The sequence below is a fragment of the Xanthobacter sp. NM-59 genome, assembly GCF_021401125.1.
Classification (GTDB): domain Bacteria; phylum Pseudomonadota; class Alphaproteobacteria; order Rhizobiales; family Xanthobacteraceae; genus Xanthobacter.
In genome coordinates, this window is sequence record NZ_JACBFQ010000014.1 from 53,450 (window position 1) to 109,877 (window position 56,428).

The 56,428-nt window shown below is 68.7% G+C and carries 53 protein-coding genes and 1 tRNA gene (2 of these 54 cut by a window edge); 25 read left to right on the top strand and 29 right to left on the bottom strand.

What is annotated here, in order from left to right:
- Positions 1–1,121 carry the 5' portion of an exodeoxyribonuclease VII large subunit gene (gene xseA / locus L0966_RS20245; RefSeq protein ID WP_234053868.1) on the bottom strand. It extends 511 nt beyond the left edge of the window, so the window shows 1,121 of its 1,632 coding nt (coding positions 1–1,121); it begins with the start codon at positions 1,119–1,121; the stop codon falls past the left edge of the window.
- A gap of 163 nt (positions 1,122–1,284) precedes the next feature.
- Between xseA and purD the strand changes: the two genes are divergently transcribed.
- From purD to L0966_RS20265, 4 genes are all read left to right on the top strand, one after another.
- A complete protein-coding gene (gene purD / locus L0966_RS20250; RefSeq protein ID WP_234053869.1) occupies positions 1,285–2,547 on the top strand; it encodes a phosphoribosylamine--glycine ligase in 1,263 nt (420 codons plus the stop codon).
- A 9-nt stretch (positions 2,548–2,556) separates the two neighbouring features.
- A complete protein-coding gene (locus L0966_RS20255) occupies positions 2,557–3,000 on the top strand; it encodes a thioesterase family protein (RefSeq protein WP_234053870.1) in 444 nt (147 codons plus the stop codon).
- A gap of 96 nt (positions 3,001–3,096) precedes the next feature.
- Complete coding sequence (locus L0966_RS20260) at positions 3,097–3,675, top strand: DUF1214 domain-containing protein (RefSeq protein ID WP_234053871.1); 579 nt, start codon at positions 3,097–3,099, stop codon at positions 3,673–3,675.
- Positions 3,672–4,328, top strand: coding sequence for a DUF1254 domain-containing protein (locus tag L0966_RS20265; RefSeq protein WP_234053872.1), 657 nt, complete (start codon positions 3,672–3,674; stop codon positions 4,326–4,328). The genes L0966_RS20260 and L0966_RS20265 overlap by 4 nt, the downstream gene beginning before the upstream one ends.
- Before the next feature lie 513 nt (positions 4,329–4,841).
- Here L0966_RS20265 and L0966_RS20270 read toward each other — a convergent pair.
- The 3 genes from L0966_RS20270 to L0966_RS20280 are packed head-to-tail and all read right to left on the bottom strand — an operon-like array spanning position 4,842 to position 7,513.
- Positions 4,842–5,186: a DUF1491 family protein gene (locus L0966_RS20270; RefSeq protein WP_234053873.1), complete on the bottom strand. Its 345-nt coding sequence runs from the start codon at positions 5,184–5,186 to the stop codon at positions 4,842–4,844.
- Positions 5,187–5,204: 18 nt separating this feature from the next.
- Positions 5,205–5,990 (bottom strand): peptidoglycan-binding domain-containing protein, encoded by a 786-nt coding sequence (locus tag L0966_RS20275; RefSeq protein WP_234053874.1) that lies wholly within the window; start codon positions 5,988–5,990, stop codon positions 5,205–5,207.
- Positions 5,987–7,513, bottom strand: a complete 1,527-nt coding sequence (locus L0966_RS20280) for a sensor histidine kinase KdpD (RefSeq protein WP_234053875.1) — start codon at positions 7,511–7,513, stop codon at positions 5,987–5,989. Before L0966_RS20280 ends, L0966_RS20275 begins: the two co-directional genes overlap by 4 nt.
- A gap of 317 nt (positions 7,514–7,830) precedes the next feature.
- On the opposite strand from L0966_RS20280, the gene L0966_RS20285 reads away from it, so the two are divergent.
- From L0966_RS20285 to L0966_RS20295, 3 genes are all read left to right on the top strand, one after another.
- On the top strand, positions 7,831–8,253 hold the full coding sequence (locus tag L0966_RS20285; RefSeq protein WP_234053876.1) for a DUF5330 domain-containing protein: 423 nt from the start codon (positions 7,831–7,833) through the stop codon (positions 8,251–8,253).
- 250 nt (positions 8,254–8,503) lie between these two features.
- Positions 8,504–8,929: a SufE family protein gene (locus L0966_RS20290; RefSeq protein ID WP_234053877.1), complete on the top strand. Its 426-nt coding sequence runs from the start codon at positions 8,504–8,506 to the stop codon at positions 8,927–8,929.
- 1,054 nt (positions 8,930–9,983) lie between these two features.
- On the top strand, positions 9,984–10,646 hold the full coding sequence (locus L0966_RS20295) for a lysozyme inhibitor LprI family protein (RefSeq protein WP_234053878.1): 663 nt from the start codon (positions 9,984–9,986) through the stop codon (positions 10,644–10,646).
- 48 nt (positions 10,647–10,694) lie between these two features.
- Here L0966_RS20295 and L0966_RS20300 read toward each other — a convergent pair whose 3' ends face one another.
- From L0966_RS20300 to L0966_RS20325, 6 genes are all read right to left on the bottom strand, one after another.
- Complete coding sequence (locus L0966_RS20300; RefSeq protein ID WP_234053879.1) at positions 10,695–11,318, bottom strand: 2,3-bisphosphoglycerate-dependent phosphoglycerate mutase; 624 nt, start codon at positions 11,316–11,318, stop codon at positions 10,695–10,697.
- A gap of 22 nt (positions 11,319–11,340) precedes the next feature.
- Positions 11,341–12,165 (bottom strand): 4-hydroxy-tetrahydrodipicolinate reductase, encoded by an 825-nt coding sequence (gene dapB, locus L0966_RS20305; protein WP_234053880.1) that lies wholly within the window; start codon positions 12,163–12,165, stop codon positions 11,341–11,343.
- 33 nt (positions 12,166–12,198) lie between these two features.
- On the bottom strand, positions 12,199–12,840 hold the full coding sequence (locus tag L0966_RS20310; protein WP_234053881.1) for a DUF1330 domain-containing protein: 642 nt from the start codon (positions 12,838–12,840) through the stop codon (positions 12,199–12,201).
- Positions 12,841–12,859: 19 nt separating this feature from the next.
- On the bottom strand, positions 12,860–13,591 hold the full coding sequence (gene pyrF / locus L0966_RS20315; RefSeq protein WP_234053882.1) for an orotidine-5'-phosphate decarboxylase: 732 nt from the start codon (positions 13,589–13,591) through the stop codon (positions 12,860–12,862).
- Positions 13,592–13,743: 152 nt separating this feature from the next.
- Complete coding sequence (locus tag L0966_RS20320) at positions 13,744–14,346, bottom strand: class I SAM-dependent methyltransferase (RefSeq protein ID WP_234053883.1); 603 nt, start codon at positions 14,344–14,346, stop codon at positions 13,744–13,746.
- A 62-nt stretch (positions 14,347–14,408) separates the two neighbouring features.
- A complete protein-coding gene (locus tag L0966_RS20325) occupies positions 14,409–15,035 on the bottom strand; it encodes a TetR/AcrR family transcriptional regulator (protein ID WP_234053884.1) in 627 nt (208 codons plus the stop codon).
- 78 nt (positions 15,036–15,113) lie between these two features.
- Between L0966_RS20325 and L0966_RS20330 the strand changes: the two genes are divergently transcribed.
- Positions 15,114–16,103, top strand: coding sequence for an NAD-dependent epimerase/dehydratase family protein (locus tag L0966_RS20330; protein ID WP_234053885.1), 990 nt, complete (start codon positions 15,114–15,116; stop codon positions 16,101–16,103).
- A 9-nt stretch (positions 16,104–16,112) separates the two neighbouring features.
- Here L0966_RS20330 and dnaJ read toward each other — a convergent pair whose 3' ends face one another.
- Both dnaJ and dnaK read right to left on the bottom strand, forming a co-directional pair.
- On the bottom strand, positions 16,113–17,288 hold the full coding sequence (gene dnaJ / locus L0966_RS20335) for a molecular chaperone DnaJ (protein WP_234053886.1): 1,176 nt from the start codon (positions 17,286–17,288) through the stop codon (positions 16,113–16,115).
- A 276-nt stretch (positions 17,289–17,564) separates the two neighbouring features.
- Positions 17,565–19,466: a molecular chaperone DnaK gene (gene dnaK, locus L0966_RS20340; RefSeq protein ID WP_234053887.1), complete on the bottom strand. Its 1,902-nt coding sequence runs from the start codon at positions 19,464–19,466 to the stop codon at positions 17,565–17,567.
- A 220-nt stretch (positions 19,467–19,686) separates the two neighbouring features.
- Here dnaK and pncA point away from each other — a divergent pair, with 220 nt between their 5' ends.
- Positions 19,687–20,349, top strand: a complete 663-nt coding sequence (gene pncA, locus L0966_RS20345; RefSeq protein ID WP_234053888.1) for a bifunctional nicotinamidase/pyrazinamidase — start codon at positions 19,687–19,689, stop codon at positions 20,347–20,349.
- Between the two features lie 12 nt (positions 20,350–20,361).
- Here pncA and L0966_RS20350 read toward each other — a convergent pair whose 3' ends face one another.
- Complete coding sequence (locus L0966_RS20350) at positions 20,362–20,739, bottom strand: VOC family protein (RefSeq protein WP_234053889.1); 378 nt, start codon at positions 20,737–20,739, stop codon at positions 20,362–20,364.
- Positions 20,740–20,911: 172 nt separating this feature from the next.
- On the opposite strand from L0966_RS20350, the gene L0966_RS20355 reads away from it, so the two are divergent.
- Both L0966_RS20355 and L0966_RS20360 read left to right on the top strand, forming a co-directional pair.
- A complete protein-coding gene (locus L0966_RS20355; RefSeq protein ID WP_234053890.1) occupies positions 20,912–21,535 on the top strand; it encodes an alpha-ketoglutarate-dependent dioxygenase AlkB in 624 nt (207 codons plus the stop codon).
- 106 nt (positions 21,536–21,641) lie between these two features.
- Positions 21,642–22,604 (top strand): hypothetical protein, encoded by a 963-nt coding sequence (locus L0966_RS20360; protein WP_234053891.1) that lies wholly within the window; start codon positions 21,642–21,644, stop codon positions 22,602–22,604.
- A gap of 295 nt (positions 22,605–22,899) precedes the next feature.
- Here the strand turns inward: L0966_RS20360 and L0966_RS20365 are convergent, their stop codons facing one another.
- The 5 genes from L0966_RS20365 to L0966_RS20385 all read right to left on the bottom strand — a co-directional run bounded on the left by L0966_RS20365 (position 22,900) and on the right by L0966_RS20385 (position 31,356).
- Positions 22,900–24,252 (bottom strand): globin-coupled sensor protein, encoded by a 1,353-nt coding sequence (locus tag L0966_RS20365; RefSeq protein WP_234053892.1) that lies wholly within the window; start codon positions 24,250–24,252, stop codon positions 22,900–22,902.
- Positions 24,253–24,858: 606 nt separating this feature from the next.
- Positions 24,859–27,513, bottom strand: coding sequence for a carbamoyltransferase HypF (gene hypF, locus L0966_RS20370; protein WP_234053893.1), 2,655 nt, complete (start codon positions 27,511–27,513; stop codon positions 24,859–24,861).
- Between the two features lie 2 nt (positions 27,514–27,515).
- Positions 27,516–28,973: a nickel-dependent hydrogenase large subunit gene (locus tag L0966_RS20375; RefSeq protein ID WP_234053894.1), complete on the bottom strand. Its 1,458-nt coding sequence runs from the start codon at positions 28,971–28,973 to the stop codon at positions 27,516–27,518.
- Complete coding sequence (locus tag L0966_RS20380) at positions 28,970–29,980, bottom strand: HupU protein (protein ID WP_234053895.1); 1,011 nt, start codon at positions 29,978–29,980, stop codon at positions 28,970–28,972. Before L0966_RS20380 ends, L0966_RS20375 begins: the two co-directional genes overlap by 4 nt.
- On the bottom strand, positions 29,977–31,356 hold the full coding sequence (locus L0966_RS20385; RefSeq protein ID WP_234053896.1) for a sensor histidine kinase: 1,380 nt from the start codon (positions 31,354–31,356) through the stop codon (positions 29,977–29,979). Before L0966_RS20385 ends, L0966_RS20380 begins: the two co-directional genes overlap by 4 nt.
- Before the next feature lie 129 nt (positions 31,357–31,485).
- Between L0966_RS20385 and rsmI the strand changes: the two genes are divergently transcribed.
- The 4 genes from rsmI to L0966_RS20405 all read left to right on the top strand — a co-directional run bounded on the left by rsmI (position 31,486) and on the right by L0966_RS20405 (position 34,386).
- The gene (gene rsmI / locus L0966_RS20390; protein ID WP_234053897.1) at positions 31,486–32,469 is read left to right on the top strand and encodes a 16S rRNA (cytidine(1402)-2'-O)-methyltransferase; all 984 of its coding nucleotides are present in this window, start codon (positions 31,486–31,488) and stop codon (positions 32,467–32,469) included.
- Positions 32,459–32,851 carry a YraN family protein gene (locus L0966_RS20395; protein ID WP_234053898.1) on the top strand — a complete coding sequence of 131 codons (393 nt, stop codon included), beginning with the start codon at positions 32,459–32,461 and terminating at the stop codon, positions 32,849–32,851. Before rsmI ends, L0966_RS20395 begins: the two co-directional genes overlap by 11 nt.
- A gap of 99 nt (positions 32,852–32,950) precedes the next feature.
- Positions 32,951–33,895 (top strand): glutathione synthase, encoded by a 945-nt coding sequence (gshB, locus tag L0966_RS20400; RefSeq protein ID WP_234053899.1) that lies wholly within the window; start codon positions 32,951–32,953, stop codon positions 33,893–33,895.
- Positions 33,896–33,933: 38 nt separating this feature from the next.
- Positions 33,934–34,386, top strand: a complete 453-nt coding sequence (locus L0966_RS20405) for a PepSY domain-containing protein (RefSeq protein WP_234053900.1) — start codon at positions 33,934–33,936, stop codon at positions 34,384–34,386.
- 3 nt (positions 34,387–34,389) lie between these two features.
- On the opposite strand, the gene L0966_RS20410 is transcribed toward L0966_RS20405, so the two are convergent.
- Together L0966_RS20410 and L0966_RS20415 are read right to left on the bottom strand one after the other, a co-directional pair.
- Positions 34,390–35,172: a class I SAM-dependent methyltransferase gene (locus L0966_RS20410; RefSeq protein ID WP_234053901.1), complete on the bottom strand. Its 783-nt coding sequence runs from the start codon at positions 35,170–35,172 to the stop codon at positions 34,390–34,392.
- 96 nt (positions 35,173–35,268) lie between these two features.
- A complete protein-coding gene (locus L0966_RS20415; RefSeq protein ID WP_234053902.1) occupies positions 35,269–36,546 on the bottom strand; it encodes an MFS transporter in 1,278 nt (425 codons plus the stop codon).
- A 254-nt stretch (positions 36,547–36,800) separates the two neighbouring features.
- Here L0966_RS20415 and L0966_RS20420 point away from each other — a divergent pair, with 254 nt between their 5' ends.
- Positions 36,801–38,333: a YifB family Mg chelatase-like AAA ATPase gene (locus tag L0966_RS20420; RefSeq protein WP_234053903.1), complete on the top strand. Its 1,533-nt coding sequence runs from the start codon at positions 36,801–36,803 to the stop codon at positions 38,331–38,333.
- A gap of 310 nt (positions 38,334–38,643) precedes the next feature.
- Here L0966_RS20420 and L0966_RS20425 read toward each other — a convergent pair.
- The 4 genes from L0966_RS20425 to L0966_RS20440 form a co-directional block, all read right to left on the bottom strand.
- Positions 38,644–38,728, bottom strand: a tRNA-Leu gene (locus L0966_RS20425).
- A gap of 157 nt (positions 38,729–38,885) precedes the next feature.
- A complete protein-coding gene (locus L0966_RS20430) occupies positions 38,886–39,656 on the bottom strand; it encodes an enoyl-CoA hydratase (protein WP_234053904.1) in 771 nt (256 codons plus the stop codon).
- A gap of 159 nt (positions 39,657–39,815) precedes the next feature.
- Positions 39,816–40,697: a bifunctional DNA-formamidopyrimidine glycosylase/DNA-(apurinic or apyrimidinic site) lyase gene (gene mutM / locus L0966_RS20435; RefSeq protein ID WP_234053905.1), complete on the bottom strand. Its 882-nt coding sequence runs from the start codon at positions 40,695–40,697 to the stop codon at positions 39,816–39,818.
- Between the two features lie 91 nt (positions 40,698–40,788).
- Positions 40,789–41,943, bottom strand: coding sequence for a DNA recombination protein RmuC (locus tag L0966_RS20440; RefSeq protein WP_234053906.1), 1,155 nt, complete (start codon positions 41,941–41,943; stop codon positions 40,789–40,791).
- Positions 41,944–42,024: 81 nt separating this feature from the next.
- Here L0966_RS20440 and def point away from each other — a divergent pair, with 81 nt between their 5' ends.
- The 5 genes from def (at position 42,025) to recN (ending at position 47,482) form a co-directional block, all read left to right on the top strand.
- Entirely contained in the window at positions 42,025–42,543 is a 519-nt protein-coding gene (gene def, locus L0966_RS20445; protein WP_234053907.1) for a peptide deformylase, read from the top strand.
- Between the two features lie 27 nt (positions 42,544–42,570).
- Entirely contained in the window at positions 42,571–43,494 is a 924-nt protein-coding gene (gene fmt / locus L0966_RS20450) for a methionyl-tRNA formyltransferase (RefSeq protein WP_234053908.1), read from the top strand.
- Between the two features lie 258 nt (positions 43,495–43,752).
- Positions 43,753–44,490, top strand: coding sequence for a tRNA pseudouridine(38-40) synthase TruA (gene truA, locus L0966_RS20455; RefSeq protein ID WP_234053909.1), 738 nt, complete (start codon positions 43,753–43,755; stop codon positions 44,488–44,490).
- 421 nt (positions 44,491–44,911) lie between these two features.
- Positions 44,912–45,778 carry an outer membrane protein assembly factor BamD gene (locus tag L0966_RS20460; protein ID WP_234053941.1) on the top strand — a complete coding sequence of 289 codons (867 nt, stop codon included), beginning with the start codon at positions 44,912–44,914 and terminating at the stop codon, positions 45,776–45,778.
- Positions 45,779–45,784: 6 nt separating this feature from the next.
- Positions 45,785–47,482: a DNA repair protein RecN gene (gene recN, locus L0966_RS20465; protein WP_234053910.1), complete on the top strand. Its 1,698-nt coding sequence runs from the start codon at positions 45,785–45,787 to the stop codon at positions 47,480–47,482.
- 875 nt (positions 47,483–48,357) lie between these two features.
- Here the strand turns inward: recN and arfB are convergent.
- Together arfB and L0966_RS20475 are read right to left on the bottom strand one after the other, a co-directional pair.
- Positions 48,358–48,780 (bottom strand): alternative ribosome rescue aminoacyl-tRNA hydrolase ArfB, encoded by a 423-nt coding sequence (arfB, locus tag L0966_RS20470; protein ID WP_234053911.1) that lies wholly within the window; start codon positions 48,778–48,780, stop codon positions 48,358–48,360.
- Between the two features lie 111 nt (positions 48,781–48,891).
- Positions 48,892–49,785 (bottom strand): GNAT family N-acetyltransferase, encoded by an 894-nt coding sequence (locus L0966_RS20475; protein ID WP_370640801.1) that lies wholly within the window; start codon positions 49,783–49,785, stop codon positions 48,892–48,894.
- Positions 49,786–50,336: 551 nt separating this feature from the next.
- Here L0966_RS20475 and L0966_RS20480 point away from each other — a divergent pair.
- Positions 50,337–50,933, top strand: a complete 597-nt coding sequence (locus tag L0966_RS20480) for a hypothetical protein (protein WP_234053913.1) — start codon at positions 50,337–50,339, stop codon at positions 50,931–50,933.
- 238 nt (positions 50,934–51,171) lie between these two features.
- On the opposite strand, the gene L0966_RS20485 is transcribed toward L0966_RS20480, so the two are convergent.
- Positions 51,172–51,969 (bottom strand): DeoR/GlpR family DNA-binding transcription regulator, encoded by a 798-nt coding sequence (locus tag L0966_RS20485; protein WP_234053914.1) that lies wholly within the window; start codon positions 51,967–51,969, stop codon positions 51,172–51,174.
- 375 nt (positions 51,970–52,344) lie between these two features.
- Between L0966_RS20485 and L0966_RS20490 the strand changes: the two genes are divergently transcribed.
- Positions 52,345–52,707, top strand: coding sequence for a cupin domain-containing protein (locus L0966_RS20490; protein ID WP_234053915.1), 363 nt, complete (start codon positions 52,345–52,347; stop codon positions 52,705–52,707).
- 109 nt (positions 52,708–52,816) lie between these two features.
- Here the strand turns inward: L0966_RS20490 and L0966_RS20495 are convergent, their stop codons facing one another.
- On the bottom strand, positions 52,817–53,362 hold the full coding sequence (locus tag L0966_RS20495) for a copper chaperone PCu(A)C (RefSeq protein ID WP_234053916.1): 546 nt from the start codon (positions 53,360–53,362) through the stop codon (positions 52,817–52,819).
- Positions 53,363–53,486: 124 nt separating this feature from the next.
- A complete protein-coding gene (locus L0966_RS20500; protein WP_234053918.1) occupies positions 53,487–53,840 on the bottom strand; it encodes a hypothetical protein in 354 nt (117 codons plus the stop codon).
- A 281-nt stretch (positions 53,841–54,121) separates the two neighbouring features.
- Here L0966_RS20500 and L0966_RS20505 point away from each other — a divergent pair, with 281 nt between their 5' ends.
- Positions 54,122–54,469: a DUF2946 family protein gene (locus L0966_RS20505; RefSeq protein ID WP_234053920.1), complete on the top strand. Its 348-nt coding sequence runs from the start codon at positions 54,122–54,124 to the stop codon at positions 54,467–54,469.
- Between the two features lie 172 nt (positions 54,470–54,641).
- Positions 54,642–56,428, top strand: the 5' portion of a protein-coding gene (locus tag L0966_RS20510; RefSeq protein WP_234053921.1) for a TonB-dependent receptor. The gene runs 430 nt beyond the window's last position; only the first 1,787 of its 2,217 coding nucleotides appear in the window; it begins with the start codon at positions 54,642–54,644; the stop codon falls past the right edge of the window.

A 56,428-nucleotide genomic window follows, 5' to 3' on the forward strand; every position in this document is an offset into this window, starting at 1 on the left:
CCATCCACCCGCTCGCCCACCCGCTCGAAGCGCGCGCGCAGGGTGAGGGGCGACAGCCGCGCGCCGGCCTGGAGCAGGCGCAGGCGATGGGCCGCCGCATTGGCCTTCAGCGCCAGCGGCAGCCGGTCCCCCACCGCATCGAGCCGCTGGCGGGGAATGGCGAACAGGTCCTCCGCGGTCGGCAAGAGCCGCGTGAGGCCGCGCAGGTCGGCCCGGCGGCGCTCCAGCATGCGCAACGGCGCGCTCGCGAGCCGGGCGCCAAGCCCCTCCACCGCCGCCACGAGGTCGGACCGCACGGGCACCACCATTTCGGCGGCGGCCGTGGGGGTGGGCGCACGCACGTCGGAGGCGAAATCGATCAGGGTCACGTCAGTCTCGTGGCCCACGGCGGAAACAAGGGGAATGAAACTGTCCGCCGCGGCCCGCACCACCGCCTCCTCGGAAAAGCCCAGCAGGTCTTCCAGCGAGCCGCCGCCGCGCGCCACCACGATCACGTCGGGGCGTGGGATGGGCCCGCCTTCGGGCAGCGCATTGAAGCCGCGAATCGCGGCCGCCACCTCCGCCCCGCAGGTTTCGCCCTGCACCCGCACCGGCCACACCACCACCCGGCGGGGAAAGCGATCCGCCAACCGGTGCAGAATGTCGCGGATGACGGCGCCGGTGGGAGAGGTCACGACGCCGATGACCTGCGGCAGGTAGGGCAGCTCCTGCTTGCGGGCGGGATCAAACAGGCCTTCGGTGGCCAGCCGGCGCTTGCGCTCCTCCAGCATGGCCATGATGGCACCGGCGCCGGCGAACTCGAGCGACTCGATGATGATCTGGTAGCCGGACTTGCCGGGATAGGTGGTGAGACGGCCGATGGCCACCACCTCCAGCCCCTCTTCCGGCCGCAGCTTGAGGCGCTGGAAGGTGCCCTTCCAGATCACCGCATCAAGGCGGGCGCCCGCATCCTTGAGGCTGAAATAAGCGTGGCCCGAGGAATGGGGGCCGCGATAGCCGGAAATTTCGCCGCGCACGCGCACATGCCCGTAGGCATCCTCCACCGTGCGCCGGAGCGCGGCGGAGAGCTCGGACACGCTCCATTCAGGCGCATTGCCGCGCGATTCGGGAAGATCGGCCATCGAATCAATCCAACCGGAAATGGGTGCGGAGCATAGCCCGCGGCACCCCTATGCGGCGAGCGCAGAGCGAAGGGTCTTGTATGCGCGCGTCCGAGCCGATAGCCAATGACCCCTGCCAAGGAAGAATCCCAAGGACGATCACAGGCGCGGGGGTGGAGAGCCGATGAACATTCTGCTGCTCGGTTCGGGAGGCCGCGAGCATGCGCTCGCTTGGAAGCTGGCGCAGAGCCGCGACATCGGCCAGTTCTATGCCATGCCCGGCAATCCCGGCATCGCCGAACATGCCGAGCTGATCGAGGGCATTCCCCTTTCCGCCCACGACACGCTGGTGAACTGGTGCAAGGACCACGGCATCGAGTTCGTGGTGGTGGGCCCCGAGGCGCCGCTGGTGGCGGGTCTGGTGGACCGGCTGCAGGCGGCCGGCATTCCCGCCTTCGGCCCCACCGCCGCGGCCGCGCGGCTTGAAGGCTCCAAGCTGTTCACCAAGGAATTGTGCAAGGCCAATTCCATTCCCACCGCCGCCTTCGCCCGCTTCGACAATGCCGCCGCGGCGGCGGCCTATGTGAAGGCCCAGGGCGCGCCCATCGTCGTCAAGGCCGACGGGCTGATGGCCGGCAAGGGCGTGGTGGTGGCCCTCACCGTGGATGACGCGGTGGACGCGGTGGAGCAGGTGTTCGCCAGCGGCGGCACCGAGGTGCTCATCGAGGAATTCATGGAGGGCGAGGAGGCCAGCCTGTTCGCTCTGGTGGACGGCGAGACCGTTGTGCCCTTCGGCAGCGCCCAGGACCACAAGCGCGCCTTCGACGGCGACCTTGGCCCCAATACCGGCGGCATGGGCGCCTATTCGCCGGCTCCGGTGCTGACGCCCGAGCTGGAGCGCCGCGCTATGGAAGAGATCATCCGCCCCACGGCCCGCGCCATGGTGGCGGCCGGCACGCCCTATCGCGGCGTGCTCTATGCCGGCCTCATGCTGACCAAGGACGGCCCGAAGCTGGTGGAATACAATTGCCGCTTCGGTGATCCCGAATGCCAGGTGCTGATGCCGCGCCTGGCCAGCGACCTCCTGGAGCTGCTCTACGCCACCGCCACCGGCAGCCTCGCCGGCGTGACCCCCCAATGGCACGACGCGAGCGCCATGACCGTGGTCTATGCGAGCCGGGGCTATCCGGGGCCGCACCAGACCGGCAGCATCATTTCCGGCCTCGACAAAGCGGGCACTGACGACGTCCTGGTGTTCCAGGCCGGCACCCGGCGCAAGGGCGCCGATCTCGTCTCCAATGGCGGGCGGGTTCTGAACGTCACCGCCACCGGCCCCACCTTGGCGGAGGCACGCGAGCGGGCCTATGCCGCCATCGCCCGCATCGACTGGCCGGACGGCTTCTACCGTTCCGACATCGGCTGGCGCGCGCTGCGCCCGGTGCCGTAAGGTGTCGCGATGACCGCACCCTCGAGCCCGCCTGAAAAGGCCCCGCTGCCCACGCTGGACGACTTCCCCCTGAAGTCGTTCGACACCATCCGCTTCGGCGACACGGACAAGCAGGGCCATGTGAACAACGCCGTGTTCTCCAGCTATCTGGAGAGCGGGCGCTCGCAGATGCTGCTCGGCCCCGGCCACAGCGCGGCGCCGGAAGGCTTCGCCTTCGTTATCGTGCGCCTGGTGCTGGACTATCGCGCCGAGATCATCTGGCCGGGCACGGTGGATATCGGCACCCGTGTGTCCAATCTCGGCCGTAGCTCGGTGGGCATCGTCCAGGGGCTGTTCCAGGACGGCAAGTGCGTGGCCACCGCCGACACGGTGCTGGTGCTGTTCGACCCGCAGACCCGCCGCGCCGCCGAGCTGCCGCCGGAAAGCCGCGCGTTCCTGTCGCAATATATGTGAAGGGCATAGCGGGGCGCAGGTCTCTTTGCCCCGCCACGATTGTGCTCTACTGATGCGCGTCGCTCCCTCGCGGGGGAAAATAGCCGGAACGGTGCCGTGCGCCTCTTGCCTCTCGCCTTTACCCTTCTCGTCGCCATCGCGCTCGGGCTGGGGGTGACCTTGTTCATGGTCACCCATTCGCGCGGGCTCGACGTGGTGCAGGCGGGGCCCTGGCAGGGCTGGCCTCGCTCGGGCACGGTGAAGGCCGATCCGTATTCGCGCGCCGCCGTCGCCCGTTCTGGCGAGCTGCCGCTGGAGCTGGCGGACGGGCTGCTGTTCCTCGCCACCACCGACGACAAGGGCCGGCCCATCGACGGGCGATGCGAAACGCGCATCACCGGCACCCTACCCCAGGCCCGGCTGTGGACGCTGGCGGTGATGGACGAGGAAGGCCGTTTCATTCCCAACGACGCCGAGCGCTACGGCCTCACCAGCTCCGAGGCGCTCTATCGGGCCGACGGCGCCCTGGATATCCGCCTTTCGCCGCGCGCCCGGCCCGGCAACTGGCTGCCCACCGGCGCGCGCGGGCGGCTGCAGGTGGCGCTTCGCCTTTATGACGCGCCTTTCTCTTTCGCCTCGGGCGCGGGAGATGCCACCACGGTGCTGCCCCATATCGTGCAGGAGGCCTGCCCGTGAGCCTGTTCGATACCTTCACCGTGCGGGTGCCCCGGCCGGGCAAGGACGGCAAGGGGAGCGATGGGCGCGGCTGGTTCCGCCGCCAGCTGGCGCGGGTGAACTGGCTGTGGCCCGCCGGCCTGCTGCTGCCGGCGGCGGTGGCGCTGGTGCTGGCCGGCATCGCCCATATCGTGTCCATCCTCGCCATGCCGGCGCTGGCGGAGCACAACGCCTTCGCGCGCCTCGCCGCGCTCACCGACAGCAATGAGATGAAGCTGTTGCCGGACCCCACCCCCTTGTCGGCGGTGCTGCCCATGCAGGACCCGGCCTTCATTTCGGCCGTGTGCCTTTATGATCTCAATGACAAGCCGCTGAAGGTGAGGGTGCCGGCCACGGCCGACTACACGTCCGTTTCGTTTTACACGGACCAGGCTCTGCCCTTCTACGCCCTCTCGGACCAGGCCGCCGGCAAGGTGATCGAGCTCGATCTCATGAATGCCGACCAGAAGGCCGCGCTGCCGGAAGACGAGGAAATCACCGCCGCCGACCGGCTGGTGATCGAATCCCCCTCGGAAGAAGGCATCGTACTGGTGCGCGCCCATGTGCGTGATCGCAGCATGCGCGAGCTGGTGCGTCGCCAGCTGGAAGCGGCCACCTGCACGCCGGCCAACTGACGCGGCGCCCCGCAGCTTGCCCGGCCGTTCAACCTGCCTCGGCTCAACCGCCCCGGGACTCGCTCAAGTGTCCAAGGGCTCTCTCGACGACCCAGGGGCTCAGTGCCGCCGCCCGGCCGGCTCCACGCCCCGCGGGGCACGGCCCGCATCCCTGCGCACCGACGCGCCAGGCCCCGCTTCCACATGCACGGGGTCAGCGGCCACCGGATCCGCGTGACGCTCGATTCGCACCACCGGAAGAATGACGATTTTCGGTCCCGGCAGCTCCGCCCGCCGGTCTATGGGCGCTGACCGCGCCCGCGCTTCCCGCCTCGAGGGAAACGCAATGACAGTGCTCATGCCCTGGTCCTCCAGTGCGACAGCCATGACCACAACGTCGATCGCGCTCTTATGGTTTCACGAAGCTTAACGCCCCGTTAATACTCTCCTTGGGTGAACAGGCGGCGCACTGGATCATTCGCCGAAAGGCGTAAAGGCAAACCTTCGGGGCAAGCGCGCGGAGGCGACGCTGCGTCAAGGCTCCACGACGTTAAGGAAATGCCGCCCCTGCCGGTCCTCGATCTCCACCAGATAGAGATCGGGGTCGAAGCGGATCTCCTTGGCCATGCGCGCATCGGCCTCCGCCTCCGGGCGGCCGGGGGGCACCAGCAGGCAGAACTTGCGGTCGCCGTCATCATCCTCGCCGAACGCGCTCTGCGGCGCCGGCCCATAGAGGGCGGCGGTGCCGTCCAGCGGCGTCACCTTGACGAAGACGGCGCCCGCCTCCTCCGAGCCGCGCCGGGCAACGACACCGAAGGCGCCTTCCACCTGGGCAAGGCGCAGCAGGGCCGAGACGAAAATTCCACTCTTGAGGCGCATGGCTGAATCGTTCGCCGCTCAGTTGATCGCGATGCCGGAAATGAGGCTCAGCTCGCGCACCAGCGCGTCGGTGGGCTCGCCATCCACCGGCATGCGGCGATCCCGCTCAAAGCGGCGGATGGTCTCGCGCGTTTCCACGTTCAGGACGCCTGTCGCCTTGAGCGGGCCATAGCCCAGCTTGTCGAGCGCCCGCTGCACCGAGGCCACGCGCGGCGAGGCGGGCACGTTCGCCGGCGGGCGAATGGGTGCGCCCGCGCCCGAGGCACCGGCCCCGCTTGAGGATGTCGACACAGTCATGGGCCCGGTGGCGGAGAGCGGCCCCACCTTCAGCGGCGGCCGCAGGCTGGACACCGGCCGGGGCGCGGCGATGGCGCCAGCGGCCGCCTCCTCCGCGCTCACCGGCTTGAGCTGCGTGGTCATGCCGGTGACCGAGGTCTTGGACGCCAGATAGCCCAGCGTGCCATTGGTCTCCCCGCCGCCGGCGGTGGAACCGTGGCCATTGGGATTCACCGGCGGCAGGGGAATGGAGACCGGGCCGGAAGTGCCACGCGGCGCCTTGCCCTTCTCGCTCCCGGCCAGGGCCGCCGGGGCCCCCGGCATGGCCGCCAGGACGTGGGGCGGCGGCACCTGCATCAACAGCGCATTCGCCGCGACGGCACCGCCCGCTGCCACCACCACGGCGGCCACGAGGACGTCCAGCACCTTCAGCCGGCGCCCCCCGCGGGGCGGCGGCGGCGCGAACGGATCTCCGGGCCCGCCGATGGAGGGTGCCGCGGAAAGCGCGGCGGCGGTGTCGAGCGTCATGCCATTCTCCTCACCCGGGGTTCGGCGCCGCGACGGGCCGGAAAGGCGGCCACCACGTCACCCTCGCGGGCTGAATTCCGAACCGTCGCCTCATCCGACGCGGCGCGCGCGGGCGCCAGCGGCAGGGTCACGGTCACAGTCGTTCCACGCCCGGGCACACTGTCCACGCGGAAGGTGCCGTCATGCAGCTTCACCAGCCCCTTCACCACGGCGAGGCCAAGGCCGCTGCCACGGGCGCGCTGGGCCACCTCCCCGGTCTGGAAGAAGGGCTCGCCCAGGCGCGCCACGTCCTCCGGCCGGATGCCAGGACCGGTGTCGCGCACGCGAAGGGCCAGCCGGTCGCCCCGACGGCGCGCGGTCAATTGCACGCGGCCGCCCTCGGGCGTGAACTTGACCGCATTGGACAGAAGATTGAGCACGATCTGGCGCAGGGCCCGCCGGTCGGCGCAGACCGGCGGCAGCGCGCTGGTCACCAGCGTGCGCACACGCACGCTCTTGCGCGTGGCCTCCAGCCCCACCATCTCGCCGCAGCCGGCCACCAGCTCGGCCATGTCGATGGTCTCCGGCTCCAGCGCGTAGGCCCCGGCCTCGACGCGGGAGAGGTCGAGAATGTCGTTGACGAGCCCCAGCAGGTGCTGGCCGCTCTCATGAATGATACGGGCGTATTCCGCCTTGCGCGCATCGTCCATCGGCGCGCCCGTGTCGGTCGCCAGCAGCTCGGAAAAGCCCAGTATGGCGTTGAGCGGCGTGCGCAGCTCATGGCTCATGGCGGCCAGGAAACGGCTCTTGGCGGCATTGGCCTGCTCCGCGTCGGCGCGGGCGCGGGCCTCCTCGTCCACCTCCTGGCGCGACACGCGGGCCTCACGCCAAACCAGGCGAGCCCGGCCCTCCGGCGCCGGCAGGCAGCGGATCTCCAGCGGCAGGAACGATGTGCCATCGGCCTCGGAGGCACAGCTCAGGCGGACGTCACACGCCACGGGCCTGCGCCCCTCGGCCGCCTCGCGCACCGCGGACATGAAAGCGGGGCGATCCGCCACCAGGACACGGCCGAACAGGCCCGGCCCCTGGAGCCCCTCGCGTGGGGCGCGGGCCAGCGCGCCATCCTGCAGTTCCACGCGGACCACATCGCCCTGGGCATCGTGAATGGTCACCAGCACGGCGCCGGAGCGCAGCTCCGCATCTGAAACACCGGTCGCGGCGCGGGCGACCCCGGCCGACATGGCCGCCAGCGTGCCGCACAACAAGCCGGCCGCCAGCAGCGACAGCGCATCGGCGGGCTCTCCGGCGAACAGGCCGACGGCCTGGGCCACGAGCACCACACCGGCGCTCACCAGCGCCAGCACCCCGAGCACGCCCAGCACCATGGCCATCACACGGCCGAGCACCGCCAGGCGCGGCAGGCCTTCAGCCTCGGCCTGCGACGTCGCGCGGGCCTGATCGCCGAGCCTGTCCAAACCGCGTGGCCGCACCATCTTCCTCTCAACCGCCGACATCTCAACCGCCGACATGGGAATGACCGACATGTGGACCCACAGGGGGATGAATCGGTCCCCGTTGTGATCCGGAATGGGAGCACTCTGCCACGCCAGCCTTTAAGCGAACGCTAAGCCGGGACCGACACCAGCATTAACGATGTCTTGAAAAGACCCTGTGCGCGCATGCCGCCAGCGCTCACGGGGCGGCCCGGCGATGGTATGTTCGCGAGGCGTGCGGCGTCAGGCCTGGAAAGGGAGCATGAGGATCTCATCCGCCCCGCGGCACGCCGGCAAGACCTTTGCCGTCCCGGCCCGCGGTGCCCTCACAAGGGGCGCGGGCGACGGCTCGATCTGACGAGGGCGCCATGTTCTTCCTGCTGCGTATGGCCTTCTGGATCGCCCTGGTGCTCCTGCTGCTGCCGCTCGGCCTCAAGGGAACCACCGGGCAGGATGTGAGCGTGTTCGACGCCTTCGGCGCGGTGCAGGCCGTGGTGGCGGACGCACGCGGCTTCTGCGAACGCCAGCCCGAGGCCTGCGCCGTGGGCGGGCAGATGGCGAGCCACCTGGTGGAGAAGGCCCAGGCCGGCGCGCAGTGGCTGTCGGAAACCCTCGGCTCCCATGATCCCCACGCGCCCGGCACGCCCCCGGCGGCAACGCCCGCCACCGGTGCCGCCGATGGCCAGGGGCTGACCCCGCAGGACCTCGCCCCCGCCTGGGGCAACGGAGACAAGGTGCAGCCCGCCAGTGCTCCCCAGGGTGCTCCCGCCCCCGCCAAGCGGCCGAGCTGAGCACGACCGGCGGGGTGGGTTTCCCCGTCGCACGCCCTCAGGGACACGCGCGCCTCTCGCGCTCGCGCGCGTTTTTAACGCGAACCGGTCTCCCCCACGCCGGAACACGCACCAGGGTGCGCCGAGGTTCCTTTTGCCCCGCCGCGGGTCTCGCGATATGCTGGATGATGCATTGCACGCACGCCGCCTCAGCGGCGCCCATTGCTAGACCATCCATAGGCCCGGCGCATTGGACGAAGGGACCGGTTTCATGACCACCAAGGACGACCTGATCTCCGATTTCGAATTCCTGGACAATTGGGAAGACCGCTACCGCCACGTCATCGAGCTCGGCAAGGCCCTGCCGCCCTTCCCGGAATCGGAGCGCAACGAAGCCAACAAGGTGCAGGGCTGCGCCAGCCAGGTGTGGCTCATCAGCGAGCTGAAGACGACACCCAAGGGCACCGTTCTGGAGTTCCAGGGCGATTCCGACGCGCATATCGTGAAGGGGCTGGTGGCGGTTCTGCTCACCCTCGTTTCCGGCCATAGCCCCCAGGAGATCCTGGAAACGGACGTTCTCGCCATTTTCCGGCAGATCGGGCTCGAGGGGCATCTCACGCCCCAGCGCTCCAACGGCCTGCGCTCCATGGTGGAACGCATCCGCAACCACGCCCGCGCCGCTCTCGCCACGGCGTGACGCCAAGCGCTCGCCGGCCTCGCGAGAGGCGGGCCGGCCCTTCGTGGGCGCGCATGGGCACGGGCGGTCAAGGCCGCCCGTGTGTTCGCCTTCGGTCCTGCACACGACCCGTCCGACGGTTTTCGCGCACGGCCGCGCGGAGAGAATGCGCGAACTCAAGATGCCCGGGCATGTCCCGAATTGCTGAGACGGGAGTTGCCCAAAAGCCCCTGCGAGCGCCGGGTACGCAAGTTCGCTTCAGGACGGCGCCTTAACGCAATGATCCAGAGTCCTCCCTCAATCGCACGAGGGGGAGACGCTCGAGAGCGTCTTCGAGCGAAGGGGGAACCGGTTCGCGTGAAGGGCACGGGTCGAAACAAGAGCCCGGGCCGTTCGGCGTTTCCTTAGAAACTGAGATCGCGCAACCATACGCCCACCGTCGTTCACGCCCCCGTTCCACCGGCAGCAATGACCGGCGGCGCATCACGGTCGTGGAAGTCGGCCCCGCCCAGCCCTAGGGGCTGCGGGCTCCTCATCGGTTCCGCCCGGCCCGCTCGCGCAGCGCCCCTCAATGATGCTATCCAGGGCCACCGAAGCGCCCGGCGGGCGCCGGACGACCGCGACCGGCCACCCATTGGCCGTCGCCTTCGACGCATCATTCGAGAGGATGGCCCGTGCCCAGCCCCTTCGCCAAGCTGCTGCGCGCCAAAGGCATCCGCTCCGAAAACGGTCGTGCCAGCGCCGAAGCCAGCGCCCGCATGTCGCCTTCGCGGCCCGAGGCACGCGACCTGAAGCCCACCCCGGTGAAGCGACTGCGGACGCACGCGCCGAAGGCGTTTCATGGCAATGCGCCAGAGCATCGGGGGGACACCTTGAAACAGGGGGGCCCCTTCAGCTCCCACCCCGGCCATTCACCCAGGCGAGGCGCCCCCTGCGGCGCGCCTTCCGGTGCCCGCCCCATCGGCCCGATGGCAATGACGGCCGCAGCGCGCCCGCTTTCCGATGCCATCGGGGGTGGGGCCATGCGTGGGCCGGGCGCGCCATGACGCCGGGAACCGGAGAGGCGCGCGGGAAGGTGAGGCAGCAGTGGGCCATGGGGCTGGCCGCGCTGATTCTCGCCGTGAGCCCCGTGGCCGTGCTGGCGTTGCGCCCGCCGGGGCACAGCCCCGAGCCGGCCCTTGCTCCGGGAATCATCGCGGGAAATGTGCGAGCGAAGGATTCCTCGCCCCTTGAAGCGCCCGCCGAAGCCCCCCCCGCCCCGTCTGACACGACGCTTTCGGCGGAGGCGCAGCCTCTCGCGGAGGCCGGCGGGAGCGGTCCCTGCGCCCTGGACGCGGTGCCCGCCGTCGAGCGCAACCGCTGCCTCTACGATACCATCCGCACCAGCGAGCTGGCCCTGGAAGCCGAGTTGGCCAATGCGCTGCGGGTGATCGACGCGCGCAGTGATCTGGCCCCGGTGCAGCGCAACCGCTGGAAAAGCCTGCTGGACGAGGCCCAGTCGCGGTTCCTGCTCTATCGCAACTTCGACTGCCAGAGCGTCGCCCCCTTCGAGGGCAAAAGGGGCATCGGCAATTTCGAGGAGCGCGCCTTGTGCCTCATCACCGCCAATACGCGGCGCGCCGAGGCCCTGGCCGCCCGCTACGTGCTGCCGCCCGCTGAGGTGGAACGAGCCGTGCCCGACGGGCCCGCTCCGCAAGCGGGCACGTGGACCCACGCGACGCCGCAGGTCCTCGATTGAAACAGCGCCCCGGAGCGCCATCGCGGGCACTCCGGGCCCCAATGTCGCTCAGGCCGCCAAGTCCTGCTTTTCCGCCACGGTGGAATCGGCGTTCAGGCGGTAGATGATGGGGGAGCCGGTGGCGAGCTCGCGCTTCAGGATGCTTTCCGGCGTGTGCTTCTCCAGCACCATGATGAGCGCGCGAAGGGAATTGCCGTGGGCGGTCACCAGCGTGCGGTTGCCGCGCAGCACGCTCGGCAGGATCTCCTGCACGTAATAGGGCAGCACGCGGGCCACCGTGTCGCGCAGGCTCTCACCGCCGGGCGGGGGAACATCATAGGAGCGGCGCCAGGCATGCACCTGCTCCTCGCCCCACTTCTCGCGGGCGTCGTCCTTGTTGAGGCCCGAGAGGTCTCCATAGTCCCGCTCGTTCAGGGCCAGGTTCTTCACCGGCTCCAGGGCGCCCTGGCCCATCTCGTTCAAGATGAGCGAGCAGGTGGTCTGGGCGCGGCTGAGGGCGGAGGTGAAGGCGGCGTCGAACACCAGGCCCTGCGCCTTGAGGCTGGCGCCGGCGCGCTTGGCTTCCATCACGCCCTGCTCGGTCAGCGCCGGATCGCGCCAGCCGGTGAACAGGTTCTTGAGGTTCCACTCGCTCTGTCCGTGGCGGACGAGCACGAGGATACGGTCGGACATCAACAGCTCCGAAAACGCGGGTTCAGAAATCGGACAGGCCGAGCACATCGGCCATGGAATAGAGCGCCGGCGCGCGCCCCTTCACCCAGCGTGCCGCCACCAGCGCGCCATGGGCGAAAATCATGCGGTCCTCGGCCTTGTGCACCAGCTCGATGCGCTCGGCCGGGCCGGCGAAGATGACGGCATGCTCGCCCACCACGGAGCCGCCGCGCAGGCTGGCAAAGCCGATGGTACCCGGCTTGCGCGCGCCGGTCTGGCCGTCACGCCCGCGCTCGGACCATTCATCCAGGTCGCGCCCGCGCCCCTCGGCCGCCGCCTCGCCCAGCAGCAGAGCGGTGCCGGAAGGCGCATCAACCTTCTTGTTGTGGTGCATTTCCAGGATTTCGATATCGAACGTCTCATCCAGCGTGGCCGCCACGCGCCGGGTCAGCGCGGCCAGCAGGTTGACGCCGAGGCTCATATTGCCGGACTTCACCACTGCCGTGGCCTTCGCCGCCGCGGTGAGCGCCACCGTGTCCTGAGCGGAAAAGCCGGTGGTGCCGATCACCATCGCCACCCCGCGTTCCGCCGCCACGCCCGCGAGGCGCACCGAGCCAGCGGGCGAGGAGAAATCGATCACCACATCCGCGCCATCGAGCACCTGCGGGAGGTCCGTCTCATCGCTGCGAACGGGAATGCCATTGGCTGGCAGCCCCGCCACCACGCCGGAATCGGCGCCGAGATAGGCGCTGCCGGCGTGCTCCAGCGCACCGGCCAACACCAAACCCTTCTGCTCGGAAATGGCCTTGACGAGGGTGCGGCCCATGCGGCCGCCGGCTCCGGCGATGACGATGCGCAGGTCGGACACGCGCGTGCTCCTCAAGAGAATGGGGGGACGGGCTCAGGCAGCAGGCTGCCGGCCCGCATAGCCGGAAATGATGATGAGGTCGCCTTCCGCCGCGCGCTTGCGGCGGGAGAAGGCCTGCTGGTAGGCGAAGGAGTGGTAGCAGGCCTTCGCGCTGGCGAGATCGGGAAAGGCGATCACGATGTACTGCGAGCGGCCCTTGCCCTCCACCACCACGCTGCGCCCGCTGCGCACCAGGAACCAGCCGCCGAACTCCGCCAACGCCTTCACATTGGCCGCGCGATACTGGTCATAGGCCGCCGGATCGGTGACATCCATGCGCACCATCCAATAGCCGCGGGGAAACTCGCGCGTGCTTTCGGCCGGGGCCTGGGCGCTCGGCTGCTCGCCATCATAGCCTTCCACCACGGCGAGGTCGGTGATGGCGCAGTCGCCCCGCAGCGCCGCCACCTTCCGGTATTCGGGCGAGCTGCAGGCCGCCACGGCCTCGTCATAGGAGGGCCACTCCACCAGCACGTTGCGGTGGCGCTTGATGCCCTCCATGTGCTCGAAATCGCCGCCGGCGATCAGGAACTTGGCCTTGCGCTCGGCCAGGAAGGCCACGTTGGCGTTGGCATAGGTGATGAAATCGACGGGATCGACCACGTCGACATTGATGAACCAATATCCCTTGGCCATGCTTACCCCCTCTCCCACATCAGTCGCCGGCGAGCTCGGACAGGATCTGCCGCGCGGCCTCGCGCGGGTCCGGCGCGGCGATCACGGGACGCCCCACCACGATCATGTTGGCTCCGGCGGCCACGGCTTCGGCCGGGCTCGCAATTCGCTTCTGGTCTCCCACGGCGGCGCCGCGTGGGCGCACGCCAGGCGTGACCACCAGCCCGTCCGGCCCAAGCACGGTGCGCACCATGGCCGCATCCGTGGGGGCGCAGATGACGCCGGCGACACCGGCGGCGCGCGCATCCCCGGCGCGGCGGCGCACGGTTTCGGTGACGCCCGCGGCATAGCCGGCGGCGGCAAGGTCCGCATCGTCATAGGAGGTGAGGACGGTGACGCCCAGCACCTTCAGCGGCGAGCCGGCGGCGCCGCGCGCGGCGGCGGCGAGGGTCTGGGGATAGGCATGGACGGTGAGCAGGCTCACGCCCCGGGCGGCGGCGGCGGCCGTGGCGCGCTCCACCGTATTGCCGATGTCGTGCAGCTTCAGGTCCAGGAACACCCGCTTGCCGGAGCCGATGAGGTCGGCGGCGAGGTCCAGCCCGCCGGCAATGGTGAGCTCCAGCCCGATCTTGTAGAAGGAGACGTCGTCGCCGAGCTGCCACACGAGCGCTTCAGCCGCGCTCACACTGGGGAAGTCCAGGGCGACGATGAGACGTTCGCGCGCCGCGTCGATGCGCTGCTGGTGGTCTCCGCCCGAAAGCGCTGCGCTCATGGCCCCTCCTCAATGGCTCCGGCGGGGCTGCGCGAGTGGACGGCTCCACCCGATCTCACCGCCGGATCGAGGAGGCGTAGCCGCCGCGACGATGGGTGGCAAGGTGCGCCGCCGGAATTCTCGACAGCAAGCGGCTCAGGGCCCCGAGGGGCTCAGGGCCGGTGATAGACCCACACGCGGGCCGGCGGGATGTTCATCCACACCCGCGGCGACACCTTGCCCTCGATCTTGCCAGGCAGGAGCGGCACCGGGGACACGACCGCATAGGTGAACTGCACGAACGGCGCGCCGGGCACGGTGAGGTCGAACGCCTCATTCACCATCCGGTGGCGCTCGGCCTGGGGCATGGTGAACAGCGGCAGCGACGAAATGGTGCCCACGGCCTTGCCCGGCAGCGCATTGCCCAGGGTCTTGCGCATGGCATAGGCATCGCCGTGAATGACGGTGACACCCGGATAGCGGCGGCGCAGCAGGGCGCAGAATTCCGGATTGTACTCGATGAGGAACAGCCGCTCGGGCGCGAAGCCCCGCGCCAGCAGCGCCTTCGTGACCGGGCCGGTGCCCGGGCCAAGCTCGATGACCGGGCCGTCTTTGCTCGGATCGAGATAGCTCGCCATCATCTTGGCGAGGCCGGGGCTGGAGGGGGAGACCGCACCGGTTTTCAGCGGGTTCCGGAACCACGACTGCAGGAAGCGCACCTCGTCGTTGAGGCCCCCCTTCGGGGAAGAATTGCGCGGCTCTCGGGAATGAAACATCAGCGGCACCTCTGGCGCCCAATCAAGGAGTGTCAGGCGATTAGACGGGATCGGGGCGATGGTCAAGATTCAGGGGCCGCCCGCAGCACCCCATGCAACAGGTTGTCGAGCATTCCCGCCAGCAGTTCCTCCTCCGGCGCGGAGAGGAACGCGGAGCAGGTGATCTTGAGGCTGGCAAGGCCATGGAGCAGCACCCACAGGCCGGTCGCCAGGCTCTCCGGCTGCGCCCCGGCGCGCAGGCGTCGGGCGGCGGCGAGCTCCGCAAATACGCCCGCCAGCAGGGCAAAGGCGGCCGCCCCCGTCTCGTCCTTGCCACCGAGGGCGCTGGCGGCAAAGCCCGGCTCCATGAAGATCAGGCGATAGGTTTCCGGCTCCTCTCGGGCGAACTGCACATAGGCCCGGCTCAGCGCGCGAAGGCGGGCCAGCGGGTCTGCTTCACACCCCGCCTCGGACAGGCGGGCATGAAGGGAGCGCATACCTGCCTCGCCCAGTTCGCGGGCAATGGCCTCCCGGCATTCGAAGTGCAGGTACAGGGCCGCCGGTGAATAACCCGCCTGCTGGGCGATCCGCCGCATGGTGAGCGCCGCGAATCCCTCATCGAGAACGATGCGCCGGGCCGCCTGCAGGATGCGCTCGCGGGCATCCTCCTTCCGGCGGGCACGGGGGCTGGGGTTTTGATTTTCGTCCATGGGCGCAGCAAGCCTGTTGACGTGAACGGCGTTTAGTTTATGAACATCGTTCAGTGAACAGTGGTCAGGAGCGGTTCTATGACCGACGCGTCCTCCATGCAAGCACACGCGCCTGCCCGCATCGGCCTCGTCGGCGGCACCGGCCCCATTGGCGCCAGCATCGGCGCGGCGTTTACAGCCACCGGCACGCCCTTCGCCGTGATCGGCCGCAGCCTCCCCTCCATCACCGACCATTTCCGTGGCGTGCCGGGGGTGGAAGCGCGGCAGTGGGACCCCGACGACCCGGCGCGCATCCGCGCTGCCGTGCGCGGACTCGAAACGCTGGTCTATATGGTGGGTGTTCCCTATGACGCGTTCCGCCTGCATCCAGACCTGATGCGCCGCACCCTGGAGGCCGCCGAGGCGGAAGGCGTGCGCCGGCTGCTTCTCATCGGCACCGCCTACCCCTTCGGGCGGCCGCGCGCAGCGCGGGTGGACGAGGGCCATCCTCGCGAGCCGCACACCTTCAAGGGGCGCATGCGCAAGGAACAGGAAGACCTGGTGCTGGAGGCCGGCGCGCAAGGCCGCATCGCCACCGCCATCCTCCGCCTGCCCGACTTCTACGGGCCGCAGGTGGAGCGCAGCTATCTGGCCGACATCTTCGCCGCGGCGGCCGCCGGGCGCCGGGCCAAGGTCATCGGCCCCATCGACACGCCCCATGAATTCGTCTTCGTGCCCGATGTGGGGGAGGTGGTGCGCCGGCTGCTGATGCGCGAGGACGCCTTCGGCCGCGCCTTCAATCTGGGCGGCGCCGGCACCATCACCGTGCGGCAGGTGGCGGAACAGGCCTTCATGCTGGTGCGCAGCAATCCCAGGCTGTTCGTCGCCAACAGGCTCATGCTGCGCCTGGCGGGCCTGTTCGACCCGCTGATGCGCGAGCTGGTGGAGATGCATTATCTGATGACCGACCCGGTCATCTTCGACGATACCGCCCTCACCCAGCTCCTCGGGCCGCTGACGAAGACCTCCTATGCGGAGGGCATCGCCCGCTCCATGGATGCCGCCCGGCGGGCCCTGCGCCCGGCCTGAGCGGCGCCGTCAGGCGCCGTCGCTGGGTGCGCCGCTGGCGCCCTGGCCGGTGGCGCCCTGGAAGAACTCCTTCACCTTGGAGAAGAAGCCCGTGGACTCGGGATGGGTCTCGCCGGAGCATTCCTTGTCGAACTCGGTGAGCAGCTCCCGCTGGCGCTTGGTGAGCTTCTGCGGGGTTTCCACCACCACCTGCACATACATGTCGCCGAAATTGCGGGTGCGCAGGACCGGCATGCCCTCGCCCGTCAGGCGGAAGCGCTTCTGCGACTGGGTGCCCTCGGGAATCTTCACCTTGGTCTTCTCACCGCCAATGGTGGGCACCTCCACCTGCCCGCCGAGGGCGGCGGTGACCATGGAGATGGGCACGCGGCAATACAGATCCGCCCCCTCGCGCTGGAAGAAGGGATGGGGCTCCAGCGACAGGAAGATATAGAGGTCGCCCGCCGGCCCGCCGCGCACGCCGGCCTCGCCCTCGCCGCCCAGGCGGATGCGGGTGCCGTCTTCCACGCCCGCGGGAATCTGCACCGAAAGGGTGCGTTCGCGCGTCACCCGGCCGGCGCCGCCGCAGGAGCCGCACGGATCCTCGATGATGGAGCCGCGGCCCTGGCAGCTCGGGCAGGTGCGCTCCAGGGTGAAGAAGCCCTGGGCATGGCGGATCTTGCCCGCGCCACCGCAGGTGCGGCAGGTCTTCGGGCTGGTGCCAGCCTTGGCGCCGCTGCCGTTGCAGGCCTCGCAGGTGACGGAGGTGGGAATCTTGATCTGCGCGGTCTTGCCGGAGAACGCCTCTTCAAGCGTGATCTCCATATTGTAGCGCAGGTCGGCGCCGCGCCCGCGCGACTGGCCACCACGGCTGCCGCCACCGCCGCCGCGCCCCATGGCGCCGCCGAACAGGTCGTCGAAGATATCCGCAAAGGACGAGGCGAAATCGGAGCCGAAGCCGGGGCCCCCGCCGCCGCCATTCTCGAACGCGGCATGGCCGAAGCGGTCGTAGGCGGCGCGCTTCTGCGGATCCTTCAGGATCTCGTAGGCTTCGTTGACTTCCTTGAAGCGGATTTCCGCGTCCGCGTCATTCTGGTTGCGGTCCGGGTGCCACTTCATGGCCAGCTTGCGGTAGGAGGCCTTCAGCACCGTCTCGTCGGCGCCGCGGTCGCAGCCGAGGATCTCGTAAAAGTCGCGCTTGGCCATGCTCACTCTTCACCCGCCGCAACCGGCCCTGGTCCGTTTTCACCCCGCTCCGCCGGCGCCGAAGCGACCGGGAGAGGAACCTTGGGCGAAGCCTCCGGCTGAATGCGCCGGATGTGCGGGGCGCTCGCAGCCGGGCGCCGGGAACAGGCGGTCACGCTATCTGTCGCCGCATCCCGGCATCCCCTGGGGGCCGGTTCCATGCAGCGGTTGAAACAACACGCTCCGCCACGGTGGGCGGAAGGAAGAAGCGGGGGGGGGGGGCCCGCCGCTTCATGATCAGGCCGACTTCTTCTTGTCGTCGTCCACTTCGGTGAACTCGGCGTCCACCACGTCGTCCTTCGGCTTGGCGGCCGCGCCATCCTCGCCGCCGCCCTGCTGGGCCGCGTACATGGCCTCGCCGAGCTTGAGGGAGACCTGGGCCAGGGCCTGGGTCTTGGCCTCGATGGCCTCCACATCCTCACCCGAGAGCACGCCCTTCAGGTCGGAGATGGCGGTCTCGATGGCGCTCTTGTCGCCCTCGCCGATCTTGGTACCGTGCTCGGACAGCGCCTTCTCGGTGGAGTGCACCAGCGCCTCGCCATGGTTCTTGGCTTCCGCCAGAGCCTTGCGCTTCTTGTCGTCGGCCGCGTGGGCCTCGGCGTCCTTGACCATCTTTTCGATGTCGGCCTCGTTGAGACCGCCGGAAGCCTGGATGCGGATCTGCTGCTCCTTGCCGGTGCCCTTGTCCTTGGCGGAAACCTGCACGATGCCGTTGGCGTCGATGTCGAAGGTCACCTCCACCTGCGGCACGCCGCGGGGCGCCGGCGGGATGCCGACGAGGTCGAACTGGCCGAGCATCTTGTTGTCGGCCGCCATCTCGCGCTCACCCTGGAACACGCGGATGGTCACCGCAGTCTGTCCGTCCTCGGCCGTGGAGAACACCTGGCTCTTCTTGGTCGGGATGGTGGTGTTGCGGTCGATGAGGCGGGTGAACACGCCGCCCAGGGTCTCGATGCCCAGCGACAGCGGGGTCACGTCGAGCAGCAGCACGTCCTTCACGTCGCCCTGGAGCACGCCGGCCTGGATGGCGGCGCCGATGGCGACCACTTCATCCGGGTTGACGCCCTTGTGGGGCTCCTTGCCGAAGAACTGCTTCACCACTTCCTGGACCTTGGGCATGCGGGTCATGCCGCCCACCAGCACCACTTCGTCGATCTGGCCGGCGGAGAGGCCGGCATCCTGCAGCGCCTTCTTGCAGGGCTCGATGGTGCGCTGGATGAGATCTTCCACCAGCGCCTCGAACTTGGCGCGGGTGAGCTTCATGGTGAGATGCTTCGGCCCCGAGGCGTCGGCGGTGATGAAGGGCAGGTTGATCTCGGTCTGCGCGGCGGACGAGAGCTCGATCTTGGCCTTCTCGGCGGCTTCCTTCAGCCGCTGGAGGGCGAGCTTGTCGTTGCGCAGGTCGATGCCCTGCTCCTTCTTGAACTCGTCGGCCAGGTAGTTCACCAGCCGCATGTCGAAGTCTTCACCGCCCAGGAACGTGTCGCCGTTGGTGGACTTCACCTCGAACACGCCGTCGCCGATCTCCAGCACCGACACGTCGAAGGTGCCGCCGCCGAGGTCATAGACCGCGATGGTGCCGGCCGACTTCTTGTCGAGGCCATAAGCGAGCGCGGCTGCGGTCGGCTCGTTGATGATGCGCAGCACCTCGAGACCGGCGATCTTGCCGGCGTCCTTGGTGGCCTGGCGCTGGGCGTCGTTGAAGTAAGCGGGAACGGTGATGACGGCCTTCTCGACCTTCTCGCCGAGGAACGACTCGGCGGTCTCCTTCATCTTCTGCAGGACGAAGGCAGAGATCTGGGAAGGCGAATACTTCTTGCCGTCGGCCTCCACCCAGGCGTCGCCATTGTCGGCGCGCACGATGTGGTAGGGCACCAGGTTCTTGTCCTTGGTGACGGTGGGATCATCGAAGCGGCGGCCGATGAGGCGCTTCACCGCAAAGAAGGTGCGCTCCGGATTGGTCACGCCCTGCCGCTTGGCAGGCTGACCCACCAGACGCTCGCCATCCTCCGTGAAAGCGACGATGGACGGCGTGGTGCGCGCGCCCTCGGCGTTCTCGATGACTTTCGGGGTGGTTCCCTCCATCACCGCAACGCACGAATTGGTGGTGCCGAGGTCGATACCGATGATCTTGGCCATATAGTTTCTCCTTGCCGGCAGACCGGCCGGGCCCTTTCGGCACCCGCCTGGGATAGGTCGCGGGCCCCTGCCGCAACCGATCCGCCGGCCCCCTTCACTTGAAATTGGGGTTCGTCGCGAAAACGACGATCGAGGCGGATATAGGGGGGGGTGTTTGGCGCCGCAAGGCGTGGTAGCAGGCGGATGCGCCCTTTTTCACTCGCTCGCGAGGATGCCGACCATGCCCCTCTCCCGCCCCGTCGGAACCTCGGGCCGGAGCGCCGATGCGCGCTCCGTCCTGGTTGTGGTGGACCTGCAGGTGGACTTCCTGCCCGGCGGCGCCCTCGCCGTGCCCGGCGGCCACGAGGTCGTGCCCCTGGCCAACCTTGCGGCGGGCTCCTTCCGCAATGTCGTCCTGACCCAGGACTGGCACCCCGCGGACCATGTCTCCTTCGCCTCCAACCACCCGGGCAAGGCGCCCTACGACACCATCGCCCTGCCCTATGGCGAGCAGGTGTTGTGGCCGGACCATTGCATTGAGGACAGCATCGGCGCGCGCTTCGCGACCCGGCTGGAGATTCCCCACGCCCAGCTCATCATCCGCAAGGGCCACCATCGCACCATCGACAGCTATTCCACCTTCTACGAAGCCGACCGCACCACCCCCACAGGCCTTACCGGCTACCTCAAGGAGAGGGGGATCGACACGGTCTATCTGATGGGCCTAGCCACCGACTTCTGCGTGGCGTGGTCGGCGGTGGACGCGACCCGCCACGGCTTCACCACCTATGTGGTGGAGGACGCCTGCCGCGCCATCGACGTCAACGGCTCCCTGGCGCGGGCCCTTGACCAGATGGATGCCGCCGGGGTTCGGCGGCTGCGGCTCGACGATATCGTGGCGTGAGCCCTCGCGGGCTCACATCTCCGCCGTCATCCAGCCCATGGCCGCGCCGGTGGCGTCGGTGACGATGGCGATGCGGCCCACCCCGGGCACCTCGAACGGGGGACGGATCACCTGCCCGCCATTCTCCTCTAGGAGCTTGAGGCGCGCCTCGAGATTGTCCACGTTGATGTAGGGGAACCAGTGGGGCGGCACCTCCGGCGGCAGGATCTCAGTCTTGTCCATCAGGCCCGCCACGGGCTCCTCGCCGAGATGGGCGACGTAATAGGGGTGAGCCCCATCGGTGGGCATTTCCGCGAACGACCAGCCAAGAGTGGCGCCGTAAAAGGCCTTGGCCTTTTCCACGTCGTCCGTCATCAGCTCGTTCCAGTAGAATTTTCCATGCTGGGCCATGGGCGCCTCCTCCTGTTGGGCGCTCCTGTGTACACGATGACCCAGGCCCGCGCTCGCGCCCATTTCGCCGATCCGGCGGGATCCGGTGGACAGCGGGCCCGAGGCCAGCGCACGGCGCGCCCGGGGAGCTGGGCAATGGTATGATGCGCGCGTCCGCGGACCGGAGGCCACCATGACCCACGTCCTTGAGCTCGCCCCCGGCGCCCTGTGGTATCCGGAAGCCATTGGCGCGCAGGAGCAGGTGGCCCTGCTGGCCGATATCCGCGCGGTGCTCGCGCAGGCACCCCTGTTCACGCCCACCATGCCGCGCACCGGCAAGAGCCTCTCCGTGCGCATGAGCAATTGCGGGCCGCTGGGCTGGGTCTCCGATGCCGGCGGCTATCGCTACCAGGCCTTCCACCCCGACACCCGCGCCCCCTGGCCCCCCATGCCGGAGCGCCTGCAGGACGCCTATGCCCGCTTCGGCACACCCATGGCCCCCGCGGAGGCCTGCCTCATCAATTATTACGCCCCCGACGCGCGCATGAGCCTGCACCAGGACCGCGACGAGGCGGACCTGACTGCCCCGGTGGTTTCCATCTCCCTGGGCGACACGGCCCTGTTCCGGCTGGGCGGCGCCGAGCGGTCGGGGTCGACGCGCTCCATCCGCCTGGCCTCCGGCGACGTGTTCGTGCTCTCGGGGGCGAGCCGCCTGGCCTTTCACGGGGTGGACCGGATCATGGGCGGGTCGTCGCGGCTGCTGGCGGAAGGCGGGCGCTTCAATCTCACCCTGCGGCGCGTCACCTGCGCCGGGTGATGGGGGGCGGGTGACTGGGACCGCGCATTCGTGCGAACCTGACGCGGATTTGCCGGGCCGATTCGCCTTCCGCGTGCGCCCGGCCGCCTCGATGGAGCCCCTCCCGATGCTTCATGGCTTGCTGCGCCGTGGAATGAACGGGCTTGCCGCCCTTGGCCTTTCGGTCGCGACCCTGGCGCTGATGGCCGCCGCCGCCCTCGCGGGCGAAGTGGTGTTTCCGCGCGGCTCGGTCATGGGGCTGGAGCCCCCGCCCGGAATGGTGGAAAGCACCACCTTCGCCGGCTTCGAGGACGGGGCGCACAACGCCTCCATCCTGATGGTGGACATGCCGCCCCAGGCCTATGCGCAGATCGAGGATGGCTTTTCCGATGCCGCGCTGGCCAGCAAGGGCATCACCGTGGAATCCCGCGGGCCCTTCACCATTCCCGGCGCGAAGGGCTATCTGGTCACCGGCACGCAGACCGCCGGCCCCTTCCGCGTGCGCAAGTGGATCCTCCTCGCCGGCACCGACCTCGTGACCGCTCTCGTCACCGTGCAGGTGGCGGAGACCGATGCGGCGGCCCTGCCCGACGCGGAGGTGCGCAAGGCCCTCGCCACCCTCGCCTTCCGCTCGCCGCAGGACCAGGTGGCGGCGTTGCCCTTCACCGTGACGGACCTGGCCGGGTTCCGCGTGGTGCGCACATTCGGCGGCTCCACCGTGATGCTCACCGATGGGCCGAAGAACACCATCGAGGGCGCGGAGCAGCCCTATTTCGTCGTGTCGGTCGCATCCGGCGCGCCGCGCGAGGATGAGCGCCGCCAGTTCGCGCTGCGGGCCCTCTCCACCCTCTCGGGCCTCAAGGACATGCGGCTGGAGCGCGCCGAGCCCCTGCGCATCGCCCAGCTGCCCGGCTATGAGGTGATGGCCCAGGCGGTGGACGCCAAGACCGGCGAGGCAGTGAAGATCGTGCAATGGCTGCGCTTCGGCCAGACCGGCCACATTCGCATGGTCGGCATTTCCAAGCTCGACGCCTTCCCCGAGCTCTACCCCCGCTTCCGCGCCATCCGCGACGGCATCGACGCACGCTAGGGGCTCCCCCAGGTCATGGACGGCGGCAGCGCGGGAGCCGGCTACATTCCCCAACGCAATACGCGACGCGCACCAACGCGGCCGCAGCTCTGCTCCAGCCTCCACGCTGGCGGCGCGGTGACGGTGCGAAACGCGCCCGCCGGATGACCTGAAGGACAGCGCGGACGCCGATGGGTGCCATGCCCCCGGCACGACGACGCCGGCGGGATAGCGCGATGGCTGCCGCTGGGCGCAATCAAGAACCAGCCTTCCGCCGGACGCACCGTCCTCGGCGCGTCCGGTCAAACGCCAGTCGTCAGGCCACCTTGATGTCGCTCAGGAAGCGCCGCACCTCCTGGTTCAGGGTATCGAGCTGCCGCGTGAGATCGGAGGCCGCGGAGAACACGCGCGTGGCCGCCGAGTTGGACTCGGTCATGGCCTCGGTCACCCGGCCGATGCTGGAGGTCACCTCAATGGTGCCCTGGGAGGCATCGTGGATGTTGCGGGCGATCTCCTGGGTGGCGCTCTCCTGCTGGCGCACCGCATCCGAGATGGATTCGGCCACCGAATTGATGGTGCCGATGGTTCCCGAAATGCCCTCGATGGTGACCAGGGTGGCTTCCGTGTCCGCCTGGATGGTCTCGATCTGCGAGCGGATTTCGGAGGTGGCCTTGCTGGTCTGCTCGGCCAGCTGCTTCACCTCGTCGGCCACCACCGCGAAGCCGCGCCCGGCCGCGCCCGCATGGGCGGCCTCGATGGTGGCGTTCAGGGCCAGCAGATTGGTGCGGCCGGCAATCTCGCTGATGAGGCCGATGATGCTGCCGATGTGATCGGTGGCGTCCGCCAGGGTCTTCACCTTGCTGCTCGCCTGTCCCACATCGGCCACCGCGCGGGTCGTCACCTCCGCGGACTGGGCCACCTGCCGGCTGATCTCGCGCACCGACGCGGAGAGCTGCTCGGTCGCGGCGGCCACCGTCGCCACATTGTCCGAGGCATGCTCCGATGCCGCGGCCACCGCCTGGGACTGGGCCGAGGTCTGTTCCACGAACGCCGTCATGCCCTGGGCCGTGGTGTGCAGGTCCGCCACCGAGGACGACACCACCGACACCACCGAGCCCACCGTCTCCTCGAACGAATGGGCAAGGCGGCTGAGCGTCGCCGTGCGGTCGCGCTGGCCAGCCTGAAGATAAACCTGGATGGCGAGATCCATGTCGAGGATGGCGACGCGGATGACCGCCGTCTGCAGCTTCATCGCGTGCTCGGCCTTGCGGCGTGCGAACAGGGCGCCACTCATGTGCTCGTGGCCGAGGGACGCCACCAGATGGCTGATGAGGAAGCTGTAGCCGCCGATATACCAGTGCGGATCCAGGCCCAGCTTGTTGTGCATCTCGCCGATGCGGGTGACGGACGCCTCGTATTCCTCATCGAAGCGCGCATCCAGGATGACGGACCAGTGGTTGAGCTGCATGCGCTTGGCGCGCTGCATCTGTTCCGGGCTGCCGAAGAAGCGGCGCGTTTCCGGCTCGGAGCCGACATGCTCATAAAATCTATCAAGCACATCGGAAAGAAGATGAAGAATATCTGCCTTTGACGATTTCAGAAGCGCCGCGGTCTCATTGTCGATGAGATTAAATTTCAGCCGGTCACGCATATTCAGATCGGACGACATATTGCCTCTCGCCCTGCCCCGCCATCCGACAGGAAATAACCCTCAAAAAATAAAAACGTGATTGCTCACCGAAAAAAGGCGGCTCTCGGATCAGAACAACACGTTCCAATGCCAACGCAATAACAAGATAGGCATTTTTACTTAGAATAACACAGGATCGTATCGTTTCAATACGACCAAAACCCGAACAGAACCCGACCACACCTCGTTCACATCACAAATCGGAGACCTGAACCAGCGCCGAGAACCTGAAACGCCACGAGCAGCACGAAAAACGAGATGACTGCCGCGGATGGCCTCGCACCGGCCTTTCCCCTCCCCAGAGCTCTCACATTCGCGCGCATCCCGCGGTGTGAAAGAAGGACCCGATCTCTCAATACGGCCCGACCACCGCCCCCTCACAACAACCATGCGGATGCCTGAAAGCAGCGTTATTCCCGCCAATAACTATCAGACATTCTCTTGCGGCCCCGGCATTGCGGTTGGACCATGCCGCCTAATACCGTTAGTCACCTTCCGGGTGCGTCGCAACATTTATCCAAAGGGGCGCGAGGAGCCGCATCTGCGGTCTTTTGCCTCCGGAGCGGTGCCGGGCGTTCATTTCCGTCATTCACGCGCGAGCTGCCGGGCCGCAGCCACCGCAGCCTGGCCCAGCGCGAGGCCGCCATCATTGGCCGGCACTGCCGCCGGCAGAAGAACCCGCAAGCCGTGATCGGCCAGGCGTCGCGTCACGATCTCCACCAGCAGCGCGTTCTGGAACACCCCGCCGGAAAGGGCGACGGCCCGCACGCCCTTCTCCTCCGCGCGCAGCGCGGCCGCATCGGCGAAGGCGGTGCCAAGGCCAAGATGAAAGGCGCCGGCCATGGCGCCCGTGTCGCGCCCCGCGGCCCGGTCCGCCACCAGGGCACGCCACAGGGGAGAAGGATCGAGCTCCTGGACACCGCCCGCGCCATTCTCCTGCGTTACAGCGAATGGATAGCGCTCCCCCTCCAGCCGCGCGCACGCTTCCAGGGCCATGGCGGCCTCGCCTTCATGGGTAAGGCGGGTGGGCGCCAGACCCAGCAGCGCCGCCACCGCATCGAACAGCCGACCGGCGGAGCTGGCGGGCGGCGCGTTCAGCCCCTTGTCCGCCATGGCCCGCAGCGTCGCCACCGGACGGTGCGAGAACAGCGCGCGCAGGCTCGCATCCGCGTCCACAGCCGCGCGCCCCAGGGCCCGGTCGAGATGGGCGAGCAGAACGCGCCATGGCTCGCGGTTCGCGGCATCCCCGCCCATCAGGGGAATGGGGGAGAGGTGGGCCACCCGTTCGGCCGCGACATAGTCTCCGCACAGGATCTCCGCGCCCCAGATGGTGCCATCGGCCCCGAGCCCCAGCCCGTCGAGCACAATGCCGACAACCGGACCATCACCGCGCCGCCAGCCATTTTCGGCCATGGCGGCGGCCATGTGGGCGTGGTGGTGCTGCACGATCTCCAGCGGCAGACCATCCGCCTGCGCCCGCGCGGTGCCGAAGCGGGTGGCGTGGTAGCCGGGATGGGCATCCACCGCGACCACCTGGGGCGCATGGGCGAACAGGGCGCCGTAATCCGCGATGGCCGCGTCGAACGCATCGGCCGTGCCCGGCTCGTCCAGGTCCCCCAGATGATGGGAGAGGAGCGCCTTTGCCCCATGGGTGAGGCAGATGGCGCTCTTCAGCTCGGCCCCCAGCGCCAGGATGGGCGGCGCTGGCGCGAAGTCCTCGGGCAAAGCCAGGGGCATGGGCGCAAGGCCCCGCCCCCGTCGCAGCACCCGCGCCTGCCCCGCGGCAAGGCGCATCACACTGTCATCGAGCCGCCGCGCGATGGGCCGGTCGTGCATCAGGAAGGCATCGACGATGCCGGCGAGCGCCGCGCGCGCCTCCCCGTTCCCGATCACCTGCGGCGCGCCCGAACTGTTGCCCGAGGTCATCACCAGCGGGCGGCCGACCGCCTCCAGCAGCAGGTGATGAAGGGGCGTGTAGGGCAGCATCACCCCCACATGCCGCTGTCCGGGCGCGATGCCCGCGGCAAGGCCGGCCCCCTCCCGCAGCGGCAGGAGCACGATGGGCGCACCGGGCGCGGCCAGCGCGGCGGCCTCTTCGGCGCCGATAATGCAGAGCCGCGCCGCCATGGCGCCATCGGCCATGATGGCGAGGGGCTTGGCGGGGCGCCGCTTGCGCCGGCGCAGCTCCTCCACCGCGGCGGCATTGGTGGCGTCGCAGGCAATGTGAAAGCCGCCAATGCCCTTCACCGCGACGATTCCGCCGTCACACAGGAGCGCGGCCGCCTGGGCGAGCGGATCGACCTCGGCGGAAGCCGGCCCTTTGCGCAGCACTTCCTCCCCCGCGCCGGACGGAAGACCCGTGCCGGCCCCGACCGACGCCGGGGTTGAACTTGAGTCAAAGCCTGCGGCCGGCCCGGACCGCACCGGATCAGCGGTCCTTGCCAGCCCCCCATCCAAAGCCCGAAGTGGGGGGCGGAGGGGGCCATCAGCCGCTCGCTCTTCTTCCGCAGCGCGTCCGGCCGCAAACGCCGCGATGCTGGAGCCGGCCTCTTCCATGTGCCCCGCTCCGCCCAGGACGACCCGTGCCGCCCCCGAGGCCGAATCAGGCGCGACCACCTCGGCCCCGCCGGGTGCGGAAGGCGATCCCGGCCCCTCCCCCCTCTCCAGCCACACGCGCGGCCCGCAGGCGGGGCAGGCGATGGGCTGGGCGTGGAAGCGGCGATCGGCGGGATCGGCATATTCCGCTGCGCAGTCCGGGCACATGATGAAGCCGGCCATGGTGGTGGCCGGGCGGTCATAGGGCAGGCCGGTGACGATGGAAAAGCGCGGCCCGCAATCGGTGCAATTGGTGAAGGCGTAGCGAAAGCGCCGGGCCTTGGGGTCCGCCAACTCGGCCCGGCAGGCCGGGCAGGTGGCCACATCCGGCACCACCCCCACCGAAACCGTGCCGGGCCCGCTGGCGATGATGCGGAAATCCATTTCGTCCGGCCGGGGCGCGGGCGCGCGGGAGACATGATCGATCCGCGCCAGAGGCGGTGCTTCGGCCAGGAGCGCGGCGGCGAAGGCGTCGAGAACGGCAGGCGCCCCCGCGACCCGGATGACGACCCGGTCACCCAGGTTGCACACATGGCCGCAAAGCCCCATCCGCCGCGCCAGCCGATAGACGAACGGGCGGAAGCCCACCCCCTGCACGATGCCGCCAAGGGTGATCTCGATGGCGCTCTCCGGCTCGCCTGCCATGGTCAGTGCACCGTGCACACCATGCAGGGGTCGAAGGAGCGCACGATATGCTGCACGCTCACCGGCGTTGTTTCCCCCGGGCGCACGGGCGCGCCCACCAGCGCCGCTTCCAGCGGGCCCGGCACGCCGGCGGCATCGCGGGGCGAGAAATTCCAGGTGGTGGGGGCGATGATCTGGTAGCGGGCAATGCGCCCCTTCTCCACCACCACCCAATGCCCCAAAGCCCCGCGCGCCGCCTCCGTCAGGCCAAAGGCGCGGCCACTCACGGGCAGATCGCCCTGGGCGCACCAGGGGGCGGAAGGCTCCAGCGCGCGCACCCAGTTCGTCATGGCGAGCAGCGTGCGCGCGGTCTCCAGCAGCCGACCCACCACCCGCGCCCGCACGCTCGCCCCTTCCCGTGCGGCAAGGTCCCGCGCCAAGGGGTGGGCATCCACCACCTGGCGCGCCAGGGCTCCGGTCTCGAACGGCTGGCCGGCGAGGCGCGGCGCCTTGCACCAGGTGTAGCCGGCCTCGTCGGCGGCATCGGGGAAGGTCGAGCCCTCGAAAGGCGGGTGTGGGCGCTCGCGCCCCTCCATGCGGGCGAAGCTGTGGTCCTCGGTGATGGCCTCCACGTCGAGCGCGCCCGGCCGGCCCCGCGCGAAGGTGCCGGCGGCATAGAGCCGGCGCTCATCCGCCTGCGGATAGGCGCCATAGGACAGGAAGCGGTCATAGGCCCGGCCCATGAGGTTCAGCCCCAGGTCATCGGCGATGGCGAGGAACAAGGAGAGGTCCCCGCCCCGCCCGTCCGCCCACGCCTCCAGCTCGGCGATGCTCGCCAGCGCGGCCACCTCCTCCAGCGGCCCGGCGAACAAATGCTCCTCCAGCGCCGCGCGCACGGCGGACAGGGTGGCGAGCAATCTCATCTGGTCGCGCGCATCGGCGCTGCGGCTCACCCCGCCGGGCTGAAGGGCCAAAGTGTGCGGCCAGCGGCCGGCGAGGAGGCCCATCACATGCAACAGCGTCGCCCGGGTGGCCAAAGCGCGGGCCACGCTCGCCCCCCGCGCCGCCTTGAACCGCCGCTCCACCTCCGCGAACCACGGCCGGCCCTCATAAAGGGCGCGGGCGAAATCGGGCATGAAGAAGACGTGGAAATGGGTGAGATGGTCCGCCACATTCTCGGTGGCCACCATGAGATTGGTGGCCATGCGCCCGTTGGGCGTGGGCGCGATCCCCTGCAGCCCCGCCAGCGCCAGCGCCGCCGCATGGGACTGGGACACCGAGCAGATGCCGCAGATGCGCGGGGCGATCACCAGCGCATCGCGCGGGTCGCGCCCCTCCAGGATGCGCTCGAAACCCCGGAACAGCGGCGAGGAGACATAAGCCGCGCGCACCGCGCCATCGGCCACGTCCAGGCGCACTTCCAGGTCGCCCTCCACGCGATTGAAGGGGCCGACGATGAGGCGGGTCGGATTTTCGGTCATCTCTTCTTGATGTCCCGCACCTTTGGCGGCGTCAGCACGTGGTCGGCGGTGGCATTGCGGCGCAGGCGCTCGGGCGTCGCGGCCTTGGCGAGGGACGACAAGGCGATGAACCACGCCTTGGGCATGTCCGTGGGCAGGCCGACGGGAATGCCGCCGATCTTCGGCGTTTCCAGGAAAGCGTGGCCCGGCTCCTCGAATTCCGGCGCGGTGCAGTTGATGCAGGCATAGCCGCCGCGCGTGCAGGAGCCCTCGCCGTTCCACAAGCGGGTGTTGCAATCCGCGTGAGCCTGGGTGCCCAGGCACCCCAGATGCTCCATCATGCAGCCGAGATCGCTCATCTTCTCGGCGCTGGCCTTGTATTCGTAATATTCGTTGCGCGGGCAGCCGTGGTGCACGAGGTAATCGGCATAGAAGCGCGGCCGGCCATAGACGTCGAGATCATCCCCCTTGATGAGGCCGGCGGAGAGCAGCATCAGGGTTTCGGTGACCCAGTTGGGATGGGTCGGGCAGCCCGCCACGTTGATCACCGGCAGCCCGCCGCGCGCGGAAAAATCCGCGCCCAGCGCCCCGCCTTTCTGCCGCCCGTCATATTGCAGGCCGCAGGCATCGGTGGGATTGACCCCGGCGGCGGTGACGCCCCCATAGGCCGCGCAGGTGCCCACCGCCACCACATGGCGCGCCACCGCGGCCAGCTCGCGCACCCAGTCCAGCATGGGGCGGCCGGTGCCGGCGAGGATGTGGAAGCGCCCCGTTCCATTGGGCCCGCGCAGCAGCGCCCCTTCCACGCACAAAGCGTCGAGCACGATCTCGCCGGCCAGGATGCGCTCCAACAGCTCCACCGCCTCCGCCCCCGTCTCCTCCGACAAGGTCGGGTGCCAGAGCATGCGGATATTGGCGCTGGCGAGGGTCGCGAACAGGTCCGGCGCCTCGGCGCACAGCAGCGACATGGTGCAGCCGCCGCAGCCGCCCGATTGCAGCCAGAGCATGTTGAAGGGGGCCGCGCTCATCGCAGACGGGCTCCGGAGGGCGCCGGCAAAGTGAGGGTCGCGACCGCCCCGCCGCCGGGCGCGTTCTCCACCGTGAGGCGGCCTTCATGCTCCTCCACGATGCGATAGCAGATGGCGAAGCCCAGGCCCGTGCCCTTGCCCACCGGCTTGGTGGTGAAAAAGGGGTCGAACGCATGCCCCACCGCCTCCGGCGACAGGCCCGGCCCGCTGTCCCGCACCTCCAGCACCAGCGCGTCGGCGGTGCGGCTGCCATGGATGTCCAGGCGGGGGGCGGGACGGCCCTCTGAAGACCCCTCCATGGCATCAATCGCGTTCTGCACGAGGTTCATCACCACCTGATGGATGTGGCCGGGATGGCCGATGGTCTCGAAATCCGCCGGCAGGTCCACGTGGGTTTCCAGGTCCGGCATCTGGGATTTCGCCACCCAGTCCACCGCCGAGCGCACCACCGAGCCGAGATCGAACAGCTCGCGCGCGCCGCGCTGGTCGGACGAGAAGCGGCGCAGGTCCGCCACGATGTCGCGCACCCGCTCCGCCCCCTCCAGCATGCCGGCGAAGGCGGACGGAATATCGGCCAGGGCCCGGTCCACCCGAAGCTCGGCGCGCGCAGTCACGGCGGCCGCGGCATCGCCCGCATGGACGGCGTCGAGATAGGCCATCAGCCGGTCCACATAGCGCTTCAGGGCGTGGGCATTGCCATAGACGAAGGAGATGGGATTGTTGAGCTCGTGCGCCACGCCGGCCACGAGTCGGCCCAGGGACGCCATCTTCTCCGCATGCACCAGCTGCTGCTGGGTGCGTTTCAAATGCTCATGAGCGCTGGCGAGGTCCGAATAGGCCTGCTTCAATTCGCCGATGGGCCGGCCCACCAGCACGATGCCCACCGCCCGCCCGCGCGGATCGAACCTCAGCGCCCCATTCACCGCCACCGGCTGCGGCCCCTCGGGGGTGGCGAGGAAGAATTCGCGATCCACGATGCGGTCCCGGCTCGCCATGGTGGCGAGCACGTCGGCGGCGCTGGTGGGCGAGGTGGCATCGATGAGCGCGGCCAAAGGCCGGCCCAGCAGCGCGTCCGCATGCTGTCCGAAGGCACGCTCGGCGGCGCGGTTCACCTGCTCCACCCGGCCCGAAAGATCGCAGGCCACCAGCACGTCCGTCATGGCGCCGAGCAGGCCGGCGATGAAGCCCTGGGCCTCCTCCAGGGCGACATTCTTGTCCTCGAGCTCCACCTGCTGGCTCACCAGCTCGGCATAGGCCTCGTCCATTTTCTGGATGACGGAGATCCAGGCCTGGTCGGCCTCGGCCGCGCCGATGTCGCCCTCCCGGCCGAACGGCGGGAGTGGGGGCGCAAGCGGCAGATCCTCCCCCGCGGGCATGGCTTCATCCTCGATCATCATCCGGGCGAGGCCGGAGGGGCGGCCATGCTAATCCCGGGAAACATGCCGGCGCAACGCCGCCAGGAAGGGCGCTCCCCTTCCGCGCCGTCCGGCGCTATGTTCGCCCCCATGAGCACGCATTCCGGCACGCATCCGAGCCCCCTTCCCGCGCACGGCCGCCCCGCCACGGCGGGGGAGCACCCGCACACCTTCATCCTGGCCGGCACCACGGTCACGGCACCGAAGCTAGCGGGTGGGCTGCACGTGGTGGCGACCCCCATCGGCAATCTGGGCGACATCACCATCCGCGCGCTGGAAACCCTGGCGGGGGCGGATGTCATTGCCTGCGAGGATACCCGCGTGTCGCGCCGGCTGCTCGACCGCTACGGCATCCACACGCCGCTGGTGCCCTATCACGACCATAACGGCGCCAGCGCCCGGCCCAAGCTGCTGGCGCGGCTCGCGGCCGGCGACAAGGTGGCGCTGATCTCCGATGCCGGCACGCCGCTGGTGTCCGATCCCGGCTTCAAGCTGGTGGTGGAGGCGGCGGCCGAAGGCCACACGGTGCATCCTTTGCCCGGGGCCTCGGCTTTGCTGGCGGCGCTGGTGGCGGCGGGCCTGCCCACCGACTGCTTCCTGTTCGACGGCTTCCTGCCGCCCAAGGCCGGGCAACGCAAGAACCGCGTCACGGCGCTGGCCCAGGTGCCCGCCACCCTGGTCTTTTATGAGAGCGGCCCGCGCCTGGCCGAGAGCCTCGCCGACCTCGGCGCCGTGCTGGGCCCGCGCCGCGCGGCCGTGTGCCGGGAGCTGACCAAAGCGTTTGAGGAGGTGCGGCGCGACACCCTGCCGATGCTCGCCGCCCATTATGCGAGCGCTGATGCGCCCAAGGGCGAGATCGTGCTGGTGGTGGGCCCGCCTCTGGAGGAAGCCGCCGGGGACGATGCGGTGGATTCCGCCCTGGCCCGCGCCCTGGACGAAGCCTCGTTGAAGGACGCGGTGGCCGCCGTCGCCTCCATGACCGGGCGCCCGAAGCGCGAGGTTTATGCCCGCGCCCTGGCCCTGGTGGAGGCCCGCCACGCCGGCGACCGCGACGACCCTGCCGATGACGAATGAGCGCGCCGCGCCGGCCCGCACCCCCGCCCAGCGCGCCGCTTATGCGCGCGGCGTGGCGGCGGAAGGGCGCGCGGCGCGGCTCATGGAAGCCCACGGCTTCGCCATCCTGGACCGGCGCGCCCGCACCAAGGCCGGGGAAATCGACCTGATCGCCCGCCGCGACGACCTGCTCGTCTTCTGCGAGGTGAAGCAGCGCGCCAGCCTGGAGGCTGCGGCCGAATCCCTGCTCGCCCGCCAGCAGCGGCGCATTGCCGCCGCCGCCGAGGCGTGGCTCGCCGGCCATCCGGAGCTCTCCGGCCTGAACATGCGCTTCGACGCCATTCTCATCGCCGGCACCGCCGTGGAGCATCTGCCCGGCGCTTTCGAGGCGGAGCTCGGTTGACGTGCGTGAACTGGCGGCCGGCCCACGCGCGCTATAGATAAGCTCCAGAGCCCCCGCATGGCGCAGGCCGCCGGGCGGGTTCACGGCGCGGAGATTTTCATGACCCTTCAGGTCGCGGTCCAGATGGACCATATCGCCAGCATCAATGTGGCCGGCGACTCCACCTTCGCCCTGCTGCTGGAAGCCCAGCGGCGCGGCCATTCCCTGGTCCACTACACGCCCGACCGGCTCGCCATGCGCGACGGCACGGTGTTCGCCACCGTCGAGCCCCTGAAGGTGAAGGACGAGGTGGGCGCCCATTTCGAGCTGGGCGAGAAGCGCCGGGTGGTCCTTTCCGACTATGACGTGGTGCTGCTGCGGCAGGACCCGCCCTTCGACATGGCGTATATCTCCACCACCCACCTCCTGGAGCGCATCCATCCCAAGACGCTGGTGGTGAACGACCCGGCCCATGTGCGCAACGCGCCGGAGAAGATCTTCGTCACCCATTTCCCGGAGCTGATGCCGCCCACGCTCATCACCCACGATCTGGAAGAGATCAAGGCCTTCCGCGCCGAGCATGGCGACGTGGTGATGAAGCCGCTGTACGGCCATGGCGGCGGCGCCGTGTTCCGGCTCACGGCGGACGATCTCAACTTCGGCTCGCTGTACGATTTCTTCGCCGTCACCTTCCGCGAGCCCTGGGTCATCCAGCGCTTCTTGCCGGCGGTGAAGCACGGCGACAAGCGCATCATCCTGGTGGATGGCGAGGCCGCCGGCGCCGTGAACCGGGTGCCGAGCGAGGGCGATCTCAGGTCCAACATGGTGCGCGGCGGCGCCGCCAAGCCCACGGACCTCACCGACCGCGAGCTGGAAATCTGCGCCCGCATCGGGCCCTCGCTGAAGGCCATGGGGCTCCTCTTCGTGGGCATTGACGTGATCGACGGCAACCTGACGGAGATCAACGTCACCTCCCCCACGGGCCTCAGGGCGGTGAAGCGTCTGGGCGGCCCGGACATCGCCGCCCAGATCTGGGACCGGATCGAGGACAAGCGCCGCGCCTGAGCGCGCGGCGTCCCGCTCCACCACCGCGGAGGAAGCCGATGATGCGTCTCACCCTGCCCGCCATGGCCCTGCTCGGCCTGCTCGCCACCCCCGCCTGGGCGCAGCCGCCGGCCGGCCAATGGCAATCCGTCGCCGACATCGCCACCCACCTCGCGGAAAACGGCTTTCGCGTACAGAAGATGGAGCGGGAGCCGGACGGCTTCGAGGCCGACCTCATCGACCGGCAGGGCAACCGGGTGGAAGCCCGCGTCAACCCTGTCACGGCCGAGCTGGTGACCACGAAATATGAGGGCCGCGCCGGCCCGGTGCACGAGCAATGGCTGACCCTGGCCCAGGTGGCCCGCCACCTGGAGGGCCAGGGCTTCACCCTGCGCAAGATCGACACCGAGGACGACCACTACGAGGTGGAGCTCACCGACCGCGCCGGCGCGCGCACCGAGGCGAAGGTGGATCCGCTCACCGGCAAGATCCTCTCCTCCAAGCCCGATTGAGGCTCACGCCGCGCGGGCCACCAGGGTCAGCGTGTCGAGGGTGAAGGTGCCGTCGGGCTCGATCTCGAAATGCTTCGCCACATCCCCGCTGGCGCCCCGCTGGAGGCTGCGGATGGCGTCCACATGGGCCTGCGGCGTGCGGATGCGCGCCACCCAGGAGGAGAATTCCAGCCGCAGCCGGTGTTCCTTCACCTCCTCCACCGCAAAGCCCGCGGCGGCCAGATGTGCCTCCCATTCGATGCGGGAGAAGTCCCGCCCGTGGGACGGATCGCGCAGCAGCTCCAGGGCCTGGAGGAAGGTGTCGGCCACCGGCCATTCGGGCGCCACCACATCCATGAACAGCGCCCGACCGCGCGGCTTCAACACGCGTCGCGCCTCGCCCAGCGCGGTCTGCAGGCTGCGCCAATGGTGGGCGCTGTAGCGCGAGGCCACCGCATCGAACGAGGCATCGGGAAAAGGCAGGGCCTCCGCCGCGCCCTGGGCGGTGACGATGTTGCCGATGTTGCGCCGCTTTGCCTCGGCAGCGACCGCCGCCAGCATGTCATCGGACAAGTCATAGGCCACCACCTCGCCCACGAAGGGCGCGGCGGTGAAGCTCACATGGCCGCCACCGCAGCCCAGATCGAGCAGACGGCCCGGCCGCTCCCGCTTCAGCACCGCCGCCAGGGCTTCCAGGTCCGGCCCCTGCGCGTGCACCGCGCTTTCCACATAGGCGCCGGCCTGCGGCCCGAACTGCCGCGTCACCAGCCCTTCGATATTGGTGGCGCGCGAAGTCTCCTCGCCCATCGTATCCTCCTGATCTTATTGCTTCACGGCTGCTGAGGGTGGGCGCAAGCGCGTCGCGCCGCAAGCGCCTTCGCACGTCTCCGCCCGGCGCGCCCTTCAAGCCGCTGCACGATCCCGATCGGGGTGGTGGAAAGCCACCACCAGCAGCACCGAGGACAGGGCCAGCCCCGCCATCAGCAGGAACCCATCCGCGAACGAGCCGCGCAGGTGCAGCACCCAGCCGGTGAGCGCGGGCGCGAGGAATCCGGCCAAGGCGAACACGAAATCCATGATGCCAATAGCGGTCGCGGCCCGGTGCGGCACGATATCCACATTCACCGCGAAATAGGCCGCGTTGGCGCCCATGGAGGCGGCCACCGCCACGGTGATGCAGGCCACCGCCACCGGCAGGCTGGGATCAAACGCCACCGGAATGACGGCCAGCGCGGCCACCAGCTGCGTGCCGGCGATAAGATAGGAGCGCGCCACCCGCAGCCGGCCGGTCACCTTCAGCAGGTGGTCCGACCAATGCCCCATGGCCCACAGCACGACTGCCGCCGCGAGCCACGGCAGCACCGTGAAGGCACCCACCGTGGTGAGGTCGAGAGCGTAGACCTGGTGCAGGTAGCTCGGCAGCCAGGTCATGAAGAAGAAGAGAAAGTAACCGAAGACGAAGAACGCCCAATAGTTCACGACCAGAGTCGGGTTCGTGAGCAGCACCCGCGCCACGCCGCCCGCCCCCACCGCGCCCTCGGCGCGCACGCCGGGCGCCTCAGGACGGCCGGAGCGGATGCGCGCAAGCTCCGCCGCGTTCACATGGCGCGACTGCTCGGGCGCATTGCGAAACAGAAGAAGCCACAGCGGCACCCAGGCGATGGAGACCAGGAACAGCACACCAAACGTCCAGCGCCAATCCAGATGCGCCAGAAGCTGGGTGACCACGGGCCCGCCCACGGCCAGCGCGACCGGCACCGCCACCAGGGCATAGCCGAGGGCGCTCGCCTGCTCGTGCGGCGGCAGCCAGCGCCCCACCGCTCCGGTCATCGCGGGAAAATTCGGCCCCTCGGCCACCCCCAGCATGACCCGTGCCGCGTAGAGCGCGAAGAAACCGGTGGCGATACCCGTCAGGCCGATGGAGACGCTCCACACCAGGGCCGCCACCGCCAGCACGCCCCGCGCGCCCCATCGATCCACCGCGATGCCGCCGATCAGCGTGGTCACCGCATAGCCGAGGCCGAACGCGCCGAGGATCGTACCGGCATCCAGCTTCGATAGCCCCAGCGACTGCTCCATGAGCGGAATGGCATAGGAAATGGCGGCGCGATCGATGTAGTTCACCACCGTGATGGCGAACAGCAGGAACACCACCACGAACCGGAAACGCGTCGCCGCCATCAGCCTGTCTCCGCCTCTGCCCCATGCCCGGCCCGCACCAAAGCCGGCCTGCCATGAGCCCATGTGAATACCACATCGTGAATACCACATCGGCCAGCCCGCGGGCACTCATCGCGCCGGCCCCCTCGGCACGCGACCACCGATGTTGCGCCCCTCAGCGCCTCCGCCCCACAACTACGTTCCCATTTCGTTCTTGCCGCAAGCTGTACCTTTGGGTAGGATTTTGCAATCCAGGGCTGAGTGGGGGATGAGCGGTGATCCAGCGGGTGGCGACGGTCGCATTCGAGGGCGTGGAGGCACGCCCGGTGGACGTGCAGGTGCACGTGGCCCCGGGGCTGCCCGCCTTCAGCATCGTCGGCCTGCCCGACAAGGCGGTGACCGAGGCCAAGGAGCGCGTGCGCGCGGCGCTGATCGCGTCCGGTCTCGCATTGCCCGCCCGCCGCATCACCATCAATCTCGCCCCCGCCGACCTGCCGAAGGAAGGCTCCCATTACGATCTGCCCATTGCCCTGGGCCTGATGGCCGCCATCGGCGCCATCCCAGGGGAAGCACTGGCGGGCTTCACCGTGGTGGGCGAGCTGGCGCTGGACGGCACTCTGGCTGCGGTGGCCGGCGTTCTTCCCGCCGCCATCGGTGCCAATGCGCGCGGGCACGGGCTCATCTGCCCGCAGCCGTGCGGGGCTGAGGCCGCGTGGGCGAGCCCCGAAATGGAGATCCTGGCTCCCGCCACGCTCATCGAGCTCACCAATCACATGACAGGGCGCCAGGCCATGTCGCGTCCCGAGCCGCGCATGAAGGCCGCCGGGACGACCGGCCTCGACCTCAGGGACGTGAAGGGGCAGGAAACCGCAAAGCGCGCCTTGGAGGTGGCCGCGGCGGGCGGCCACAATCTTCTGTTCATCGGCCCGCCGGGCGCTGGCAAATCCATGCTGGCCCAGCGCCTGCCCTCCATCCTCCCTCCGCTCGCGCCGGCGGAGATGCTGTCCGTTTCCATGATCGCCTCGGTGGCGGGTGCCATCGAAGACGGAGCGCTAGTCAGCCGCCGCCCGTTCCGCGCGCCGCACCATTCCGCCAGCATGGCCGCCATGGTGGGGGGCGGCGCCAAGGCCCGGCCAGGCGAAGCCTCCCTTGCCCATAATGGCGTCTTGTTCCTCGACGAGCTCCCGGAGTTCTCCCCCCAGGTGCTGGATTCGCTGCGCCAGCCGCTGGAAACCGGTGAAGTGCTGATCGCGCGCGCCAATCACCGCGTCACCTATCCCGCGCGCTTCCAGCTCATCGCGGCCATGAACCCCTGCCGGTGCGGACGCGCGGGAGAGCCAGGCTACACCTGCAAGCGTGGGGCGCGCTGCGCCGACGAGTACCAGGCCCGCCTATCCGGCCCCTTCCTCGACCGCATCGACATCCATCTGGAAGTCCCTGCGGTGAGCGCGTCGGATCTGGTTCTGCCGGCGCCCACCGAGGGCTCGCTCGAGGTGGCGGCTCGCGTCGCCATGGCGCGCCAGATGCAGGCGGAGCGCTATCGCGCCCTCGGCCGCCCAGAAGTGGGCACCAATGCCGAGGCATCCGGCCCCCTGCTCGAAACGGTGGCACGTCCGGATTCCGGCGGCGCCAAGCTCCTGCGCGATGCCGCCGACGCCATGCGCCTGACTGCCCGCGGCTACCACCGCGTACTGAAAGTGGCCCGGACGCTGGCCGATCTCGACGGCGCGGACTCGGTCGGTCGCCGACACCTTGCGGAAGCCTTGGCCTATCGCGCCGCCGCCGACCGCACACGCTCCGCCGCCTGAGGAAGCGCTAAGCGAAAATCAGCGGCGAGGGACTGGCGAATGGGCTCGGGGCACCTTCCGAATCGCGGCGGCGCGCGCCGGACCACGATCCGACGCAGGCAAAACCGTGCGACTGAAGCTGCGATGAAAAGCGCGGCGCTCGTGAGCTCATAGACACCGCGCCGCCCATCTCAATGCCATTGTATAGAGATGGTTACACGCCAGTCGATTACTGGCACTGACGCGCGGTAGCTTGCCCTTTTTCACGCCGTCAACAGAAGAGTCTGGAGGCGCTGATGTTTGAGAAAGGCAGCCAGCTCATAAGAGCAAATGGTGCCCAGGAGAGGACTCGAACCTCCACGGCCTTCACCACTGGTACCTGAAACCAGCGCGTCTACCAATTCCGCCACCTGGGCCCCTTTGGCCGTGAGGCCGTCGGGAGGCTTCTGATACGGGGCTGCCCCTCCCCTGTCAACACACCCCGATCTCATTCGGCAAAGATCTTGAGATATCCACAGGACGCATCCGAAACCGGTTTAACGGGGCGGGCCATGCGCGGCCCGCCCGCCGGCATCAGCGCTTAAAGTTCGGAGGACGCTTTTCCATGAAGGCCCGCATGCCTTCCTTCTGGTGCTCCAGCGCGAACATGGCCTGGAACACCCGACGCTCGAAGCGGATGCCCTCCGCAAGCGTGGTCTCGTAGGAGCGATTTACGCTCTCCTTCGCCTGCATGGCGACGGTCGGAGACATATCGGCAATGGTTTTCGCCACCGCCAGCGCCTCGCTCACCAGCTCCGCGGCAGGGATCACGCGGGACACCAGACCGGCCCGCTCCGCTTCGGCAGCGCCCATCAGTCTGCCCGTCAGCACCAGCTCCATGGCCTTCGACTTGCCCACGAAGCGCGTGAGCCTCTGCGTTCCGCCGGCACCCGGCATCACGCCCAGCTTGATCTCGGGCTGGCCGAACTTGGCCGTGTCGGCCGCCAGGATGAAGTCACACATCATCGCCAGCTCGCAGCCGCCACCCAGCGCGAACCCCGCCACAGCGGCAATCACCGGCTTACGCACCCGCGACAGACGCTCCCACGACGTGATGAAATCATCGTCATAGCTCTCGGGATAGGTGAGAGCGTGCATCTCCTTGATGTCCGCCCCGGCCGCGAACGCCTTTTCCGAGCCGGTGATGACGATGCAGCCGATGTCCGCATCCGCCTCAAACGCGTCGAGCACCACGTTGAGCTCGCCGATGAGGTCGGAGTTCAGCGCGTTCAGCACTTGCGGCCGGTTGAGCCGGATGAGGCCCACGCGCTCGTGCCGCTCCACCAAGATCGTCTCGAATGCCATCCCAATGTCTCCCCATTGCCGCCCGGCCAGCGGACCTTTGCGTCCCCTCTCAAGGCTGCCTAGTGCTCTAGCCCGAGTTCAACGTTTGGGGAATGGGGGCGGACAAAATAGCAGCGCATTGCCACATCTCGCAGGCGCGCGGCCCGATAAAATCTGCGCCTAGCGCTGGCATACTGGGCAATAGAAGGTGGATCGCCCGCCCTGGACGATCCTCCGAATGGTGCCCTTGCAGTGCAGCGTCGGACACGGCTCCCCCTCCCGGTCATAGACCCGGAAGGCGTGCTGGAAATAGCCCAGCTGCCCGTCCACCTGCCGATGGTCCCGCAGGGAGGAGCCGCCCGCCTGGATGGCTTCGCGCAACACGTCGCGAATTGCAGTCACCAGCCGCTCGGCCCGCCGCGTCGGCGCGCCCTCGCGCGTCGCCAGCGTATGCGCGCCGCGGCGCGGTGACAGGCCGGCGCGATGCAGCGCCTCGCACACATAGATGTTGCCGAGCCCCGCCACCATCTTCTGATCCAGCAGCGCGGATTTCAGGCATGTGTGGCGCCGCACGCATGCCTGCGCCAGATATTGCGCATTGAACTCGTTGCCGAGCGGTTCGGGCCCCAGGCCCTGCAGCAGGGGATGGCTCTCCAGACGATCATAGGGAACGATCAGGATGGCGCCAAAGCGGCGGGGATCATTGAAGGTCACCGTTGCGCCGCTGGCCAGGTGCAGCACCACGTGATCGTGCGGCCCGCCCTCCCCACGCGGATGATGGAAAATGCCGGGTGCCCCCTTCATCTTCGCACCATCGATGCGGATGGAGCCGGACATGCCGAGGTGCATGATCATCACCTCTCCGCCGGAGAGATCCGCCAGGAGATACTTCGCGCGCCGACCGAGAGCCACTACGCGGCGGCCCGCAAGGCGTTGAGCGAAGTTTTCGGGCAGCGGCCAGCGCAGATCGGGCCGGCGCGCCTCCGCGCTTTCGATCACGGCGCCCTGAAGGACGGGAATGAGGCCGCGGCGGACGGTTTCCACCTCGGGCAGTTCAGGCATCTCGTTTCAGCTCGCCAGCATCAGGCCAAGGCCGGGATTCGGTCAGCAACGATGTAGAATCAGGCAGTCGGACGATTTGCGCAAGATGTAATCATGCATCGGCCCCACCCTCCGGCTGGAGCGGCGTGGTGAACTCCAATTGTTCCAGGCGCATGCCCCGTTTGGCGATTTTGTCGGCGGAGACGAGCACCCGGGCGACATCATCGCCCACCTGACCGAAATGGCGGGAGAGCTCCCCTACCCGCTCGCGCAGACGGCCCACATCCGCCACCAGCGCGCCGACCTCGGCGCGAATGCGGTCCGCCTCGGCGCGCATACGCGCATCCTTGGCAATCGCCTGCACCAATTGCACGGCGAGCATGAGCAGCGAAGGGGAAACGAGCACGATGCGCGCCCGGTAGGCCGCCTGCACCACCCCGTCAAAATGCTCCTGGATCTCCCCATAGACCGATTCCGAGGGCACGAAGATGAGGGCCGTGTCCTGCGTTTCCCCCGGCAGAAGATAGCGTTCCGCCACATCGGTCACGTGCTTCATGAGATCCGCCTTGAGCCGGGCAGCCGCAGCCTTTCGCGCCTCCGCCGAGGGCGCCTCCCGGAAGGCAGTCACCGATTCAAGGGGAAACTTGGCATCGATGACGAGGGGCCGCGCGTCGCCCGGAAGGAAGATGACACAATCGGGCCGCCGGCCATTCGAGAGCGTATATTGGAAGGCGAACGTGTCCTTCGGCAGCCCATCACGGATGAGCGCTTCCATCCGCGCCTGCCCAAAGGCGCCGCGCGCCTGCTTGTTGGCCAGCGTGTCCCGCAGCGAGACCACCTGCGCGGAGAGGTCGGAAAGGCTGCGCTCCGCCTTTTCCACCATCACCAGCCGCTCGGCGATGCGGGTCAGCGTCTCGTGGGTCGCGCGCGCGGACGCGGTCATGCTCTCGCCCAGCCGGTACGAGGTCGCGTCCAGCCGTTCCGAAACCGCCCGCGCCAACTCGCTCTGGCGCTGGGAGAGCACCTCCGCCAGGCTCTGCACCCGCCCCGCCGTCTCGTGCTGGATGCGCGCGAGGTCGCGCATGCGGCGGTCGAACTCCTGCCCCCGCAGGGCCTCCTCGGCCGCGAGTGCGGCGCGCGCCGCCCCCGAGCGCCACAGCCCCACCACCACCGCCGCCAGCAGCGCCAGCCCCACCGCCAGCGCGGCAGCCAGGGCCTCTCCCATCAGGACCGGATGGCCGGCAAGGGTGAACAGCACGTCGGACATGCGCCTGCATAGCCCGATTCGCGCGCGGAACAAAGACGGAACATCTTGACCGCGGGCGCGGCTTCGCTTATTTCCCTTCCAATGACCACGCGACCGATCCTCATCATTCCCGACCACAAGCTGCGGACCACCTCGGAGGCCGTCGGCAAGATCGATTCCGAGATCAGGAAGCTGGTCGAGGATATGTTCGAGACCATGTATGACGCGCCGGGCATTGGCCTGGCGGCCATTCAGGTTGGCGTGCAGAAGCGGGTCATCACCATCGACGTCGCGCGCGAGGGCGAGGACAAGAAGCCCGTGGCGCTCATCAATCCTGAGATCATCGCGGAATCGGAGGAAACCTCCGTCTACAGCGAAGGCTGCCTCTCCATCCCGGATTATTACGAGGAGGTGGAGCGGCCGGCGCGGGTGGCGGTGCGGTTCCAGGACATTGACGGCGCGGTGCGGGAGGTGGAGGCGGACGGCCTGTTCGCCACCTGTGTCCAGCACGAGATCGACCACCTCAACGGCGTGCTCTTCATCGACCACATCTCGAAGCTGAAGCGGGACCGAGTGATGAAGAAGTTCACGAAAGCCTCGCGGCGCGTTGCCGTAAGCTGACGCATCGACCTCTCTCGGACCGTTTTCATGCGCATCGTCTTCATGGGCACGCCGGATTTTGCAGTGCCCACTCTCACCGAGATCGTCGGTCGCGGCCACGAGGTGGTGGCCGTCTATACGCGCGCGCCCGCTCCGGCCGGCCGCCGGGGCCTCGACCTGACCCCGTCTCCGGTGCACCGGGTGGCCGACCAGTTTGGCCTCCCCGTGCTCACCCCCAAATCGCTGCGCTCGGACGAAGCGGCAGAGACCTTCCGCAGCCATCAGGCGGACGTGGCGGTGGTGGTGGCCTATGGCATGATCCTGCCGCCCGCAATCCTTGAGGCGCCGCGTCTTGGCTGCCTCAATCTTCACGGCTCGCTGCTGCCACGCTGGCGGGGCGCCGCGCCCATCCAGCGCGCCATTATGTCCGGCGACAAGGAAACCGGCGTCGCCGTGATGCAGATGGAAGCGGGGCTGGATACCGGCCCCGTTGGCCTGGTCGAGCGTCTGCCCATCGGCCCGGACACCACCGCCGGCGAGCTGCACGACCGCATGATGCTGGTCGGCGCCGACCTCATGGCGCGCGCACTGTCGGCATTGGAACGGGGCGGACTTGCCTTCACGCCCCAGCCCGAAGCCGGCGTGACCTATGCGTCCAAAATCGAGAAGGGCGAGACGCGAATCGACTGGTCCCGCCCGGCCCAGGAGGTGCACGACCACATTCGCGGCCTGTCGCCCTTCCCCGGTGCGTGGTTTCCGCTCGGCACGCCCGAGACGCGGGTGAAGGTGCTGCGGTCCACCTTGGCGGAAGGCAACGGCCTGCCCGGCGAGGCCCTCGACGATCGGCTCGCCATCGCCTGCGGCAGCGGCGCGGTGCGGCTGCAGGAGCTGCAAAAGGCCGGCAAGCAGCCCATGGCCGCCGACACTTTTCTACGCGGGAACGCCCTGCCGCCGGGGAGCCGGCTCAACTAGAAATTAAATTCCGCTTTGAGGATCTGGAATAGCTCGGCTGCACTCGTTTTGTTGAGCTGAATCGACTGACTGATTTCCCCGGGTTTTCTCGGGTTCCGCGGCCGCAAGTGTCGATCTGAAGGATTGGGCCATCCGGAGACTGAAAGCTAATAACCTGGGCATCCACTTCGTCGTGCACGCTGCACCGGCTTCTGTCATGCCTGACAAAATTAGCGATGAGAGCCATGTTTGCGAGTCTTCCTAACAACGTGGTGGGACGTGCCGCGCTATAAGCTGACCATCGAATATGACGGCACGCAGTTCGCCGGCTGGCAGGTGCAGTCCGCGCTCCCTACCGTGCAGGGCGTTCTGATGGAAGCCTTCCATCGGTTCTGTGGGCAGGAGGTGCAGGTTTCCGGCGCCGGCCGCACGGATGCGGGCGTGCACGCCACCGGCCAGGTCGCCCATGTGGATCTCGCCCGCGAGTGGCGCACCGACACGGTGCGTGACGCCATGACCGCGCAGCTCCGGCCTCATCCCGTAGCGGTGCTCCATGCGGAGCGGGTGCCTGAGACGTTCGACGCGCGGTTTTCGGCCACTCGGCGGCACTACCTTTATCGCATCGTCAACCGGCGCCCGGATCTCGCGCTCGATCGAGACCGAGCCTGGCGCATTCCGCAAAAGCTGGACGCCAGGGCCATGCACGAAGCGGCGCAGCGCCTGTTGGGCAAGCACGATTTCACCACGTTCCGTGCCGCCGAGTGTCAGGCAGCCTCCCCAGTGAAGACGCTCGACCAGCTGGATGTCAGCCGTTCCGGGGACGAGATTCGGGTCGTCACCTCCGCGCGCTCCTTCCTTCACCATCAGGTGCGCTCAATGGTGGGCTCGCTGATGCGAGTCGGCGAAGGCCGCTGGAGCGCTGACGATCTTGAATCAGCTCTACACGCCGCCGACCGCACCCGCTGCGGCCCCATGGCCCCCGCCTGCGGGCTCTATCTCGCGGCGGTGAGCTATTGAGCTGTGTCGTGGCAAGCCCGCCACAGATCGAGAGCATGATGGCGCCCGTAGCCACCTTCGCCACATTGCCGACCGAAAGGCCCGATACCGCAAATGTGAACGTCGTCCGGCATAAACCGGTCACGACGGTTTCAGGGGCGCGCGGGGGCGACGCGCGCATGAGCGAAGCCTCGGCCGGCCGGCGCGGCAGCTCCGCCCCACCTGGCAGCGATGGGAGCGGGGAAGGACGGGGATGGCCACAGGCCTTCACTTTCCCCCCGCCGCGATCCTGCTAAAAGGGGGCTCTTCGGGCGAGGTGGGGACCCGTTCGCGGGAAGAATACGCGTCAATGCAATGGTCTGAAGCATTTTGGCGGTTCATCGGGCCGCTGGAATGGTCTAGAAGAGCGGCGCCATCCGGCGCGGGACGGAACCTGAACGTGATGACTTTCCTCCACGAAGCGCGGCGCTTGCGCGCGATCGTCAAGGGCAAGGGCCGGGCTCTCAGCCTTGCCGTGCTGCTGGTGGGCGGCTCCCTGCTCTCCGCTTGCGCCAGCGACAAGGACGATGTGATCCCCCCCGACGAGCCGGCCGAGAAGATCTACAATGAAGGCCTGACGCTCCTGCGCAAACAGGAGCCGGAGAAGGCCGCCAAGCGCTTCGAGGACGTGGACCGCACCCACCCCTATTCGGAGTGGGCGCGCAAGTCGCTCATCATGAGCACCTATGCCTATTTCGAGGCAGGCAAGTACGACGAGGCGATCGCCTCCGGAAAGCGCTACGTGTCGCTTTATCCGGGCTCGCAGGACGCGGCGTACGCCCAGTACCTGGTGGCCTCGTCGCTCTACGAGAACATCCCCGACATCACCCGCGATCAGCGCAAGACCCGCCAGGCCCTCGACGCGCTGGAGGAGGTGGTTCGGAAGTACCCGAACACCGAGTACGCGGCCACGGCGAAGAAGAAGATCGAGGTCGCCCGCGACCAGCTGGCCGGCAAGGAGATGCTGATCGGCCGCTACTACCTGGAGCAGCGCAACTATACGGGCGCCATCAACCGCTTCAAGGTTGTGGTTACGCAATACCAGCGGACGCGACAGGTGGAAGAGGCTCTGTTCCGCCTCACCGAGGCCTATATGGCGCTCGGCGTGGTGAACGAGGCGCAGACCGCCGCCGCCGTTCTGGGCTATAATTTTCCTGACAGCCAGTGGTATAAGGACGCCTACAAGCTCGTGAAATCCAGCGGCGTCGAGCCGCAGGAGAACAAGGCGTCCTGGATCAGCCAGGCGTTCAAGAAGATGGGACTCGGCTGATCACCCATGCTGGCATCGCTCTCGATCCGGGACATCGTCCTCATCGAGAAACTCGATCTCACCCTGTCGGAGGGCCTCACCGTCCTCACCGGTGAGACGGGAGCGGGTAAATCCATTCTTCTTGATTCGGTCTCCCTCGCCCTCGGCGGGCGGGGAGACGGAACGCTGGTGCGCCACGGCCAGCCCAACGGCCAGGTGACGCTGGCTTTCGACCTCACGCCCGACCATCCCGCCCACGCGATTCTCACGGCAGCCGACCTGCCGGACGAGGACCAGCTCATCATCCGCCGCACCCAGATGGCGGACGGGCGCACCCGCGCCGCCGTGAATGACGCACCGGTGAGCGTGCAGACCCTGCGCCAAATCGGCGCGAGCCTGGTGGAACTGCACGGCCAGCACGCGGACCGCGCCCTGGTGGATCCCGCCACACACCGCGCGCTGCTTGACGCATATGGCGGCCTTTCGACCGAGGCCGCCGCTCTCAGCGGGCTGTGGCGGGCCTGGCGTGAGGCGCGCGAGGCCGCGCGGGAAGAGCGCGCGCGCCTGGAAGCGGCGGAAAAGGAAGCGGATTATATTCGCCACGCCGTCGAGGAGCTCACGGAGCTGGGCGCCGAAGCCGGCGAGGAAACCGCGCTGTCCGAGCGGCGCAGCAACATGATGCGCTCCGAAAAAATCGCCGCCGACCTCTCCGAGGCGCTGGACGCGGTGGCGGGCGGCTCCTCCCCCATCCCCTCTTTGTCGGCCGCGGTACGGCGGCTGGAGCGCCGCGCGGGTGAATCGCAGGATGTCATTCGCCCCGCCGTCGAGGCCATCGACCAGGCCCTGGACGCACTGGAGCAGGCGCGCGGGCATCTTGAAACCGCCCTTGCCGATGCGGACTTCGAGCCGCGCGAGCTGGAGCGCATCGAGGAACGCTTGTTCGCCCTGCGCGCTGCCGCCCGCAAATTCGCGGTCACGCCCGATGCCCTCCCCGAGGTGACGCGCCGCTTTTCGACCCAGCTTGAGGACCTCGACCAGTCGGAGGCCCGCCTTGCGCGGCTCGATGCCGCCGCCATCGAGGCTGAACGAAGCTATCGCAGCGGGGCGGAGCACCTGTCGCAGGCGCGGGCCGCGGCAGCGCGGGCGCTGGATGAAGCGGTGGGCGCCGAACTTCCGCCGCTCAAGCTGGAGCGGGCGGAGTTCCTCACCAAGGTGACCAGCGACCCCGGCAATGCGGGACCGGAAGGCCAGGATGCGGTGGAATTCTGGGTGCGCACCAATCCGGGTAGCCGGCCGGGCCCCATGATGAAGGTGGCGTCCGGCGGTGAGCTCGCCCGCTTCCTGCTGGCGCTGAAAGTGGTGCTGGCCGATCGCGGATCGGCGCCGACGCTCATTTTCGATGAGATCGACACCGGGGTTGGCGGGGCCGTTGCCGATGCCATCGGCCAGCGGCTGGCGCGGCTGTCCCAAAAGGTTCAGGTGCTGTGCGTCACGCACGCACCCCAGGTGGCCGCCCGCGCGCACAATCACCTCCTCATCGCCAAGGATGCGGTCCCGGCGGAGCCAGATGCCCCCGTCGCGCCGGGAGAGGCGCCGGTCACCACCCGCGTCGCGGCCCTCACACCGAAACTGCGGCGCGAGGAGATCGCCCGCATGCTCGCCGGCGCCACCGTCACCAACGAAGCCCGCGCCGCCGCCGACCGGCTTCTGAAGGCCGCGCGCTGAACCTTCCAGGCCCGCCGAAGATCGACAGGGCATTCGTTTCCGCGGAAGGGGCTTGGCTGCTCGAGGAACCCCCTTCTCAAGCACGCGCGTTCCGGCGAGCGATCCCGGATGCCGCCGGCCGCCCCCGAGAGGCAGCCACAGCGTTTTCGAGTGGCGTGGGAACCAGTAAGCGCGAATCCAGCTGGTCACACACAAAAGCTGACCGTTTCAGGCTTTCCCGAACACCCAGACGGGTCGCAACGACAGCCGTGGTCACGCGGCTCCGGCACCCGCTGAGGCGACCCCTGGGGCCTGTGAGCCAACGCCCGCTGGCTCCAAAGCGGCACCGGAGGGGGCTTAGGCGGGCGTGACGCGCTCGAGCTGTTCCGGCGTGTTGGCAGCCCATCCGGTGCTCAAGCGAGATGGTTGGGGGAGACGACCGGCTGCGGGCCTTCAGGGACTGGCCGGCATCAAGACCGGCAGGGGGCCCAGGGGACAGGCGCCGGCCGCCGCCCGTGGAAGGGCGTCTCCGGGCCCGACGGCCTCCGCCCCGCGATTCGGAGCCCCGGCCTGGATACGACAGCGCCTGGGCATCCCCTGCGAGCGGCCGCGCCGCGCGGGGGGATGCCCCAGCCCTCGGCTCGACAGAAGGCAGCGATTGCGGCCGCGAGGCCTGCGTCAGGCCGAGACTGGTCAGCGCCGGTCGCCGGGACCGGCAAGGCGCCTTCAGGCGAGAGCCACAGGTTCCCGCCCGCATCCCGTGGCCCGCCGTTGCCGAGAGCGGTCGAGCGCAAGGCCATCATAACCAGCGTCGGCAATGAACGCCGGAGCGCCAGGACCCGCATCTGGAAGCCCACCCAGCCGGGGGCAGACACCTGCCCGTTGCCATGGCCGGCTCAGTCCAGATGCGGCTTGCTCTGGCGCAGGCTCTTGATGTTACCGCGGCGCTCCTTGGCGGCCAGACGCCGTTCCTTGGAGCCAAGGGTCGGCCGGGTTGGGCGGCGCGGGGGCGCGACGACCGTGGCCGAGCGGATCAGCTCCACCAGTCGCTCGATGGCATCTTCCCGATTGCGCTCCTGCGTGCGGAAGCGCTGGGCCTGGATGACGATGACCCCATCCTGCGTCAGCCGCCGGCCGGCGAGACGCGCCAGCCGTTCCTTCACGCCGTGGGGAAGATCTGGCGAGCGCGCCATATGGAAGCGCAGCTGCACCGCGCTCGACACCTTGTTCACATTCTGCCCGCCGGGCCCGGAGGCCCTGATGTAGGCGAACTCGATGTCGTCCTCGGAGATGGCGAGGCGCTGGGTAATCTCGATCATGGCGGGTCCGCAGGGTGACCGCCCCCTATAGCGCCGATGCCGCGCAAGAGCCACGCCCCGGCGCCGCGCGAGGGCGCGGGACCCAGGCCCCGGCTCGCGCGCCAGCGGCGGTCAGATGGCGTGGCGGTTCGCCGTGGGGCCGAAATGTTCCACATAGCGCGGGCTGAGCACCGACACCGGCAGGATGATCAGCACGTCGGTGGTTCCAAACTGCTGGTCCACCACCGCCCCATCGCCCACGAAGCCACCCAGGCGCAGATAACCCTTCACCAGGGGCGGCAGGCTCTGCAGCGCCGCCTTGGGAGAGATGTCCGCCTTGGCCATGCGGTTCATCTCCACCCGGCGACCGGGCAGCGCGCGGGCGCGCCATTCCTCCGGCGCCAGTGCGTTGTGGTGCAGGAAGGAGAGCGGCAGGGCCATGGCGTCCGGGTCAGTGCCCTCAAGGCTGGCACAGCCGAACATCACGTCAATCTTGTTGCGCAGAATGTAGGTCCACACCCCGTGCCACAGCAGCTCCACCGTGCGCTTGTTGCGGTAGGGCTTCAGCACGCAGGAGCGGCCGAGCTCCAGGAAGCGCAGATTCGGGTGCGCGGCGATGATGGGCGCCACGTCGAACTCGCCCTGGGTGTAAAAGCCGCCGTGACGCACCGCGACGTCCTGCTTCAGCACCCGGTACGTGCCCACCACTTTCGGCTTGCGTCGGCCCAGCACCATCTTACCGGCGTCATAATCCAACACCAGCAGGTGGTCGCAGATGGCGTCAAAGCTGTCCATGTCGCGGCGGGCAAGGCGCGTGGCGGCATCCGGCAGCGCGGACATTTCCTCGTAGAACACCTTGTAGCGCAGGCGCTGGGCGCGGCGCACGTCGCGCGCCGTGCGCGCCAGGCGCACCTCAAGGGAGCCGAGCCGGCCGAGAACCAGCGTTTCGTCCCCGGGCACAGCCTCGCGGTGGCGGATTCCCGAATAGGCCCGCAAGTCGGCCACAAGCTTCTGCGGCGCGGGCATGGGGGGCCGCCCGGCGGGCGCCGCCTTGGCCTTGTCGAAGAAGAACGCGAAGGGCGCATCGCCGCCCGGCAGCGTCGTCCGCTTGCCCGCAGTGTCGGTGGCCTTGAAGCCCGGCCAGCGCGCAAATCCCTCTCGCGCCACCTCCTTGGCAGCGTCGAGGCCTCGCCCCACCATGGCCGGCAGATTGAAGCCGGCTTGCGTCTCACCGATGCGCTTCATGCGCCGACCCTCCCCGAGCCGCCGCAGGCGACGAAACCGTCATCTCGCGGGCCGCCCACCCTTTTATGACGCCACCGCGCGGCGCTCCGGGCAGGCCGGACGACCGAAGCGATGTTCGGAGCATGTCGCAACACGCATCCGAACGTGACTGTCACATTCACCATAGATTTCGGACGCGCGTGTGACAATGGTTTGCCCGTATTGACACGGCCTTAAGGCTGCCACGCGATTGTGGGCACGCCCCCGTTGTGACGACGGTGCGGTATCTGGCTTTATCTCGCCGCGGCGCGCAGACCGGAAAGGCCGGTGGCACCGCGCATTGGGGGATCATCATGAAGTCTCGTCTCGTGGCGGCAGCCCTGTCCGCTCTCGTGGTGCTGGGGGCGGGCAGCGCCGCCCTGGCCCAGCCGCAGCCCACCTCCAGCGAAATGGTGACCATTGCGGGGGTCGGCACGGTGCCCGTGCTCGTGTTCCAGGCGCGCTTCGTCTCCGCTGATCCGGCCACCCGCCGCATGGTGCTGGAGCTGCCCACGGGCAAGCGCTGGGCCGTCACCGCCCCCCTGATCCTCGGCGATCTCGAAGCCTACCGGAACAGCGAGCGCCTGCTCATCCGCGTGGTTCCCGGCGTCGTCACCGCCCTCGGAAAGGCGCGCCAGGGCACGCCCGGCGAAGTTCTCAGCGATGTGGCCATCAATGACGGCCTGCCCGGCTGGCCCGAGGGCTTCGGCATCCGCGCCGTCACGCTCACCACCATCTTCGTGGATGTGAACAAGCAGGCCGGCACCGTCACCTTCGAGGGCCCGGACGGCGGCGTGCGTACCCTGCGCGCCGTGGATCCCAAGGTGCTGGCGGACCTGCAGCAGGTGCAGCCCGGCGACCTGGCCCAGATCAGCTATCTGGAAGGCATCAGCATCAACGCCGGCCAGTGATCCGCCCCCTCTCGCGAGGGCACGAACACCGGAACCCGGAGGGACGGCCCGCGCGCGCCCTCCGGGGTCTGCGGGCGGCGGAGAGCCCGGCGCGCACGCGATGGATGGCGACGCCTTCAAACGAAGCGGATACCCGTCGCACGAATGAAGCATTTGATATCAAGGCCTGAAGCATCCAGCGGCTCGGTGAAACCAAAGATGCTCCGGAGAAATCCGGCGGCGGCAGACGCCCGGCGCTTCAGCCTGCGCGCGTCTCCGCCCTGGGCGCCGCCACCGGCACGGACGGGGTGACGATGCGCACGCCCGAGGCCCGGCAGCGGGCGGCGAATTCGGGTGGCGGCGGGCCATCGGACACGATGGCATCAACGGCGGCGAGCTGGCACACGGTGACCGGCGCCTCGCGGCCAAACTTGGTGCGATCAGCGATCACCCAGGCTTCCTGGGCCTGCTGCATGGCCGCGCGGGCAAACTCCGCCTCGAACAGGTGGAAGTCGCCAAGCTCGCCGGCGAGGGTGATGCCGCCCACGGAAATGAAGGCGTAGCGCACCTGGAACTGGCGGATGAACTCGATGGTGGACGGCCCCATGGCCGAGCCATCCTCTCCCCCCAGCTCCCCGCCCGACATGAACACCCGGTTGCCGTTCTTGGAGGCGAGCCGGTGGGCGATCTGCACCGAATGGGTGACCACCGTGAGCCGCGAATGGGCCGAAAGCGCATCCGCCACGTAAGCGGAGGTGGTGCCATTGTCGAGGATGAGGCTGTCGCCGTCCTGCACCTGGTCGCGCACGATGGCGGCAACCGCCCACTTGGCCTCGTTGTTCACATGCATGCGGCGCTGGAAGGGCGGCTCCTCGGCCACCTCCGGAATCATGATGCCGCCGTGAAAGCGCAGCAGCGTGCCATCCTCGATCAGGGGCTGGATGTTGCGACGGATGGTTTCCGTGGAAACCGAAAGCCGCGAGGCGAGCTCGGTGATGGAATAGCTGCCCTTGGACCGCACCACCTGGAGAATTTCGTTCTGACGCTTGAGAGACATGGGTCAACCACAGTTTCCGGTGCCGCAGCGGAAGACACGCGGCCGGATATGGAGATGAATGCCACAAAACATCGCCGTTGTCAGGAGATCGGGCAGGATGTGCGTGCCCTTGCCGGCAGATGGCCCCGCCCTCCCCCGCCGCATACGGTGCCCAAACACCGTGGCGTACCGGCCTCGTCCCTTCTGCGCGCCCTTCGCCTTCCGGACGCAGGCGCATAAAGCCACGCAAACGCACGAATTGCCAAATTCAATGTGTACTTTACCGCTGGTTATTTGCATTCGCCACCGGGCTGTGCTTGCCTCGAGCAGCCCTCGCGCCCCATTTGCGGGATCCGGCGGCCGGCCGCGGGAGAGCGGGGAGCACGGGACGGAAAGATGGCACCGATCAAGCTGGCGCGCGCGCCGCTCACGGGCGAAGGGGCTCCCAAGGTCCGCTGGTTCACGCCGCCGCCAACGGAGGGATGGACCGAGCCCGTCATCATGGAATGGGAACTTCGCGGCGAGGCCTGGAGCGACGCCCATGTGCATGATGAATACGCCTATGTGCTGGAAGGCCTGCTTTTTGTGACCTGCGACGGAGAGACCGTGGAGGCCACCGCCGGCGACATGGTGAAGGTGCCGGCCGGCTCCATCGGCCGCTATTGCGCCCCCGATTACGCCCGGCTTCTGGGCATCTACGCACCCAACCCCACCGGCGCGCCGACCACCCACATGGCCTATGAGCGGCTCGACGGCTGAGCACCGGGACGCTTCAGCATCGGGCGGACGCGGGGGCTAATCAGCGCGATGAGCTCCGGCTCACAGGCGGCGACGCGGCACCGCCCGTGAGCCGGTTCATCACGGCACCTCAGTGGCCGGAATGCTCTTGACCTGAATGGCCCTGGCTGGCGGGGGCATGGCCCGCGGCGCCGGCGCCCAGGCTCTCCACCTTGAACTGAACCGGCACGGTCCCCGCCTTCTCAAAGGTCAGCGTGCCGTCCACGGTCTCGCCCTCCTTCAGGGGCTGCTTCAGCTGCATGAACATGATGTGGTAGGAGCCCGGCTTCAGGGTCACGGTGCCGCCAGCGGGAATGGCGAGGCCATCGGGCAGCGGGCGCATGGTCATCACGCCATTGGTCACCGCCATTTCGTGGATCTCCACCTTGCCCGCGAAGGGCGCCGTGGCGGACACCAGCCGATCCTCCGTCGCTCCGGTGTTCTTCAGCACCAGATAGCCGCCGCCCACAGTGGCGCCGCCGGGCGTCGCGCGCGCCCACGGATGCTCGATCTCGATCGCGCCCACCTTATAGTCGTGGGCCAGCGACGGCGCGACGGTGGCAGCCAGCGAGGCGGTGAGAACACCGAGCGAGAGCGCGGCGGCGGAGAAGGCGGACTTCAGGGAAAGATTCGACATGACGATCTCCTTGGCCCCCTGCCGTGAAGGGGGCGTGGGAAAGAACCGGCGGGCGGGCCACGGCGAGAGCCGCGCGGCCACTGACGGCGCCGGTCGGATCAATGGAAAAGGCGTGGGTCCGGGATCAGGCGGCCGGCGGCGGCGGCGCCCGCGCCAGATGGGCGCTCCGGCGCCCCTGGGGTGGGGAAAGCTGCAGCTCAGTCCCAAGGCGCGCAAGGCGCACGAACGCGAGAAGAGGCGCCGCAAGGCCGCCGCCCGGCGGCGTCGGCGCCAGGGTGTTGAGAAAACCGCAGCCGAGCTGGCAGCACACCGGCAGGTGGCTGCCACCGGGCGCATGCTCGGGCGCAGCGCCCCCGCTCGGGGTGCACAGCACGGTGCGGAAGCTGCCCGCGCGCTCCGGACCGACCGCCAGCGCGAGCACCGCCGAGGCCAGCACCAGCTGACCCACCAGCCCATAGGCGACGGCCAGGGCGATCACGCCCCGCCATGCGGCCCATCCGGCTGCCGGCCCCCTGCTGCCCACGGCGTCTCCCTTTCAACCCATGCTCCGGTCGTCCCGCGGCGAGGCGAAACGGCCAGATGAAGTTCTTGCGCGTGAGCACAGCCAAACGCGCCGCTTCCGTCAAGCGCCCGATCACGCCTCCGACGCAACGCCGCACCCCGGAACGGGATCGTTGGCCTTTCCTTTTCGTCAGCCGCCGTGTTAGCCAGCAAAGCGGGGATGGGAGAATGATCGGGCGGCGCAAGGGATTCAGCACGATGGGACTGGTGGTGGCCTGGACGGCCGCCTATGCCCTCGTGTTCCAGATCATGCTGATGAGCGCCCTGGGCGCCAGCCTGGTGGGCGGCACCGCGCTCGCCACGCCCTTGTGCGTCGGCAGCCAGGCCACCGCTGGCGACACCGGCGGCGAACCGCAGAAAGCTGCGACCCATTGCCCGCTCTGCCTGTCGCGGGTGGACGCAGCGGTGCTGCCGCCCCCCGTGCCGACGCCGGAAATCGACCGCGTCGCCATCGAGGTGCATTATCGGGTCATCGTGCGCGACGGGCTGCGCACGGCGCAGCAGCGCCAGCCCCACCAACCCCGCGCGCCACCAGCTTTCGCCTGATCTCGCGCCCGCCGCAGCGGGCTCCTTCGTCTCATCATTCAAGACCTGACGTGCGCGCCCCTGGGTCGCCGCGCGGACTGGCGTGTCGTTCGAGCAGACCCGGTCGCGCTCGAATGCGCCGGTGCGCGCGCCCCGTGGCTGACGCCACGCGAAAGCTTTCGTGGAAACACCCATGCAACACGCAACCCCGCGCCTCCGGCGCGCCCTGCGCCTGTCGAGCGCCCTGCTCTGCCCGGCCCTTGCCGTCTTCGGCCCCACCATCCTGCCCGCCTCGGCCCAGGACAGTGGCGTTTCCCAGCTGCCCACCGTGGTGGTGCGCCCGCCCGCCGAGACGGCGAGCGGTGGCGAAAGCGCGCCGCTGCCCGGAGACGGCGCCACCATCAGCGGCGCGGAAGCGGCCGCCGCCACCCTCTTCACCAGTGATTCGGGATCGCTGATCGACGCCATCCCCGGCGGCGCCTCATGGGGCGCGGGCGGCGTCTCCAGCCTGCCGGCGGTGAACGGCATGGGCGCGGACCGGGTGCAGGTGGCCATCAACGGCATGATCTTCAGCCCGGCCTGCCCGAACGAGATGAACCCGCCCATGTCGTTCGTGAATCCGGCCATGGTGTCGACCGCCAAGGTCTATTACGGCACCGCGCCGGTGAGCGTGGGCGGCGACTTCACCGGCGCCAAGGTGGATGTCAGCGTTGCCCCGGCCCGCTTCACACCGGGCGATCAGCTGCAGGTGTCAGGCTCGGTCTCCGGCTTCTACCGTTCCAACGGCAATTCCTATGGGGTGGACGCCAACGCCACCGTGTCCAACGCCGACACCAGCGTGACCTATACGGGCGGTTGGGCGCGCGCCAGCGACTACACGTCCGGCAACGGCACCACCATCAAGTCCACCATGTACGAGACGCAGAACCACGCGCTCTCCATCTCGAAGAAGCTGCAGGACAACATCTTCACCCTCCAGGTGGGCGGCCAGTTCATCCCCACCGAAGGCTTCGTGAACCAGTATATGGACCTGGTGGAGAACAAGAGCATCTTCGTGAACGGGCGCTATGAGGGCCTGTTCGACTGGGGCAAGCTGGAAGCCACCACCTTCTTCAACCGCATTCGCCACACCATGGGCTTCATCGAGCCGGACAAGGACGGCGACATGCCCATGGACACCCGCTCCACGGACATCGGCTATACGGTGAAGGCGACGATGGGCCTTTCCCCGGACACGCTCATGCGCATCGGCAACGAGGTCTTCTACAACAACCTGGACGACTGGTGGCCGCCGGTGGCGGGCTCCATGATGATGAGCCCGGACACCTTCTGGAACATCAATAACGGCCAGCGCCTGCGGGTCGGCACCTATGCCGAGTGGGAGAAGGAGCTGGCGGAGAAGTGGACCGCCAGCTTCGGCCTGCGCAATGACATCGTCTGGATGAATACCGGCGACGTGCAGGGCTACAATACGATGATGTACGGCGCCCAGGCCGACGCCTTCAACGCCGAGAGCCACGCCCGCACCGACATCAATTTCGACGCCACCGCGCTCCTGCGCTACGAGCCAAACTCCACCGGCCTCTATGAGCTGGGCCTGGCGCGCAAGACCCGCTCGCCCAATCTCTACGAGCGCTATGCGTGGTCCTCCAACGCCATGGCCATGAAGATGATCGGCTGGTATGGCGACGGCAACGGCTATGTGGGCAATCTGGATCTGGAGCCCGAAGCCGCCCACACCGTGAGCTTCACTGCCAATTGGCACGACGGGGCGCAGAAGGTGTGGCAGCTGCGCGTGTCGCCCTATTACAGCTATGTGGTGGATTATATCGACGCCGACCGCTGCTCGCTCGCGGGCTGCCTGAAGAGCCTGCCGAGCAATCTCTATGCGACCGACAAGTTCGTCTTCCTGCAATTCGCCAACCACGATGCGTGGCTCTATGGCGTCAATATCGACGGCAAGCTGGCGCTGTGGGATAG

Coding starts and splice junctions, on each gene's coding strand:
- L0966_RS20325 (WP_234053884.1), bottom strand. CDS start 15,035: ATGGACGAAAATCAAAACCCCAGCCCCCGTGCCCGCCGGAAGGAGGAT.
- pncA (WP_234053888.1), top strand. CDS start 19,687: ATGCCCCTCTCCCGCCCCGTCGGAACCTCGGGCCGGAGCGCCGATGCG.
- purD (WP_234053869.1), top strand. CDS start 1,285: ATGAACATTCTGCTGCTCGGTTCGGGAGGCCGCGAGCATGCGCTCGCT.
- L0966_RS20495 (WP_234053916.1), bottom strand. CDS start 53,362: ATGTCGAATCTTTCCCTGAAGTCCGCCTTCTCCGCCGCCGCGCTCTCG.
- L0966_RS20365 (WP_234053892.1), bottom strand. CDS start 24,252: ATGTCGTCCGATCTGAATATGCGTGACCGGCTGAAATTTAATCTCATC.
- L0966_RS20410 (WP_234053901.1), bottom strand. CDS start 35,172: ATGGGCGAGGAGACTTCGCGCGCCACCAATATCGAAGGGCTGGTGACG.
- dnaJ (WP_234053886.1), bottom strand. CDS start 17,288: ATGGCCAAGCGCGACTTTTACGAGATCCTCGGCTGCGACCGCGGCGCC.
- hypF (WP_234053893.1), bottom strand. CDS start 27,513: ATGGCAGGCGAGCCGGAGAGCGCCATCGAGATCACCCTTGGCGGCATC.
- L0966_RS20350 (WP_234053889.1), bottom strand. CDS start 20,739: ATGGCCCAGCATGGAAAATTCTACTGGAACGAGCTGATGACGGACGAC.
- L0966_RS20310 (WP_234053881.1), bottom strand. CDS start 12,840: ATGGCCAAGGGATATTGGTTCATCAATGTCGACGTGGTCGATCCCGTC.
- recN (WP_234053910.1), top strand. CDS start 45,785: ATGCTGGCATCGCTCTCGATCCGGGACATCGTCCTCATCGAGAAACTC.
- gshB (WP_234053899.1), top strand. CDS start 32,951: ATGACCCTTCAGGTCGCGGTCCAGATGGACCATATCGCCAGCATCAAT.
- def (WP_234053907.1), top strand. CDS start 42,025: ATGACCACGCGACCGATCCTCATCATTCCCGACCACAAGCTGCGGACC.
- L0966_RS20460 (WP_234053941.1), top strand. CDS start 44,912: ATGACTTTCCTCCACGAAGCGCGGCGCTTGCGCGCGATCGTCAAGGGC.
- L0966_RS20280 (WP_234053875.1), bottom strand. CDS start 7,513: ATGTCGGTCATTCCCATGTCGGCGGTTGAGATGTCGGCGGTTGAGAGG.
- L0966_RS20480 (WP_234053913.1), top strand. CDS start 50,337: ATGAAGTCTCGTCTCGTGGCGGCAGCCCTGTCCGCTCTCGTGGTGCTG.
- L0966_RS20395 (WP_234053898.1), top strand. CDS start 32,459: ATGACGAATGAGCGCGCCGCGCCGGCCCGCACCCCCGCCCAGCGCGCC.
- L0966_RS20330 (WP_234053885.1), top strand. CDS start 15,114: ATGACCGACGCGTCCTCCATGCAAGCACACGCGCCTGCCCGCATCGGC.
- L0966_RS20475 (WP_370640801.1), bottom strand. CDS start 49,785: ATGCCCGCGCCGCAGAAGCTTGTGGCCGACTTGCGGGCCTATTCGGGA.
- mutM (WP_234053905.1), bottom strand. CDS start 40,697: ATGCCTGAACTGCCCGAGGTGGAAACCGTCCGCCGCGGCCTCATTCCC.
- L0966_RS20375 (WP_234053894.1), bottom strand. CDS start 28,973: ATGACCGAAAATCCGACCCGCCTCATCGTCGGCCCCTTCAATCGCGTG.
- L0966_RS20275 (WP_234053874.1), bottom strand. CDS start 5,990: ATGACGCTCGACACCGCCGCCGCGCTTTCCGCGGCACCCTCCATCGGC.
- L0966_RS20320 (WP_234053883.1), bottom strand. CDS start 14,346: ATGTTTCATTCCCGAGAGCCGCGCAATTCTTCCCCGAAGGGGGGCCTC.
- L0966_RS20270 (WP_234053873.1), bottom strand. CDS start 5,186: ATGCGCCTCAAGAGTGGAATTTTCGTCTCGGCCCTGCTGCGCCTTGCC.
- L0966_RS20430 (WP_234053904.1), bottom strand. CDS start 39,656: ATGGCATTCGAGACGATCTTGGTGGAGCGGCACGAGCGCGTGGGCCTC.
- rsmI (WP_234053897.1), top strand. CDS start 31,486: ATGAGCACGCATTCCGGCACGCATCCGAGCCCCCTTCCCGCGCACGGC.
- L0966_RS20490 (WP_234053915.1), top strand. CDS start 52,345: ATGGCACCGATCAAGCTGGCGCGCGCGCCGCTCACGGGCGAAGGGGCT.
- fmt (WP_234053908.1), top strand. CDS start 42,571: ATGCGCATCGTCTTCATGGGCACGCCGGATTTTGCAGTGCCCACTCTC.
- L0966_RS20385 (WP_234053896.1), bottom strand. CDS start 31,356: ATGCCCGCGGGGGAGGATCTGCCGCTTGCGCCCCCACTCCCGCCGTTC.
- L0966_RS20505 (WP_234053920.1), top strand. CDS start 54,122: ATGGGACTGGTGGTGGCCTGGACGGCCGCCTATGCCCTCGTGTTCCAG.
- L0966_RS20285 (WP_234053876.1), top strand. CDS start 7,831: ATGTTCTTCCTGCTGCGTATGGCCTTCTGGATCGCCCTGGTGCTCCTG.
- L0966_RS20405 (WP_234053900.1), top strand. CDS start 33,934: ATGATGCGTCTCACCCTGCCCGCCATGGCCCTGCTCGGCCTGCTCGCC.
- L0966_RS20485 (WP_234053914.1), bottom strand. CDS start 51,969: ATGTCTCTCAAGCGTCAGAACGAAATTCTCCAGGTGGTGCGGTCCAAG.
- pyrF (WP_234053882.1), bottom strand. CDS start 13,591: ATGAGCGCAGCGCTTTCGGGCGGAGACCACCAGCAGCGCATCGACGCG.
- L0966_RS20415 (WP_234053902.1), bottom strand. CDS start 36,546: ATGGCGGCGACGCGTTTCCGGTTCGTGGTGGTGTTCCTGCTGTTCGCC.
- L0966_RS20255 (WP_234053870.1), top strand. CDS start 2,557: ATGACCGCACCCTCGAGCCCGCCTGAAAAGGCCCCGCTGCCCACGCTG.
- L0966_RS20355 (WP_234053890.1), top strand. CDS start 20,912: ATGACCCACGTCCTTGAGCTCGCCCCCGGCGCCCTGTGGTATCCGGAA.
- arfB (WP_234053911.1), bottom strand. CDS start 48,780: ATGATCGAGATTACCCAGCGCCTCGCCATCTCCGAGGACGACATCGAG.
- L0966_RS20360 (WP_234053891.1), top strand. CDS start 21,642: ATGCTTCATGGCTTGCTGCGCCGTGGAATGAACGGGCTTGCCGCCCTT.
- L0966_RS20290 (WP_234053877.1), top strand. CDS start 8,504: ATGACCACCAAGGACGACCTGATCTCCGATTTCGAATTCCTGGACAAT.
- dnaK (WP_234053887.1), bottom strand. CDS start 19,466: ATGGCCAAGATCATCGGTATCGACCTCGGCACCACCAATTCGTGCGTT.
- L0966_RS20380 (WP_234053895.1), bottom strand. CDS start 29,980: ATGAGCGCGGCCCCCTTCAACATGCTCTGGCTGCAATCGGGCGGCTGC.
- L0966_RS20300 (WP_234053879.1), bottom strand. CDS start 11,318: ATGTCCGACCGTATCCTCGTGCTCGTCCGCCACGGACAGAGCGAGTGG.
- L0966_RS20440 (WP_234053906.1), bottom strand. CDS start 41,943: ATGTCCGACGTGCTGTTCACCCTTGCCGGCCATCCGGTCCTGATGGGA.